The sequence below is a fragment of the Aeromicrobium sp. genome (genome assembly GCF_032084975.1).
Classification (GTDB): domain Bacteria; phylum Actinomycetota; class Actinomycetes; order Propionibacteriales; family Nocardioidaceae; genus Aeromicrobium.
In genome coordinates this window covers 1-56,073 of the sequence record NZ_DAMDLR010000018.1, presented here as the reverse complement: position 1 = coordinate 56,073, position 56,073 = coordinate 1, and the positions used below count along the sequence as shown (strand labels likewise).

Here is a 56,073-nt window from a genome sequence, read left to right as displayed (position 1 = left end):
CACGACCTCGGGGGCGCGGTCGACGACCCGCCGCCCCAGCTCCTGCGCTCCGACGAACCGGATCATGCCCGTCGGTCCGCCCTGCGCTCCCGCGACGCACAGGTGCGCGGCACCGGCATACTGCGGTGAGCCGGCCCGGATGCCCAGGACGCCGCGCGTGTACTTGTGCGCGCCACGACCCGGGACGACGGCATCGCGGAACAGCGCGCCGTCGGCCGGCTCGAGCGCCTCGATCCCCGGCTCGGCCGACAGATCCATGCCGATGTCGACCACCGAGACCTCGCCGGCCAGGTCGGCGGCGGGACCCAGCAGCAGGCCGTGCTTGTACGTCGCGAAGGTGACGGTGTGGTCGGCCACGACGAACGGCCGGTCGGACTCGATCCAGTCCGCCCAGGCGGCGGCTCGGCCCGACAACCCGGCGCGGGCGCCGATCCCGAAGACCGCATCGACCACGTACCGGTGCCCGCGAGGTGCGTCCACCACGTCGGCACCGGCGGATCTCGCGGCGGCGAGTCCCTCGGCGTGGACCGCGCCCTCGTCCAGCAGGCACAGGCTCACGCGGCGACCGTCGGCACACAGCCGGGCAGCGGCGAACAGCGCGTCGCCGCCGTTGTTGCCGGGGCCGACCAGGACAGCGACCGCGTGCTCGGCCGGCAGCAGCTCGAGCAACCGGCCGGCGAGCGCCGACGCGGCGCGCTGCATGAGGCCGTCCCACCCCGTCGACGCTGCGGCGACCTCCTCGGCCGCACGCACCTGCGCGACGCTGTGGGCGGTCAGCATCGGGTCACTCGACCGTGACGGACTTGGCCAGGTTGCGCGGCTGGTCGACGTCGTGGCCGAGCAGCTCGGCCAGCTCGCACGCGAAGATCTGCAGCGGCACCGTGGCCACGAGCGGCTGCAGCAAGGTCGGCACCTTGGGCAGGCGGATCACCTCGTCGGCGAACGGCAGGACCGAGTCGTCGCCGTCCTCGACCAGCACGATCGTGTAGGCGCCGCGGGCGCGGACCTCCTGGATGTTGCTGACGATCTTCTCCTGCAGCTGGTCGCGGGCGCGCGGAGGCACGACCACGAACATCGGCAGGCCCTGCTCGACGAGCGCGATGGGCCCGTGCTTGAGCTCACCGGCGGCGAAGCCCTCGGCGTGGATGTACGCGAGCTCCTTGAGCTTGAGCGCGCCTTCGAGCGCGACCGGGTAGCCGACGTGGCGACCCAGGAACAGGAACGACTTGCGGTCCATCAGATCGGCGGCGAGCTTGCGCACCTGGTCGCCCTCGTCGAGCATCCGCTGGACACCCTCGGGGATCTTGTGCAGCTCGTCGAGGATCTGGCCGATCTCGTCGCCGTACTTGGTGCCCTTGACCTGTGCCAGGTACAGGCCCAGCAGGTAGCAGGCCACGACCTGCGCGAGGAAGCCCTTCGTCGACGCGACCGCGACCTCGGGGCCGGCGTGCGTATAGATGACGGCGTCGGACTCGCGCGGGATCGTCGAGCCGTTGGTGTTGCAGATCGACAGCACCCGAGCGCGCTGCTGGCGCGCGTACCGGATGGCCATCAGGGTGTCCATCGTCTCGCCGGACTGGCTGATCGCCACGACGAGCGTCGAGCGGTCGATGATCGGGTCGCGGTAGCGGAACTCCGACGCCAGCTCGACCTCGCACGGGATGCGGGTCCAGTGCTCGATCGCGTACTTGGCGACGAGTCCGGCGTACGAGGCGGTGCCGCACGCGATGATGATGATCTTGTCGATCTCGCGCAGCTCGTCGTCCGAGAGCCGCATCTCGTCGAGTTGCAGCCGCCCTTCGAGGTTCGTCTTGCCCAGGAGGGTGTCGGCGACGGCCTTGGGCTGCTCGTCGATCTCCTTGGTCATGAACCAGGGGTAGCCGCCCTTCTCGGCGGCGGTGACGTCCCAGTCGACGCTGTACTCGGTCGTCTCGGCCGGGTTGCCGTCGAAGTCGGTGACGTCGATCGAGTCGGCGGTGATCGTGACGACCTGGTCCTGCCCGAGCTCGATGGCCTCGGAGGTGTAGTCGATGAAGGCGGCGACGTCCGAGCCGAGGAAGTTCTCGCCCTGGCCGCGGCCGACGACGAGCGGGGAGTTGCGGCGCGCACCCACGACGGTGTCGGGATGGTGGGCGTCGGCGAACACGAGCGTGAACGCGCCCTCGAGCCGGCGGCACACGGCGCGCACGGCCTCGGACAGGTCGTCCTGGGTCTGCAGCTCGCGGTGCAGGAGGTGGGCGACGACCTCGGTGTCGGTCTCGGACGAGAACTCGTAGCCGGCGTCCTCGAGCTCGGCGCGCAGCACCATGAAGTTCTCGATGATGCCGTTGTGCACCACGGCGATCCGCTCGTCGGGGGCCAGGTGGGGATGCGCGTTGGCGTCCGTGGGTCCCCCGTGCGTGGCCCAGCGCGTGTGCCCGATGCCGGTGGTGGACTCGGGCAGGCTCGAGTCGGCCAGCACGGCGTCGAGGTTGGCGAGCTTGCCGGACTTCTTGGCCCACGCGATGCGATCGCCGTCGACGAGGCCGACTCCGGTGGAGTCATAGCCCCGGTATTCGAGGCGTCGTAGACCGCCCATCACCACGTCCAGCGCCTGACGATGGCCCACGTATCCGACGATTCCGCACATAGGCTTCAGGGTACCGACTGCACGGTGGCGTGACGCGCTGGTGACAATGGTGCGTATGTCACGCGACTTGTCGCCGTACGTCGAGCTGGAACGCGCCGCCTGGGCCGAGCTGGCGCGCGACGCGACCCAGCCGATGTCGAACGAGGAGATCGAGCGGGTCCGGGGCCTGGGCGAGGAGCTCGATCTCGCGGAGGTCCAGCAGGTCTACCTGCCCCTCACGCAGCTGATCAGCCTGCGCGTCCGCCTCTCCGAGGCCCTCTACCGCGCCACCGAGCGCTTCCTGGGCGATCCCCAACCTGACCGTGTGCCGTTCATCATCGGCCTGGCCGGCTCGGTCGCCGTCGGCAAGTCCACGACCGCCCGCCTGCTGCGCGACCTGCTCGCCGAGCACGACGACCACGCGAGCGTCGCGCTCGTCACGACCGACGGGTTCCTGCTGCCGAACGCCGAGCTCGAGCGGCGCGGCATCATGCATCGCAAGGGATTCCCCGAGTCCTACGACCGCAAGGGGCTGCTGCGCTTCATCATGCAGGCCAAGAGCGGCGCCGAGGTCATCGAGGCACCGGTCTACGACCACCTGACGTACGACCGCACGGACCAGACGATCTCGATGAAGCGGCCCGACATCCTCATCGTCGAGGGCCTCAACGTCCTGGCGCCTGCGCGGTCGCGCGGGGACGGCTCCCCCGGCCTGGCCATCAGCGACTTCTTCGACTTCTCGATCTACGTCGACGCCAACAGCCGCGACATCCGGCGCTGGTACATCAGCCGCTTCCTGCGCCTGCGCGAGACCGCGTTCGCCGACCCCGCCTCGTACTTCCACCGGTACAGCACGCTGACCGACTCCGAGGCCGTCACCCGCGCCGAGGAGCTGTGGGACACCATCAACTGGCCCAACCTGCGTGAGAACGTCGCCACGACCCGCGGCCGCGCCGACCTCGTGCTGCGCAAGTCCTCGGACCACTCGGTCCAGTGGGTCCGCCTGCGCAAGCTCTGACGGTGGTCACCCGGCAACGGTGACTCAGCGTCCGTTTCCACTCAGGAACGGACGCACACTGACCGCCGTCCCGGTGGCTCGCTGCGGAGCGGTGACTCAGCGTCCGTTTCTCCCCGCGAACGGACGCTGAGTCACCGCTCCCCTCGCACCGCCGGTGTCAGTCCAGGTCCTTGACCCACTGGTCGGCCCAGGCCGTGGCGCGGTAGCCGAGGTCCTCGTTGACGGCGATCATGTGGTCGTTCTGCGCGTCGTTCCACGTCACGATGCGGCTGCGCCCCTCCAGCAGGTCGGCGGCCGCGTGCATCGCGTGGCGCTTGAGGGCGAGTCCCAGCCCGTGGCCGCGGTGCTCGGGCAGGACGAGCGTGTCCCACTGGTAGACCTCGGTCGAGGTGGCCGAGAACAGCAGCTGGGTGTGCCCGGCGAGCGTGCCGTCCGGGGCGACCGCGACGACGATCTGCGCGGTGCGGCCCATGCGCTTCCACTGGTCGACCTCGTGCACGAGCCGATCGGCGTCCCAGTACTCGTTCTCGAGCTGGGTCTCACCCGAGGGCGCCTCCTGGTTGAGCAGTGCGCGGAGCCTGGCGTACTGATCGAGCCAGTTCGCCGGAGGCAGTCCGCGCCACGCGACGAGCTCGTACCCGTCCCGCGGCTCGGCCGGCGGGACCTCGGCCGGCAGGGACAGCTCACGCTGGACGATCGTGGTGTCGGGCCGGTAGCCGTGAGCGAGCATGAACTCCCGCCCTGACCCGGTCGGCTCGTCGATGCCGCGCAGGGTCTCGGTGAGGACCTTGCTCCGCCCGTCCTCGCGCACGCGGAGCTCGAGACGCTCGATCAGCGCGCTGGCGTAGCCGCGTCGCCGCAGCTCGGGCGGGACCCAGACCTCGCCGAACGCCGAGTCGACGTTGTCGCGCTCCGGCAGCTCCGCCAGGGCCACGGCGACGGCCACCTCGCCCTCGCGCAGCAGGAGCGCGTCGTTGCGCACGTACTCGTCCCCGATGAGCAGCACCTGCAGTTCATCAGCGGACCACGGCTGGTCGTACTCCTGGTCGTTCGACCGCAGATAGACGTCGTGGAACTCCATGAAGGCTCCGTGGTCAGTCGGGTCGAGGACCTCGATCGTGACGCTCATGGGGGCAGTCTGTCACCGGACCAGCCCAGGCGAAACGCCGAGTTCCACGTTCGACCCGGTGCGGACGGCGGGTCGCCGGCCGAAGGTGCAGCTCGGCGCTCAGATCGCGAGCTGGGCGCGGACGACGCCGGCCAGGTGGTCGGCGATCTCCTGCGCGATCTCGGCGGTGGGCGCCTCGACCATCACGCGCACGAGCGGCTCGGTGCCGGACGGGCGCAGCAGCACGCGACCGGCGTCGCCGAGCTTGGCCTCGGCGGCCGCGACCTCGGACGTGAGGGTCTGGTTGGTCGCCACGCCGGCACGATCGACGCCACCGACGTTGACCAGCACCTGCGGCAGGCGCTGCATCACGGAGGCCAGATCGGACATGGAGCGGCCCGACTCGGCCAGCTCGGCCGCGATCTGCAGGGCCGTGAGCGTGCCGTCGCCGGTGGTGGCGTGACGGCTCATGATGACGTGGCCGGACTGCTCGCCGCCGAGCGTGTACCCCTTCTCGCGCATCGCCTCGAGCACGTAGCGGTCGCCGACGGCGGTGCGCAGGACCGTGATGCCGGCGGCTTCCATGGCGCGAGTGAAGCCCACGTTGCTCATGACCGTGGCCACGACCGTGTCGTCGACCAACGTGCCCTCGCGCTGTCCGCGCAGGGCGAGGATGGCGAGGATCTGGTCGCCGTCGACGACCTCGCCGAACTGGTCGACCGCCAGGCAACGGTCGGCGTCCCCGTCGAAGGCGAACCCGACGTCGGCACCGCGCTCGACGACGACGCGGCTCAGGTCGTCGAGGTGCGTGGAGCCGCACTGCTCGTTGATGTTGAGGCCGTCGGGATCGGCGTGGATCGAGATCACGTTCGCGCCCGCGCGCTCGAACACGTCGGGGGCCGCTTCATGGGCGGCGCCGTTGGCACAGTCCAGGACGACCGTCAGTCCGTCGAGCCGGATCGGCAGCGTGTCGAGCAGGTGGCGGACGTAGGCACCCAGGCCCGCGTGGCTGTCGCCGACGCGACCCACGTCGGAGCCCGTCGGGCGGTCCCACGGCTCCTCGAGGCGCTGTTCGATGGCGTCCTCGATCGCGTCATCGAGCTTCACGCCCCCGCGCGCCAGGAACTTGATGCCGTTGTCGGGCATCGGGTTGTGGCTGGCCGAGATCATGACGCCCATGTCGGCCTCGAGGAACGCCGTCAGGTAGGCAGCGCCGGGGGTCGGGACGACACCCAGGCGGTGCACGTCGACCCCGGCAGACGCCAAACCCGCGACCACCGCGGCTTCGAGGAACTCCCCCGAAGCGCGGGTGTCGCGGGCGACGACTGCAGTGGGTCGCTGGTCGGCGAAGGCTCCGGCCTCGCCCAGCACGTGGGCGGCGGCGACGGAGATGTCGACAGCCAGCTCGGCGGTCAGGTCCCGGTTGGCCAGGCCACGAACGCCGTCGGTACCGAAGATCCGACCCATGCGATGGGTGAGATCAGCGCTTGCTGTACTGCGGAGCCTTGCGGGCCTTCTTGAGACCGGCCTTCTTGCGCTCCTTGATGCGAGCGTCGCGAGTCAGCAGTCCGGCCTTCTTCAAGGTCGGACGGTTGGCCTCGACGTCGATCGCGTTGAGCGCACGGGCCACGCCGAGACGCAGCGCGCCGGCCTGCCCGGTCATGCCGCCACCGGTGACGCGAGCGATCACGTCGAAGGAGTCGACCAGACCGGTGGCCGCGAAGGCCTCCTTGGCGATCTGCTGGTGGAGCTTGTTCGGCAGGTATTCCTCGAGCGGCTTGCCGTTGACGGTCCAGACGCCGGTGCCCGGCACGATGCGAACGCGGGCGATGGCCTCCTTACGACGGCCGGTGGCCGACCCGGGGGCGATGATCGAGGTGATCTCGCCGGTCGCGGAGGCGCCGGAGGACTCCGACGTGTAGGCGACACCCTCGTTGTTGGTGGTGTACTCGACGTCTTCGGTGGTGGTCTCAGCCACGATGAACCTGCTCTTCGCTTACTGGGAGATCTGCGTGATCTCGAACGGCTGGGGCTTCTGGGCGGCGTGCGGGTGATCCGGGCCGGCGTAGACCTTCAGCTTCGTGATGAGCTGACGGCCGAGACGGTTCTTCGGCAGCATGCCGCGAACCGACTTCTCGATCGCCTTGCGGGCGTCCTTCTCGAGCAGGTCGCCGTAGGCGATCTGCTTGAGTCCACCGGGGTAACCACTGTGGCGGTAGACGTTCTTGTCCGTGCGCTTGTTGCCCGACAACGCGACCTTGTCCGCGTTGACGATGATGACGAAGTCGCCACCGTCCACGTGAGGCGCGTATGTCGGCTTGTGCTTGCCGCGCAGGAGGGTCGCCGCGGTGACGGAGAGTCGACCCAGGACGACGTCCTGGGCATCGATGACGTGCCACTGACGGGTGATGTCAGCAGGCTTCGGGCTGTACGTACGCACGGCGTGACCTTCTCGCTGCAAATCGAAATCTGTGAAATCGGGACTGTGCGTCGCATTGGCGCAGTCAAGAAAGCGCGCAGCAACACAACGACTGTCAAAGATACCCGTACGTCCCCGTGTGGGTCAAAACGGGTCTCGCGAACGTGACCCTGCTCTCGCGCGGGAGTGACCGTCGCACTAGGTTGGAGTGGGTCGCACACCCCCGCGACCGTTACTCCCTGACGTCACAGGAGACCCAATCGTGACCGACAAGCAGACGCTGACCATCCGCGACAATCGCTCGGGCGAAGAGTACGAGGTCGAGATCGCCGATGGCGCGATCCGCGCCTCGGACCTCGGAAAGATCGGCAAGACCGAGGACGACCCCGGCCTGGCCGTCTACGACCCCGGCTTCACCAACACCGCCTCCACGCGCAGCGCCGTCACCTACATCGACGGCGACAAGGGCATCCTCGAGTACCGGGGCTACCCCATCGAGCAGCTGGCCGAGTCGTCCACCTACCTCGAGGTGGCCTACCTGCTCATCCACGGCGAGCTGCCCACGAAGGAGCAGCACGACCAGTGGGTGCACGAGATCACGTTCCACACGTTCGTGCACGAGAACCTCAAGAGCCAGCTGCAGGGCTTCCGCTACGACGCGCACCCCATGGGCATGCTGCTGTCGAGCGTGGGCGCGCTGTCGACGTTCTACCCCGAGGCCCGCAACATCAAGGACCCGCAGATCCGCCACGAGCAGATCGTGCGCATGATCGCGAAGATGCCGACGCTCGGCGCCTGGTCCTTCCGCCACGCGCAGGGCAAGCCGTACATCTATCCCGACAACGAGCTCTCCTACACCGAGAACTTCCTCTCGATGCTGTTCCGGATGAGCGAGGCGAAGTACGAGCCGGACCCGCGCCTGGCCAAGGCCCTCGAGGTGCTGTTCATCCTGCACGCCGACCACGAGCAGAACGCCTCGACGAACGCGGTGCGCTCGGTCGGCTCCAGCCAGGTCGACCCGTACTCGGCCGTGACCGCCGGCATCGCCGCGCTCTACGGTCCGCTGCACGGTGGTGCCAACGAGGCCGTCCTGAAGATGCTCAAGCGCATCAAGACGAAGGAGAACGTCCCGGCCTTCATCGAGGGCGTCAAGAACGGCGAAGAGCGCCTGATGGGCTTCGGCCACCGTGTCTACAAGAACTACGACCCGCGGGCCACGATCATCAAGAAGGCCTGCGACGACGTCTTCGAGGTCACCGGGGTCAACCCGCTGCTCGAGGTCGCCCAGGAGCTGGAGAAGATCGCGCTCGAGGACGAGTACTTCGTCCAGCGCAAGCTCTACCCGAACGTCGACTTCTACTCCGGCCTGATCTACGAGGCGCTGCAGTTCCCGCCGGAGATGTTCACGGTCCTGTTCGCCATCCCGCGCACCTCGGGTTGGCTGGCCCAGTGGCTCGAGCTGGTCGACGATCCCGAGCAGAAGATCGCTCGCCCCAAGCAGATCTACACCGGCGGGCGCCAGCTCCAGTTCGTGCCGGCCAGCGAGCGCTGGAAGTGACCGGCGCGGCCTGCTGAGCCGCGACCACGACAAGAGGCCGCCCCCGATCGTCACGATCGGGGGCGGCCTTGTACGTCACCTCACTTCAGCGTGACCCCCAGCAGCTTCGGCTTGCCGAGCAGGTTGCTCTCGAATCCCTCCACGCGCTCGCCCAGTCCCGTCAGGGAGTGCTGGAACACGATCGGGATGATCGGCATGTCCGCGTAGACCGCCTCCGACGCCTTGTCGAGCGCCGCCTTGCGCTCCTGTGGCGTCGTGGCGACCGCGTCCTCGTCGAGTGCCGCGTCGATGCCGGGCGTCGACTGGCCCGACGTGTTGAAGTAGGCCTCCTTCGTGAACATCAGGCGGTACGTCAGCGCGGGATCCGGCCGGCCGGTCCACGCCGCGAAGAACGCCGGCGTCTTCTTGTCGTTGAAGTAGTCGCTGTTCGCCTGGTTCACCTCGCGTGGGACGAGATTGACGTTCACCCCGATGCCGGCCCACTGCTCCTTCAGGATCTCGCCCACGCGCGTGGACGTGGCGTCGGCGTAGAGCAGCATGTCGAAGGTGAGGCCCTCGGCGCCTGCCTGGGCGATCAGCTTCTTCGCCTCGTCGACGTCGTGCTCGAGCTGCACGTCGTCCGACGGCTCGGCCCAGTAGCCGTCCGGCAGGAACCCGCGCGGCTTGGTGCCCAGGTCGAAGTACGCACTCTTGAGCAGCTGGTCGCGGTCCATCGCCAGGCTGAGCGCCCGGCGGACCCGCGGGTCGCCGAGCTCCTTGGACGCCCGGTTGGTGTAGATCATCCAGGTCCACATGCGCGGCTGCTGGTGCAGCTCGAGGGAGTCCTCGTCGTCGATGGACTGCGCGTCGGCGGGCACGATGTCCCAGGCGATGTCCTGCTGGCCCGAGCGCAGCGACGTCGCGCGGGTCTTCGGCTCGAGCATCACGCGGATCACGACCTTGTCGACGCGCTCCACGTCCTTGTCCCAGTAGTCGTCGAACTTCTCGTACGTCATCGAGGTGCCGCGCTTCCACTCGACGAACTCCCAGCCGCCCGTGCCCACGGGCTTCGTGCTGAGGTCGCCCCCGGCAGCCTCGGCGGCCTTGGGTGAGACCATCATCCCCGCGCGGTCGGCCAGCGTCATGACGATCGCCGAGTTGGGCTGCGTCAGGTTGAGCTTCACCGTCAGCTCGTCCACGACCTCCACCGACTCGATCGACTCGACGTCGGCGGCGATGTTCGATCCCTCGCCGGCCGCACGCTCGAGGTTGTACTTGACGGCCTCGGCGTCGAGCGGCTCCCCGTCGTGGAAGGTCACTCCCTCGCGCAGCTTCAGCACCAACTCCGTCGGGGACGCGAACTCCCACGACTCCGCGAGCCCGGGTTCGGCTTGCAGGTCCTTGTCGAACGACACGAGCGTGTCGTAGAGCGGGTAGAGCATCTGGTGGTCACTGCCGGAGTTCCCGCGGATCGGGTCCATCGACGAGAGGTCGGCCTGACTGGCCACCCTCAGCGTGCTGTCGCCGCCCTCGCCCGATCCACCGCCACCGCAGGCACTGATCGCGACGAGCACGGCCGCCGCCAGGCTGATGCCGATCCGAGACTTGGTCTTCATCCTTGGTTCCTTTCGCAGGGGTTCGCGCCGACCTCGACGCTGGACCCGGCGACGCACGCCAGCGCCGTGTCCGGACCGACGATGAGCGACCGCTCAGCGTCGGTGCCGACGACGATAGAGACGTAGATCACACGTGGCAAGACCCAGATCCAAGTCCGGCCAGACGGACCCGACTCTCGAGCCGACCACCGGATTGAACGATCGCTCAGCGTTTCCCGACGGTTGACCGGACGTGACCCACGTCATACGGTGACAACTGAAACGTATTTCAGTTTCAGCTCGGTACCGAGCACAGACGTGCGCCCCGCGTCGCCGTTGGCGAGCGGGGCACGACGAGAGGCGTGTGGTCCGTGAGGATGTCGGAGCAGTTCCATCAGCAGATCGACGGCTACCTGGAGAATCTGGCGCACCTGCGCCGGGAGGCATGGCCCGAGGTCGGCGAACCGACGATCGACCACCCGTTCGGGGAGACGACGGTCACCCGCTACCTCCGGTCGTGGGCGGCCCAGCGCCCCGAGCATGCCGCGATCATCCACCACGGGCGCCGCGTCACGTACGCCGAGCTCGACCGGGCCAGCGACCGGGTGGCCGCTCACCTGGCCCACCGAGGGTTCGCTCCCGGCGACCGCGCGGCCGTGATGATGCCGAACTGCCCCCAGTTCATCATCGCCTTCTTCGGGATCCTCAAGGCCGGTGGCGTGCACGTCCCGGTCAACCCGATGTTCCGCCGTGAGGAGATCAACTACGAGCTGGTCGACTCCGGCGCGACGTTCGCCTTCATCCTCGACGAGGTCGCGGCGGAGTTCGGCATCGGCAGCGAGGGGACCGCGGTCACCGAGGTCATCGCCTCGGCCAACACCGACTTCCTGCCCGACGGCGAGGCGCTCCCCCGCGGGATGGCCACCGGCGTGCCGCCGACCGCCGGATCCACGCGGTTCCTGTCGCTCCTGGACCGGGACGACCTGCCCGTCCCGGCCGATCCCGACGACCCCGATGCCCTGGCCGCGCTCAACTACACGGGCGGCACCACGGGCATGCCCAAGGGATGCGAGCACACCCAGGCGGACATGCTCTACACGGCACTCACCGGTGGGCAGCTCGGCTTCGGCGGGGGCCCGGACACGGTGAGCCTGGTCTTCGTCCCGATCTTCTGGATCGCGGGAGAGGACGCGTTCCTCGTCGCACTGGTCAACGGCGGCACGTGCGTCCTGCACTACCGCTGGGACGCCCAGGAGGTCCTCGAATCGATCGACGAGCACCAGGTGACGGCGATGGCCGGAACGGTCGACAGCTACCTCGAGCTCCTGGACACCGCGGCGGGCTCGGAGTACTCGCTCGCCTCGATGGAGGCTCCCGTGACGATGTCGTTCGTCACGAAGCTGACTGTGGAGATCCGCGAGCGGTGGGCGCGCGAGACGGGCGCGCCGGGGATCATCCGCGAGAGCTCCTACGGGATGACGGAGGACCACACCCTCGACACGTTCACCCTCGGGCTGCAGAAGGACGATGCGGACCTGCGCGGTCGGCCCGGGTTCACGGGACTCCCGATGCCCGGAACCGACGTCGCGATCGTGGACTTCGAGACCGGCGAGCTCGTCCCGCCGGGCGGCGAGGGCCAGATCATCGTGCGCTGCCCCAGCATGATGCGCGGCTACCACAACCGACCGGAGGCCACGGCCGAGACGCTGCGTGACGGGTGGCTCCACACGGGCGACATCGGCTCGATCGACGAGACCGGAGCCCTGCACTACCTGGGCCGCACCAAGGAGATGCTCAAGGTCAACGGCATGAGCGTCTTCCCGTCCGAGCTGGAGCACCTGTTCAGCCGGCACCCGCACGTCGCCGCCTGCGGCGTCATCGGGGTCGCGGACCCGAAGAAGGGACAGGTCCCCGTCGCCTACATCCAGCTCGACGCCGACGCGAGGTCCCGGGTCGGCGCGGAGGACCTGCTGGCGTGGTGCCGCGACCACATGGCGACGTACAAGATCCCCCGCGTCGTGGTCATCGACGAGATGCCGCTGGCCCCGACGGGCAAGGTCTCGAAGGTGGGCCTGGAGAAGCTGGCCGCATCGAGCGAGCTGCGATGAGCGGCGACACGCCCGGTGCCCTCAGCGGCATCCGGGTGCTGGAGCTGACCCACGCGATCGCCGGGCCGCACACGGGCCAGATCCTGGCCGACCACGGGGCCGACGTGATCAAGGTCGAGCCTCCCGGCGGCGAGCTGGCCCGTGACGCACTGCCGACGGTGGACGGCGACAGCACCTACTTCGCCGCCCAGAACCGTGGGAAGCGCAGCGTCGTCCTCGACCTGAAGCAGCCCTCGGACCTGGCAGCGTTCCTGCGCCTGGTCGAGGGGGCGGACGTCGTGGTGACGAACTACAGCGTCGACGTGCCAAAGAGGCTGGGTTGGGACTTCGACGTCCTCGCGTCGGTCAACCCGTCCATCATCATGGCGCGCATCACGGGCTTCGGCACCACCGGAGCGGACCGGGCGATGCTCGCGTACGACGGCATCATCCAGGCCATGAGCGGCATCCCCCACATGACCGGGCCGAGGGACGGCGACCCCACGTTCATCGCCCCGTTCGTGGCGGACCACCTCGCGGCGTACCGCGCGACCATGTCGGTCCTGATGGCGTTGCGCGTCCGTGACACGGCGCGGGAGCCGGCGCCCCAGTTCATCGACATCGACATGATCTCGACCTACATGGGCGTCCTGGCCCATGACGTCGACGAGTCCCTCTCGGGTCGGCCGCACATGCGCGACGGCAACCGGGTCCCGAAGGCCACCTCGAACACCTACGCCACCCAGGACGGCTTCGTGCACCTCGCTCCCGTGGGACCGGGGCCGTGGGAGCGGTTCTGCCACGTCATCGGGCGGCCCGACTGGGCCGAGACCGTCTCGTACGAGGACGCCGTGCTCGAGGTACGAGACGACATCGACGCCTATGTCGCCGACTGGTGTCGTGACCGCGAGCGAGATGCGATCCTCGAGCAGCTGCAGGCCCTGTCGATCCCCTGCGGTCCGGTCCTGGCACTCGACGAGGCGGTGAGACGGCTCGACGAGAGGGCCGACGGGCGCGTCGTGCGGGTGACCTCCCCGGCCGGGCGCAGCGTCGCCGTCCCGGGCCCCTTCACCCCGGTGGGCCTCGCCGGTGGCGCCGGTCGCCTGCGCGTCCCTCGCCTGGGCGAGCACGACGACGAGGTCCTCTCCCCGATCAGGGCGGAGCTGGCCGGTCGCGGGACGGACCCGGACTGACGCCCTCCGGACCCGGACCGCGCCGGCCCGAAGTCGTTTGTCGGCGCGCGAGCGTGGGCCTACCATTCCCTCCACGCGTGCGGTCCACGCGACGCGACCGAGACGGAGTGACGATTGACCACACGAACGACCGGCGATCCGACTCATGACGCGATGCGGGTCGCGACCTTCTGGCACCCTCGGGCGGAGGGCGCGAGCCACAAGATCCTGGTGGGCGCCTGCCTGACCTTCCACGAGCTCGGCTACCACGGCGCCTCGACCCGGATGATCGCCCAGCGCGCCCAGATGAGCGCCGGGTCGCTGTACGTCCACTTCGCCTCCAAGGAGGACCTGTTCTTCCGCATCGTCATGGACAGCCATGCGGCCGCCCTGGAGGCGCTGCGGCAGGCCGTCGGCCTGGGCACCGATCCGGCCGAGCGCCTACGGCTGTTCGTCGCCACCTACGCCACGTGGCACGCGGAGTGGAACGTCATCGCCCGTCCGGTGCACAACGACCTGCACGTGCTGACCGACGAGCACTTCGAGGAGGTCGTCGCCGTGCGGCGCGCGACGATGTCGCTGCTCGACGAGATCCTGGGCGCCGGTGTCGATGCCGGTCAGTTCTCGGTCTCCGACCTGCCAGGCACCCGGCGGCTGTTCATGTCGGTGTGCATCGACGTGTGCCGCTGGTACGTCGAGGGCGGTGAGCGCTCGGCGACCTCGATCGGACTGCAGTACTCGGAGCTGGCGTTGAAGTTCGTGAGGTCCTGACTCCCGTACCCATTGGCCGTCCTCAGCGCCGCAGCGTGAAGGAGTCCAGCACGTCGCCGACCTTCGCGTCGGGTTCCGCGCCACCGGCCCGGTGCGCCACGAACGACCGCACCCGCAGGGCGGAGCGTGCCACCGTGATCACCTGGTAGGTGGAGGTCCGCTCGGCCCACCTCTGGCGCGTCGCGCCGTTGCGACTGAAGTCCCGCGCCGACGTGTCGTAGTACTTCGGGCCACTGACCGAGGTCAGGTAGGTGATGCCGGCCTTGCGGGCCCGGGCGTAGGAGTGGTCGTGTCCCGAGAGCACGAGGTCCGCGCCGTGCTTCTCCAGCGGGTCAAGGAACCAGCGGCGCATCGTCGCGTTGTCGCGATCACCGCGTGCGGCGAAGGGACCGCGGTGCATCAGCACGATCGACCACGGGCGCCTGTTGCTGCGCAGGGCCTTGACGAGGAAGTCGCGCTGGCGCGCGAGATCGGAGCCGAACGAGTCGAGCACGATGATCCGCGCCGGACCGTGATCGGTGAAGTACCACGTGCGGCGCTGGCCGCGGAACCCGTTGTCGGGCCCGTGGAAGTACGACCGGAAGCCCCGGGCGTCGCCCGACCGGCAGGGACTCGGGACGTCGCACTGCTCGTGGTTGCCGATCGAGGAGATCCAGCTGCGGTACTGGCCCGACGGGTTGACGGCGCGATGCAGGTCGGCCCACTCGCGGCCCGACCACGGCCGGTTGACGACGTCACCCGCCTGCAGCACGAGGCGCGCGCCGGGGTGCCGCCGGGAGGCACGGTCGATGATGCGGGCGGGAAGCTCCGCGTTGTCGACCTGGGTGTCACCGAACTGCAGGAACGAGAACGTGTCGCGGGCGCGCCCCGCCGTCCGGAAGGTGCGCCACGGCGTCGCGTCGCGTCCGCTGACGATCCGGTAGCGGTACCGCGTGGAGGGCCTCAGCCCGGTGACCTTCGCGACGTAGCGGGCGTGGCCGCTGCCGGCCGTGCGCTCGGTCGTGCCCAGCTTCCGCTTCGCCGGGGTGGTCCGCACGGTCCCGTCCGGCGCGACGGTGACGACGCGTTGGCCACCTCGAGGCTTCGTCCGGCTCCACGACACGAACTGCGACGTCGCCGGGTTGGCGGTGGACGTGAGCAGGATCCGGCCGAGTCCCGGCGGCGCCGCTCCCCCGGCGGGCAGCGGTACCAGCACGGCGGCGAGCACCGCCGTCACGACGAGCGCGACTCGAGTCCTCATCCCTCCACGGTAGGTCGATCGAACGCTTCCGCCTCCCGAGCGCGACGGACCGGCCGATACCGTGGAGTGGTGCGCATGCGGATCGATCTGGCCTACGACGGAACCGACTTCAGGGGCTGGGCGACCCAGCCGGGACTGCGGACCGTGCAGGGGGAGCTGGAGTCCGCGCTCGGCACGATCCTGCGCCTGCCCGAGCCCCCGCGCGTCACGGTCGCCGGTCGCACCGACGCCGGCGTCCACGCGCGCGGGCAGGTCACCCACGTCGACGTCGACAGCCACCCCGGCGTCCTGGAGCGGCGCCTGCGCCGGCTCGTCCCGGACGACATCCGGATCATCCGGGTCACCGAGGCACCCGAGCACTTCGACGCCCGCTTCGCCGCGATCGAGCGCCGTTACGTCTACCGGATGACCGACCACCCCGCCGGACCCGACCCGATGCAGCGCCGCATGGTGGCGGCGATGCCGCGGCCGCTCGACGTCGCCCTGATGAACGAGGCCGCGCAGCACCTGCTGGGCGAGCACGACTTCGCATCGTTCTGCAAGCAGCGCGAGGGCGCCACCACGATCCGCGACCTGCTCACCCTGCGCACGGTCCGCGGTGGCGAGACCATCGCGACCACCGTCCGTGCCGATGCCTTCTGCCATTCGATGGTCCGCTCCCTGATGGGCTGCCTCGTGGCCGTGGGCGAGCGACGCGAGAAGCCCGAGTTCGCCGCCGAGATCCTCTCCGCCCAGGTCCGCGACCCCCGGGTCAAGGTCATGCCGGCCCACGGCCTGGTGCTCGAGGAGGTCGTCTACCCCGCCGACGACCAGCTGGCCGCTCGGGTCGAGCAGGCGCGGCGCCGCCGGGACGAGTGATGGCCCGCCTGCTGAGCGCCGGGCTGTTGCTGCACCGCGTCGCCGACGGTCGTCGCGAGGTCCTGCTGGGCCACCTCGGCGGACCGTTCTGGGCTCGCCGCCACGAGCGCGCGTGGTCGATCCCGAAGGGCGTCGTCGAGGCCGGCGAGGATCCCGCCGACGCGGCACGCCGCGAGTTCCTCGAGGAGCTCGGCGTCCCCGTCCCGGACGGCCCGTGGATCGACCTGGGCCAGGTGCGGCAGTCGAAGAAGGACGTCCGGGTCTGGGCCGTCGAGGCCGACCTGGACCCGTCGATCGTCGTGCCGGGGACGTTCGACCTCGAGTGGCCGCAGGGGTCAGGGACGATGCAGGCGTTCCCCGAGCTGGACCGGGTCGAGTGGTTCGGCCTCCCGGACGCGGCCGAGGTGATCGTGGCCGCCCAGGCGGAGTTCCTGGGGCGACTCGAGCGCGGCGATGCGCGTACCGTGACGTCATGACGTGGGATGAGATCGAGGCGTTCCTGTTGGGTTTCCCCGACACCGTCACCAGCACGTCGTGGGGCATGCCCGGCGTCAAGACCGGCGGGCGCCTGGTGGCGTGGTGGCGAGACCAGGACGACTCCCCCGGCTCCGTGGCGTTCAAGGTCGACCGGTCCGAGCTCGAGGCCCTGGTCGAGGACCCGGACACCCCGTACTACACGATCGAGCACTTCCGGAAGTTCGACTCGAACGCCGTGCTCGTCCGTCCTGGCGAGGTCGATCCGGTCGAGCTGCGCGAGATGCTGACCGATGCGTGGCTCGTCACGGCCAAGCCGACCGTGCTGAAGGCCTGGCTGGCCGAGCACGAGGAGCGCGCATGAGCCACTACTTCGACTCCGCGCCGAGCGTGCAGGACGAGCGCCGCACCCTCACGGTGACCGTCTGGGACCGGACGCGGCAGTACGAGACGTCCAGCGGCGTCTTCTCAGGAAACCACCTCGACAAGGCCACGGCGATCCTGCTCGCGCAGAGCATCCCTCCCCCGGCCGGCTCGGTCGTGCTCGACCTGGGCTGCGGATGGGGGCCGATCGCCTGCTCGTTGGCCGCCGAGGGCAGCACGGTCTGGGCGGTCGACGTGAACGAGCGCGCCCTCGAGCTCACCGCCCGCAACGCCGAGGGCCTCGACGTCCACCCGGTCCTGGCCGAGGACGTCCCCGCCGACCTCGAGTTCGACGCGATCTGGTCGAACCCGCCGATCCGCATCGGCAAGGAGGCCCTTCACGAGCTGTTGCTGACCTGGCTGCCCCGACTGCGGCCCGGCGGCGAGGCGCGGCTCGTCGTCGGCAAGAACCTCGGCGCCGACTCACTCCAGCGGTGGCTGACCGATCAGGGGTTCCCGACCGAGCGCGTCGCCGGCAGCAAGGGCTTCCGGGTGCTGTCGGCCCGCCGCCCCGGCGCCTGACTCACTGCCGGACGGCTGACATCCGGCCGACGATGCCCGTGTCGTGCGTCGCCTCGACGAACTCCGGCTCGCGGAGCACGCGCGCGAGGAAGTCGAGGTTCGAGCCCGGCCCCTCGATGGTCGTCGCACCGATCGCGTCCCGGGCGAGCTCGAGCGCCTCGTCGCGCGTGGGCGCCGTGACGATGACCTTCGCCAGGAGCGGGTCGAAGAACGGCGTCACCGTGGTGCCCGGTGCGTAGCCGGCGTCGACCCGGACCCCGGGACCCTCGGGCATCCGCCACGCCGTGACGGCACCGGGACGCGGGAGGAAGCGCTCGGAGTCCTCGGCGTAGAGCCGCAGCTCGATCGCGTGTCCGCGGGGCTCGACACCGTGATCCGGCACGGTCGCGTCGCCGACGGCGATCGCCAGCTGCCACGCCACGAGGTCGACCCCGTGCACCGCCTCGGTCACCGGGTGCTCGACCTGCAGCCGGGTGTTCATCTCGAGGAAGAACGACTCCCCCGAGTCAAGGTCGTGGATGAACTCGATCGTGCCCGCTCCCACGTAGCCCACGGACTCGCACAGCCCCGCGGCCCGCTCGAGGAGCGTCGCCCTCGCCTCGGCCGTGAGGGCCGGGGAGGGGCTCTCCTCGACGACCTTCTGGTGACGGCGCTGGACCGAGCAGTCGCGCTCGGACAGGGCGATCGCGCGGCCGCCCGGCAGGCCCATGACCTGGACCTCGATGTGGCGTGAGCGCTCGATGTAGCGCTCGACGATGACCCGACTGTCGCCGAAGACCGACGCGGCCCGGCTCGTGACGGACGTGAAGGCACCCTCGAGATCGCCCGCGTCGGGGACGACGGCCATGCCGATGCCACCTCCGCCGGCGACGGCCTTGAGCATCACCGGGTACCCGGCCCGCTCGGCGGCGGCGCGGGCGTCCTCGACCGAGGTCACGGCGCCGTCCGACCCCGCGGCCACCGCGAGGCCGGCTCGCACGGCAGCGGCACGCGCGCCGGCCTTGTCACCCATCAGCTCGATCACCTCGGGTGACGGCCCGACGAACACCATGCCGGCCGCCTCGACCGCGCGGGCGAACGACGCGTTCTCGGACAGGAAGCCGTAGCCCGGGTGCACCAGCTCCGCGCCGGCCGACCGCGCGGCGGCGACCATCGTGTCGACGTCACCGAAGTCGCGCGGTCCCGACAGCTCGACCGTGACGTCGGCGTCCTGCACGTACGGCAGGTCGGCATCGACCGGAGGGAACGCGACCGCTCCGGTGTGCCCGAGCTCGCGCACGGTCCGCAGGACGCGCGCGGCGATCTCGCCGCGGTTCGCGATGAAGACGACAGCCATGGGATCACTTCCGCTTGGGGTCGAGGAGTCGCTGGATCTCGTCGCCGATGATGTTGAACGCGAACACGGTCGCGGCGATCGCGATGCCGGGGATGAAGATCTGCATGGGCGCCTGGTCGAGGAACGTGTAGGACCGCGAGAGCACGGCGCCCCACGAGGCGGTCGGCGGCTGGACGCCCAGCTGCAGGAAGCTCAGGCTGGCCTCGGCGATCAGGGCGAAGCCCATCAGCACCGCGACCTGGACGAGCACCGGCTGGATGATGTTCGGCAGGACGTGCGGCAGGACCATCCGGCGCAGCCCGCGCGCGCCGAACGACTTGGCCGCCTCGATGTAGGTCTCGGAGCGGATCGCCAGTGTCTGGGCTCGGGCGAGCCTCAGGATCGCCGGTGACATGACGATGCCGACCGAGATCATCGCCGTCGTGATGTCGGGCCCCATCGTCGCGGTGATGCCGATCGCCAGCACGATCGCGGGGAACGACATGACCGAGTCGACGACGCGCATCACGACGAGGTCGGTGGCACCGCCCAGCCAGCCCGCGGCGATGCCCAGCGGCAGCCCGATCACGACCGAGAGGGCGACCGCCAGGAGCGCGGCCAGGACGGAGACCCGGGTGCCGTGCAGCATGCGGCTGAACACGTCACGACCGAGGTCGTCGGTCCCGAGCCAGTGCTCGCCGCTGATCGGCAGCAAGATGGCGTTGAGGTCCTGCTTGTTGGGGTCGAACGGCGACAGGAACCCGGCGAAAACCACGACGATCGCCACGAGCGCGAGGATCCCGTAGCTGACGGTCACCGAGAGGCGACCGGCCTTGCGCCGCACTCGGGTGGGAGTCGCGGTCGTGGCGGCGAGGTTGGTGGCGTCAACGGTCATCAGGAGATCCTCGGGTCCAGGAGGCGGTACGAGACGTCGACGATCAGGTTCGTCAACAGGACGATCACGGCGGCGACGAACACGACCGCCTGGATCACGCCGTAGTCACGCTGGTTCGTGGCCTCGACGGCCAGCGAGCCGAGTCCGGACAGGCCGAACACGGCCTCGACTACGACCGCGGCACCGATGAGTCGCGACACCTGCAGGCCGATGATCGTCGCGAACGGCAGGCTGGAGTTCTTCAGCGCGTGCTTCCACACGATGCTGCGGTTCGACAGGCCCTTGGCCCGGTGCGTCCGGACGTAGTCGGTCGACAGGCTCTCCACCATGGCGCTGCGCACCTGGCGGCAGATCTCCGCACCGCCGACCAGGCCCAAGGCCAGGGCCGGGAGCACGAGTCCTCGCAGCGCCTCCGCGGGGTCGGCCTGGAGGCTGACGCCGCCGGGTCCGGGGAACCAGCCCAGGTTCAGCGCGAACACGATGATGAGCATCATGCCCAACCAGAAGTTGGGAATGGCGATGCCGGCGGTGGCCGCCGTCGTGAGGAAGCGGTCGAAGGGGGTGTCGACCTTCTGGGCGGCCCAGACACCGGCCGGCAGGCCGATGACGATGGCCACGAGCAGTGCCATGAAGGTCAGCAGCAAGGTGACGGGGAGGCGCTGCATGATCAGGTCGCTGATCGGCTCCCCCGTCTGGAACGAGGTCCCGAGGTCACCGGTGAAGGCGTTGCCGATCCACGTGAGGTACTGCATCACGAGGGACTGGTCCAGGCCCAGGTCGGCACGGATCCGCTCGAGGTTCTCGGGCGTCGCGTACTCGCCGGCGATCGCCACCGCCGGGTCACCGGGGATCAGCCGCTGCAGCATGAAGACGATCAGGGTCGCCAGGATGAGGGTGGGGACGGCCGACAGCAGGCAGGTCCCGACCACACGCAGGATCCTCATCACGCCACCGTCCTGACGATGCGGTCACCGTAGAGCTCGTCGACCCGCAGGCAGGCGGACGAGTGACCCGGGACGACCGGCAACAGTGCCGGCTTCTCCTGGCGGCACTGCTCCTGCGCGTACGGGCACCGGGTGTTGAACCGGCACCCGGGCGGGGGCGAGACCGGGCTGGGGATGTCGCCGTTCAGCACGATGCGACGGTCGGCCGACGAGTCGTGCACGAGCGGCTGCGCGGACAGCAGCGCCTCGCTGTACGGGTGCAGGCTCGTCTCCACGAGCGACTCGGTCGTGGCGTTCTCGACGATGTTGCCCAGGTACATCACGCTGATCCGGTCCGCGATGTAGCTCACGACGGACAGGTCGTGGCTGATGAACAGGATCGTGAGCTCGTACTCGGCCTTGAGGTCCTGCAGCAGGTTGAGGATCTCGGCCTGCAGCGCGACGTCGAGTGCCGCGACGGACTCGTCGCACACCAGGACCTTGGGATCGGTGACCAGGGCGCGCGCGATGTTGGCGCGCTGCTTCTGGCCGCCGCTGAGCTGGTGGGGGTACCGCGTCAGCATCTGGCTCGGCAGGCCGACGTCCTCGAGTGCCTTGACGGCCACCTGCTCGCGGTCCTTCTTGTCGCCCCGGCCCATGACGTCCAGGGGCTCGCGGACGCTCTGCAGGATCGTGCGGCGCGGATCGAGTGCGCTGTGCGGGTCCTGGAAGACCATCTGGACGGACTCGGAGAAGGAGCGGCGCTGCTTCGCGTTGAAGCCCGACACGTCCTCGCCGCGCCAGCGGACCGTGCCGCCGCTGATGGGCACCAGGCCCATGGCGGCGCGGGCCACGGTGGACTTGCCCGAGCCGCTCTCGCCGATGAGGCCGAGCGTCTCGCCCTCGCGCAGCTCGAGGCTCACACCGTCGACGGCGGTGACGTGGCGCCGGCCGCCGAGGGGGAACCGCACCGAGACGTCGTCGAGGAACAACAACGGGGTGGTCATGAGGCGACTCCTTCGAAGTCGAGTTCACGGGAGCGGATGCAGCGGACCTCGCGCGTCGGCGAGAGCGGCAGGAGCTCCTGGGGCTTGGTGCACTCGTCCTGCGCGAACGGGCACCGGGGGCGGAACACGCAGCCCTCGACGATCGTGCCGGGCGCGGGGACGCGGCCGGGGATCGTCGCGAGGCGATCGCCCCGGGATTCGGGGGACGGCAGGGCCGCCAGCAGTCCAGCCGTGTACGGGTGGCCCGGGTCGCCGAGCACCTCGCCGACCGGTCCGCGTTCGACGATCCGCCCGGCGTACATCGTGATCATCCGGTCGCAGGTCTCGGCCACGACGCCGAGATCGTGCGTCACGAACAGGACGGCCATGCCGCGCTCCTTGGCCAGCCCCTTGATCAGGTCGAGCAGCTGGGCCTGGATCGTGACGTCGACGGCCGTGGTCGGCTCGTCCGCGATGAGCAGCTTCGGGTCGCACGCCAGCGCGATGGCGATCATGACGCGCTGGCGCATACCGCCCGACAGCTCGTGCGGGTAGGCCTTCATGCGCGCCTTCGGGTCCGAGATCCCGACGGAGTCGAGCAACGACAGCGACTCCGTGCGCGCCTGCGACTTGCTCATGCCGCGCCGGACCCGCAGCGTCTCGATCAGCTGGTACCCGACGGTGAACACGGGATCCAGCGCCGTCATCGGCTCCTGGAACACCATCGCCATCGGGAGGTCCTTGCGAGCACCCTTGCGCTCGCCATCGTCGTTCCACAACGGCTTGCCGTCGAGGATCGCCTTCCCCTGGATCCGCGAGCTGCGCGGATCCAGCAGCCCCATCAGGGCCAGGGAGGTGACGGTCTTGCCACTTCCGCTCTCGCCGACGAGCCCCACGATCTCGCCCGGTTCGATCGTCAGATCGACGTCGTACAGGGCTTGCACGTGGCTGTCGTCGTGACCGAAGTGGACCTGCAGTCCTTCGACCGTGAGCAATGGCATGACCGTCACCTCCTGTTGACCTCGGCTCAGCCGAGGCTGACCCCGATGAACTTCGGCTTGCCGAGCAGGTTGCCCTCGAAGCCCTTGACGTCGTCGCCCAGACCGACGAGCGAGTCGCCGAACACCAGCGGCAGCCACGGCGTGTCCGCGAAGACCGCCTCGGCGGCCTCGTCCAGGCCCGGCTTGCGCTCGCTCGGCTCGGTCGAGACGTCCGCCTTCGCCAGCGCCTTCTCAAGACCGGGCGTGTCCTGGTCCGACGTGTTGAAGTAGCCCTCGCCCGAGAACATGAGCCGGTAGCTCATGGCCGGGTCGGGACGACCGGTCCACTGCGACAGCAGGGCGGGAGCCTTGCGGTCGTTGAAGTAGTCGTTCGTCGCCTGGACGATCTCGAGCGGGCGGATGTTGACGGTGACGCCGACGGCGGCCCACTGCTCCTTGAGGATCTCGGCCACGCGGATCGTCGCGGAGTCGGCGTTCGCGATCATGTCGAACGTCAGGTCGGCCTTGCCCGCGCCGGCGAGGAGCTTCTCCGCCTGGTCGGGGTCGTAGTCCGACTTCACCGACGCCGGCGGCGCGGCCCAGTAGTCACCACCGGGCACGATGCCGTCGGCGACGACGCCACGCTCGAAGTAGCCGCTCTTGAGCAGCGCCTCACGGTCGATCGCCAGCGACAGTGCCTTGCGGACGTCCGGATCGCTGAGCTCGGGGTTCGCCTTGTTCAGGTAGACCTGGTTCAGGTTCACGCGCGGGGACGCGTCGAGGGAGACGTTGTCCGCCTTCTCCAGCGAGTCGCTGTCCGACGGCGAGATCTCCATCGCGACGTCCTGCTGGCCGGAGCGCAGCGAGGTCACGCGGGTCTTCGGCTCGGGGATGATGTTGAAGTCGATCGCCTCGACGCGCTCGGCCTCGTCGTCCCAGTAGTCGGCGAACTTCGTCACCTTGAGGACGTTGCCGCGCTTCCACTCCTTGAACTTCCAGCCGCCGGCTCCGACGGGCTTGGCGCTGAGGTCGCCACCGGCGGCCTCGGCGGCCTTGGGCGACACCATCATGCCGGCGCGATCGGCGAGCACCAGCAGCAGCGACGCGTCCGCGTCCTTGAGCTTGAACGTCACGGTGAGCTCGTCGTCGGCGGTGACCGACTCGACCGAGGCGAGGTCCGCCTGGATGTTCGAGCCCTCGCCCTGGGCGCGCTCGATGTTGTAGACCACGGCCTCGGCGTTCACCGGCTCGCCGTCGTGGAACTTCAGGCCCTCGCGCAGCTTCAGGGTCAGCTCGGTCGGGGTCTTCTGCTCCCACGACTCGGCCAGGCCCGGCTCGGGCTCGAGACCCGACGTGTACGAGACGAGCGTGTCGTAGAGCGGATAGAGCAGGACGTGGTCCGTGCCCGCGTTGCCGCGGATCGGGTCGAGCGACGACGCATCGGACGCCGCGGCGACGCGCAGCGTGCGGTCGGCGCCGTCGGAGCTGCCACCGCCGCCACAGGCGGCGACGACGGAGAGGAGCAGTGCAGCCAGGACCGCACCTCCTCGGGTTCGGATCTTCATCAGGCCTGTCCTTCCGTCCACTGCTGACGCAGCTTGTACTTTTCGATCTTGTTGGTGGGGGTCCGCGGGATCTGGCCCACGGGGATCACGTCGCGCGGCCGCATGAACTTGGGCATCGCGTCGAGACAGTGCTGGTCGATCGCGACGCGGTCGAACGTGTGGCCCTCGGCGAGCTCGACGAAGGCGACGACGTCGTCCTCGTCCCCCTCGCCGCTGGGCACGGCGATCACGGCGGCCAGCGAGATCGACGGGTGCTTCACGAGGATCTCCTCGATGTGGAACCCGGAGATGTTCTCGCCACGGACCCGGATGCGGTCGCCCATGCGGTCGACGTAGGTGAAGACGCCGTCCTCGTCGCGCAGGGCCGCGTCGCCGGTGTGGAACCACAGGTTCCGCCAGGCCTTGACGGTGGCCTCGGGCTTGGCGAGGTACTCGTCGTGGATGAGGGAGGGCAGCCGGGGACGCATCGCGAGCTGGCCCACGACGCCGTCGGGGCAGACGCGGTCCCGGTCGTCGAGGATCGCCACTTCGAGGAACGGCGTGGGCTTGCCCATGATGCCCTTCGGCATCGCGTCGGTCCCTCGGTGGACGAGCAGGCCGTGCTGGTCGAAGACCTCGCGCAGCTCAGCGTGGGAGAGCCCGCGGTACAGGTCGTCCGGCGTGCCGTCGCCCTGCTCGGTCTGCTCGGTCAGCGTCACCAGCGGGTTGCCGGACTCGGACTGGCCGAACCCCGAGGTGACGAAGTCGATGCCGAACCGCACCGCGAAGTCGTGGTGGTTCGCCGGCAGCGGCTGCATGTGGACCTTGTTCAGCGGGTTGCGACGATCGTCGTCGGCCGGCTCGGCGTTGAGCAGCCACGGCGTCATGACGTCCAGCAGCACGGCCGCCGTGCACCCGGTCTCGCGGATGCGGCGCCAGAAGTCGCTGGGGCTGAACCGGTCCCACAGGCTCACCGATGCGCCGACCCACAGGGCCCGCACGACGTTGAAGTGCGCGCCGCCCACGTGGTACATCGGCAGGTCGTTGTAGACGACGTCGTCGGTCGTCAGCGTCTTGCGGCCGACCCAGCAGTACTGGTTGACCCAGCGGTGCGACTGCAGCACGCCCTTGGACGGACCGGTCGTCCCCGACGTGTAGATGACGTTCGCCGGGTCGTCGAACTCGACCCGGACGTCAGGACGGGTCGCCTTCTCGAGCAGGGCGCCGAGCTCACCGTCGCGCAGGCCGTCGATGACGACGACGCGAGGCGCGCAGTGCAGCCGGTCGCCGAGGTCGGCGACACGCTCGTGCATCGCGCGGTCGACGAACAGGACCGCCGGGTCGGTGTCGTTCAGCTGGTAGGCCAGCAGGTCGCCCGCGTACTGGAAGTTCACCGGGGCGTACACGGCGCCGGCCTTCCACAGCGCGTACATCACGACCGTGCTCACGAGCGGCTGCATCGTCAGGATGCTCACGCGGTCGCCCGGGCGGACGCCCTGGTCCGCCAGGTTGCCCGCGACGTGGTCGGTGATCTCGGCGAACTGCGCGTACGTGAGGGTCTCCCCCGTCTCGCCGTAGACGATCGCCTGACGGTCGGCGGAGTGCGCCGCGTGGTGGTCGAGCGCGTCGACGGCCGTGGCGAAGTCGAACTCCAGGAGCGCCTCGAGCTCGGCAGCGGTCGGCTGGTGGCTCATGTCAGGGCCTCGTTCCGAAGGAGGGCGAGCCGACCTGCTCGGGAATGACGCGATAGGCGTCGCGCACCCAGCGCGTCAGCACCTCGCGCGTGCGGCGCGGGTCGATGATGTCCTGGACGCCGTAGCGCTCGGCGGTACGGAACGGCGAGCGCGCGACCTCGAGCCGGGCCTGGATGTCGGCCAACATGGCCGCGGGGTCCTCGGCCGCCTCGAGGTCAGCGCGGTAGGCCGCCTCGATGCCGCCCTCGACGGGGAGCGAGCCCCAGTCGCCCGACGGCCACGCCCACTGGCGGTTGTAGCGATGGCGATTGATCTGGCCGGCGCCGCCGACACCGAAGACGCGGCGGACGATGATCTCGGCCATCGGCACACGGGCCTGATAGGCCGCGACGACGGCACGCGCGCCGCGGCGGATGGCGGCCGTCTTCTCGGCCTGCAGGCCGATCATCATCCCCGACTGGTCCGTCAGGCTGACGATCGGCAGGTGGAACGTCTCGCACAGGTCGATGAGGCGCGTCAGCGCGTCGGCGCCGTTCGGCGTCATGGTCGCGCCCTTGTACGGGTCGGTGGCGACGACGCCCACGGGGTGACCGTCCAGGCGAGCGAAGCCGGTGTAGACCGAGGCGCCGTAGCCGGCGTACTCGAAGTTCGAGCCCGCGTCGAAGACCGCGTCGAGGATCGTGCGCAACCGGTACGGCTGGCGACGGTTGCGCGGGACGACGTCGGCGAGCGCGTCGGAGGTCGTGGCGGGCTCGACCGCCTCGGTCACCGGCGGCAGGCCGTGGACGCTCGAGGGCAGGTAGGACAGGAAGTCGCGGACGGCCTGCAGGGCAGCCTTCTCGTCGGGGACGATCCGGTCGATCGCGCCACTGCGACGGTGGATGTCGGCGCCGCCGAGCTCCTCCTTGGTGAGGCTCTCGCCCGTCGCGTGCTTCACGACCGGGGGGCCGGCGACGAACATCTGCGCGACCTCCTCGATGAGGATGCTGAAGTGGCTCATCGCGACACGGCCGGCACCGAGCCCGGCGACAGGACCCATGCACGCGGCCACGACGGGGACGACCGACAGGTTCTCCACGATGGCGTCCCAGCCCGGGTTCGCGGGCACGTAGGTGTAGCCGGCGTCCTCGATCATGCGGACGCTGCCACCGCCGCCCGTGCCCTCGACGAGCCGCACGAGCGGCACGCGCAGCGCGGCGGCCAGGCGCTCGGAGTCGACCTGCTTGGCCATGATCGAGGCGTCCGCGGCGCCTCCGCGGATCGTGAAGTCGTCCGCGCCGAGCGCGACCCGGCGGCCGTCGATCTCGCCCAGGCCGAACAGGAAGTTCGCGGGCATGACGCCGACGGTCGTCCCGTCGTCGGTGACGGTCGCGAAGCCGGCCAGCGCGCCGATCTCCTCGAAGGAGCCCGAGTCCAGCAGGTCGGTGATGCGCTCGCGGACGGTGCTGCGCCCGTTCTCGTGCTGGCGGCGGATCTTGTCCTCGCCACCGAGCAACTCGGCGAAGCGCTGTCGGCGGGAGATCTCGTCGATCTCGTCGGACCACACGTGGCTCACTGCTGCCCCTCACGTCGTCGGGGGTGAGCCGCTCTCACCCTCAGGCCTGACCTAAGCGTTCGCTTAGGTCGATGACCACGCCAACCTAGGTGATCGCGGTCACAGCGCGCAACTGTAACTTGAATTCAATTTCATTATTTGGACACAGCACTGCCCGGGCCGTCAGCGGCCCGGGCAGTGTGGAAGATCGGCTCGGCGTCAGGCGCCCAGGCGCGCCACGACCGCGCCTTCCTCCACCATTTCTCCCTCGGAAACCAACAGTTCCTCCACCGTGCCGGCGCGCGTCGCCACGACCGGGATCTCCATCTTCATGGACTCGAGGATCACCAGCGGCTGGCCCTCCTCCACGGCGTCGCCGACGGCGACCTCGACCTTGAACACTGAAGCCGTCAGCTCAGCTCGCACATCGGACATGACAGGACCTTTCGCAACTCACCATTGTCTGGACTGGACCTAAGCATACGCTTATGCTGTCCCTGGACGACGGCCGACGATGTCGAGCCTGCCTGCCGGACGGAGCACACGGGGATGAGCCAGAGCACGGACCACGCCGGACGGACCCTCCCGCCCACGTTCCTCGTCGACCGCGAACGCGCCGAGCGACGGATCGAGGAGTTCTGGGACGAGCGCGCCACGGGCGCCTCGCGACGGATCCTGCGCGGCGCGACCCTCGCGTTCGCCGACCTGGGCTACCACGGCGCGTCGACGCGCGAGATCGCCACTCGCGCCGGCATGAGCCCGGCCGCCGTCTACATCCACTTCGAGTCGAAGCAGGAGCTCTTCCACCGCATCGCACTGGAGGGACACCGGGCCTCCACCGGCTCGTTCAACGACCCCGCCCGTCAGGCCGCGGATCCCCTCAACCGGCTCCGGCTGGGAGTCGCGTCCTTCACCACGTGGCTGGCCGACATGAACCTGTTGGCGCGATCGCTCGAGTACGAGATCCGCCTGCGCCACGAGCCGGAGTTCGACGACGTGTGGGCCCTGCGCCGCGGCATCGACACGCACATGAACGAGATCCTCCAGGCAGGCATCGACGACGGCGTCTTCCGGATCGCCGATCCCGCCCTCGCCAGGATCACGATCCTGTCCATCTGCATCGACGTCTCGCGCTGGTATCGCCACGGCTCGTCACGCACCCCGATGACCATCGGCTTCCAGCATGCCGACCTGGCGATGTCGCTCGTCGGCGCCTCGGAGCCGTCCCGTTGACCCAGGGCGCCCCTCGACGGAACCGCCTGTTGACACGAACGTCAAAGTCGGCTTCACTCGTTGACACCAACGTCAATGAGACGGCCGACACACGTTCCCGCGCGCGGCCGCCCGCCCGCACCCCCCGGAGGCAGACCGGCCCATGACGAGCCACCAGAGTCTTGATGAGTACCTGACCGAGGTCCGCCGCCTGCAGGCCGCGGCCCGGCCCGCCGGCATCCCCGCCGAGGTCTCCCACCCGGCAGGCCGGATCACGATCCCGGCCCACGTCTCGCACTGGGCGGCCGAGCGCCCCGACCATGTCGCGCTCGCCATGGGCGACACGCGCTACACGTACGCCGAGCTGGACGACGCGCACCGACGCGTGGCGACCTGGATGTCCCAGCACGGAGTGGGCCGGGGCGACCGCGTCGCGATCTACCTGGGCAACTCCACCGAGTTCGTCATCGCCTTCCTGGCCGTGCTGCGCCTGGGAGCCGTCCACGTCCCGGTGAACCCGATGTTCCAGCCGGCCGAGCTCGCGTACGAGCTGCTCGACAGCGAGCCCGTCCTCGTCGTGACCACCAGCGCCCTGTCGCCGGTCCTCGAGGCCTGCGCGGATCGCGTCCCCGACCTGCCGGTCCTGCTCGTGGACTCGACCGGCGAGCTCGGCTGGGACTCCGCGACGTCCGCCGAGCCGTACGCCGGCGACGACGGTGACCTCGAGTCGCTCGCGGCCCTGAACTACACCGGCGGCACCACCGGCATGCCGAAGGGCTGCCAGCACTCGCAGGGCCACATGCTCTACACCGTCGTCAGCGCTGCCGCGGCGACCGCGATGCCGGACGACGGCAGCTACGTGTCGCTGTGCTACCTGCCGATCTTCTGGATCGCGGGCGAGGACCTGGGCATCCTGATCCCCCTCGTCCTGGGCGGCACGAGCATCCTCATGGCGCGCTGGAACGCCGCCGAGGTCGTCGACACGATCGAGCGCGAGCGGGTGACGCTGATGACGGGCACCGTCGAGAACTACCTCGAGCTGATGGAGACCCAGGACCTGGCCCAGCGCGACCTCAGCTCGCTCGAGGACCCGCAGGCCGTGTCGTTCATCCGCAAGATGACCCCCGAGGTCCGCCGTCGCTGGGCCGAGGTCGTGCCCGGCTCCGTGCTGCGTGAGTCCGCCTACGGGATGACCGAGACGCACACCATCGACTGCGTCCCCTACGGCTTCGCCCAGGACGACTTCGACCTGCTCGCCGAGCCGGTCTTCTGCGGCATCCCCGTCCCTGGCACCGACGTCGCCGTCGTCGAGCTCGGCACGCAGACCCCCGTCCCGCTGGGAGAGGTCGGCGAGATCATCGTCCGCAGCCCCTCCGTGACCGACGGCTACTGGCGCAACGAGGAGGCCACCCGCGAGCAGCTGGTCGACGGGTGGATCCACACCGGCGACAACGGCCGCATCGACGAGCAGGGCTTCCTGCACTACCTCGGTCGCCGCAAGGAGATGATCAAGGTCAATGGCATGAGCGTCTTCCCGGCCGACGTCGAGATGCTGTTGGCGCAGCACCCGTCCGTCGACTCGGTGGCCGTCGTGCCGACCGACGACGAGAGGACGGGCCAGCGCCCGGTGGCGTTCGTGGTCCCGCGCCCCGAGGCGGACCTGACGCCCGACGAGCTGGTGACGTGGGCCAAGGCCAACATGGCGCCCTACAAGGTGCCGCTCGTGAAGGTCATCGGCTCGCTCCCACTCACGGCGACCGGCAAGGTGCGCAAGCACGAGCTCGCCGACGACGCGGCGGCGCTCAACGCCGGAGTCCCCTCGTGAGCGCCCTGCCGACACCGGCCGAGGTCGACCGCATCGCCCCTCTGCTGACGCGCACCGTCCCGGAGCGCTATCAGGACCTCAACGGGCACGTGAACGTCCGCGGCCACTACGACCTGCACATGGATGCGGCCGAAGGGTCGTTCACGACCCAGCTGGGCGTCGACGAGTCCTTCCTCGAACGCACCGGGCAGAGCTCCTTCAGCGTGGCGCACCACGTGCAGTTCCACCACGAGATCCTCGTGGGGCACGAGGTCTCGGCGCACCTGCGGGTCCTCGGGCGCGGCACCAAGACGATCCACGCCGTCACGATCTTGGTGAACCGGTCGACCGGCGAGATCGCGAGCACCCTGGAGTTCGTCGAGGCCTACGTGGACCTCACGACCCGGCGCGCGACCGCGATCGCACCCGAGGTCGCCGAGCGGATCGACGCGTTGCTCGCCGAGCACGTGGAGCTCGACTGGTCGGTCCCGCTGAGCCACCGGCTCGGCACCTCGCGTCCGTCCTGATCACCCGGCCGAGGCCGCGGACCTCCCTAGGCGGACCGGGGCGGCGAGGGTCGAACCGCGCCGCCGAGCGCCGGACCTGCTGGCGGAGGTCTCAGGTCCGAGACATCCTTGGAGGACTCGTAGCCTCCACGCTTCGGTCGGCTCCTGCCGATGCGCCGTGCTGCGGAATCGGAGCTCTTCTTCATCACGGTCACTCCCCCTCAGGCATCGATGAACTCAAGGTACTCGACCTCTTGGAACCGCACGAGCAGCCCACGGCCGAGGATTGGTCGAGCCGAGCCGCCCAATTCGAACTCCCCGGTGGCCGGGTCGAGCTCAGCGGCAGCGGCAAGGAACAGGTCCTCCGGCTCGGGATACCCGGAGACGTACGACTTGAGCTCCCCGCTGCTGGCATAGGCACCGCCCACCCACGTGCCGGACTTCAGCCTCAGTCTGATCCATCCGTTCCGCGGGCCCTGGAAGAGATGGTCCCAGGCTCGAGGGGCAGGGTCCGGCCCGGTGATCGCGAGCGCCCAACGCCGGCGCGACCGCGTCCCCCAACCGACGGCCGTTCCTGCCATCAGCGGGACGGCGACGTAGAGAAGGACGGCGGGCCAGGCCCACCAGGACGGCGGATCGTCTCGAGCCAGCGGAAGGTGAGTCGACCACAGCCACCACGTGGCGGGAGCGAAGAGCGCATGGAGGACTGCCGAGCCGCCGACGAACCGGAACAGGCGATCACTGGCCCCCGAGCCCCACCGACCCACGATCCGCTCGAAGGCCCAGGAGTAGAGCGCGCCGGGCAGAAGCGCCAGGAGAACAACACCGAGAGCGTGCATGGTGGTGGGCATCCGCACATCGTGGCGGCTTGTCCGATGACCACGCCAGAGGGTCGTGGCCCTCTGTGGATTCACCGGCCGAGGCAGGCCATCCAGATGCGGTGCATCTCCTCGACGGCGTCCTCGGTCGTGGTGACCCCCGAGACGACGAGCGGTGCGTAGCGGTCGTTCATCCCGGCACCCATCATGCCGAGCGCCTCGGGGTCGGCGGCCGGCTCGACGTGACCCGCGCGCGCCTGCTGGCCCACGTACCGAGCCGTCCGGTGCACGGCCTCGCGCTGGATCTCGAGCCACAGCGCGCGGATCTCGTCGTCCCCCACGGCCTGGTGGTTGAGCACCGCCATCAACGCCAGGTTCTCGACCGTCGCCTCGAGCGTGGTCGCCAGTGTCCGCCGCAGCACCGCCGACACGTCGTCGCGGTCGATCCCCGCCAGGTCCTGGGCCCGCACGAAGCGGTCGCGCACCTGCTCGGCCAGGACGGCGAACACCTGCTCCTTCGAGGCGAAGTACACGTAGAAGGTGGCCCGGCTGACGCCAGCGCGACGCGTGATCTCCGCGATCGTCGTGGCGCCGTAGCCCAGTTCCTCGAACGCCGAGCGCGCCGCCAGCACCAATTCGCCGTGGCGCTCTGCGTCCGCACGATCGTGGTCCTCGCGGACCGACCAGCCCTGTGTCATGGCGCCCAGCCTAGCGTCGCCATTGACACAGGTGTCAACAGTCGCGAGGATGGACGTTGACACCCATGTCAACGCCAGGAGAGTCATGAAGGTCCTGATCGCCAACCGGGGCGAGATCGCCGCCCGGATCGACCGCGCCGTCACGGCGCTCGGCTGGACGCCCCAGCACGTCCACACGACCGAGGAGGCCGGCGCCGCAGCGCCCGGCAGCATCCTGCTCCCCCGCGCAGGCGTGGCCGGCTACCTCGGTGTCGAGGCCATCGTCGACGCCGCCGTTCGCTCCGGATCGGACCTCGTGCACCCCGGCTACGGCTTCCTGAGCGAGAGCCCCGAGCTAGCCCGCGCGTGCGCCGTGGCCGGACTGACCTTCGTCGGCCCCGCACCCGAGTCGCTCGAGCTCTTCGGCGACAAGTCGCAGGCGCGCGGCCACGCCCTCGCCCAGGGCGTCCCCGTGCTCGACGCGACCGGCCCCGATGCCTCGTTGACCGAGGTCGCGGCGCTGCTCGAGCGGCACCGCGGCGGCATCATGATCAAGGCCGTCTCCGGCGGTGGCGGTCGCGGCATGCGTCCCGTGACGGATCCGGCCGACCTGGCCGAGGCCTACGCGCGCTGCCGCTCCGAGGCCGAGCGCGCCTTCGGGCACGCCGCGGTCTACGCCGAGCGCCTGCTGCCGGCCGCCAAGCACATCGAGGTCCAGGTCCTGGGCGACGGCAGCTCGGTCGCGACCTTCGGTGAGCGCGAGTGCTCCGTGCAGCGCCGGCACCAGAAGGTCGTCGAGACCGCTCCCAGCCCGTCGCTCGACGACACGCACCGCGCACGCCTGCTGGGCTGGGCGAAGGACCTCGTCGCGCCGCTCGGCTACCGCGGCCTCGCGACGGTCGAGTTCCTCGTCAACGCCGAGCTGCTGCGTGACGGCGGCCTGCTGGACGCGGTGTTCATCGAGGTCAACCCCCGCCTGCAGGTGGAGCACACCGTGACCGAGGAGGTCACCGGGACGGACCTCGTCCAGGCGCAGCTCCTCGTCGCCGCCGGACGCACCCTGGCCGATGCCGGCGTGCCCGGCGACGTCACGCCGCGACCGGGCGTCGTCGCCATCCAGTCCCGCGTCAACGCCGAGGAGGTCGTCAACGGGACCGTCGTCGGCACGACCGGCACCGTCACTGGGCTGTCGCTGCCCGCGGGCGTCCGCGTCGACACCGGCATCGCCGTCGGGACCGTCGTGGACGGCACGTTCGACTCGCTGCTCGCCAAGGTCATCACCGTGACCGAGAGTGACCACGCCAGCGCCTGCGCGGCGGCCGACGCCGCCGTGGCGGGACTGCGCATCGACGGCGTCAACACGAACATCCCCCTGCTGCGCGAGGTCCTCGACCACGACACCGTCCGTCGCGGCGAGGTCACGACGGCGTGGCTCGACGACCTGCTCGCCGAGCGGGCCGCGAGTGCCCGTACGACCGACGGCTCCGGCGAGGTCCGCTCGGCCATGAACGGCACGGTCATCGCAATCTCGATCAAGCCCGGCGACACCGTCGGCCCGCGCACCCCCCTGGCCACGCTCGAGTCGATGAAGATGGAGCACCCCGTCACCGCCGGGTTCGCGGGCACCGTCGTCGACGTGCTCGTCGCCGCCGGCGACCAGGTCGCCGCCGGGGCTCCCATCGCGGTCGTGACGCCGGACGAGTCGGTCGACCACGAGCACGCGGAGACCGTGGCCGTCGACCTCGACCACATCCGTCCCGACCTCGCCGAGGTCAAGGAGCGGCTCGCCCGCACGCGGGACGAGGCTCGGCCCGAGGCCGTCGCGAAGCGTCATGCCCGCGGCCACCTGACGGCCCGCGAGTGGATCGACCTGCTCGTCGACGAGGACACCTTCGCCGAGTACGGATCCCTCCCGGTCGCGGCCCAGCGGCAGCGTCGCAGCCTCGAGGACCTGATGGCCAACACGCCCGCCGACGGCATCGTCACGGGTCTCGGCACGATCAACGGCTCCGCCGCGGACGGGACGGCTCACCAGTGCGCAGTCCTGGCCTACGACTACACGGTGCTGGCCGGCACGCAGGGCTACTTCAACCACAAGAAGACGGACCGGCTGCTCGAGCTGGCGCGCGACCGCAGGCTGCCGGTCGTCCTGTTCGCCGAAGGCGGCGGCGGACGTCCCGGCGACACGGACACCGCGGACCTCCTGGCGGCCGGACTCAACGTGCGCACCTTCGCCACGATGGGCTCGCTCAGCGGCGTCGTGCCGACCGTCGGCGTCGTCACCGGCCGGTGCTTCGCCGGCAACGCGGCCCTGCTGGGCTGCTGCGACGTCATCATCGCGACCGAGGACGCCAACCTCGGCATGGCCGGTCCGGCCATGATCGAGGGCGGCGGACTGGGCGTGTTCACGCCCGAGCAGATCGGCCCGATGTCGGTCCAGTCCCCCAACGGCGTGGTCGATGTCGTGGTGGGCGACGACGCCGAGGCGATCTCGGTGGCGCAGCGCTACCTCTCGTACTTCCAGGGTCGGCGCGAGGAGTGGACGGCGGGCGACCAGCGCGTGCTGCGCCATGTCATCGGCGAGAACCGCAAGCAGGTGTACGACATCCGCGAGGTGATCGAGTCCCTCGTCGACACCGACAGCGTCCTGGAGCTGCGGCGCGAGTTCGGCGTCGGCGCGATCACGGCGCTGGTGCGGATCGAGGGCCGCCCGTACGGCCTCGTCGCCAACAACCCGGTTCACCTCGGCGGTGCGATCGATGCCGACGCCGCGGACAAGATGGCGCGCTTCCTGCAGCTGTGCGACGCGCACGGCCTGCCCGTCGTGTCCCTGTGCGACACCCCCGGCTTCATGGTCGGGCCCGAGTCCGAGCAGACCGCGACGGTGCGCCACTTCAGCCGGCTCTTCGTCATCTCCTCGCACCTGCAGGTGCCACTGACGACGATCGTGCTGCGCAAGGCGTACGGCCTGGGCGCCCAGGCCATGGCGGCCGGCGGCTTCGCCGAGACCACTGCGACGCTCGCCTGGCCGACGGGAGAGATCGGCGGCATGGGCCTGGAGGGCGCGGTGCGTCTGGGCTTCTCCAAGGAGCTCGCGGCGATCGAGGACGAGCAGGCGCGCGCCGAGCGCTACGAGGAGCTCGTCGCCCAGCACTACGAGGCGGGCAAGGCCATCAACGGCGCGATGAAGCTCGAGCTCGACGAGGTCATCGACCCGGCGGACACGCGCCGCTGGATCGTGACGACGCTCGGCGACTGGAAGGGCGAGGGGTCGCACCGGTACGTCGACACCTGGTGAGGCACAGGGCATCGTCCGTTGCCTTGTTGCTGGCGCGGCACTCGTACTAGGTTCGGACGAACACCTCCGACCGAAAGTGTGAGTCCGTGGCTCCCGCCTCACCCTTGGAGACGCCGGTCGTCTCCGCCTCCCACCTGCGGATGTCGTACGGCGAGAAGGAGGTCCTGAAGGGCCTCGACTTCGAGGTCCGCCGCGGCGAGGTCGTCGCCCTCCTCGGTCCCAACGGCGCCGGCAAGACCACCACGATCGAGATCCTCGAGGGCTTCCGCAAGCCGTCGGCGGGTGACGTGCGCGTGCTGGGCGAGGTTCCGCTCACGGCGGACGAGGCCTGGCGGTCCCGCGTGGGCGTGGTGCTGCAGTCCTGGCGCGACCACGGCCGCTGGCAGGTGCGCGAGCTGCTCGAGCAGTTCGGCTCCTACTACGCGCCCTACGCCACGCCCGCGCGCAAGCGTCCGTACGACACCGACGACCTCCTCGACCGCGTGGGACTGACGCCCCAGGCCGGAGCGAAGGTCAAGTCCCTCTCGGGCGGCCAGCGTCGCCGGCTCGACGTCGCGATCGGAATCGTCGGCCGGCCCGAGGTGCTGTTCCTCGACGAGCCCACCGTGGGGTTCGACCCCGTCGCGCGGCGGGACTTCCACGCGCTCGTCCACCGGCTCAGTGACCTCGAGGACACCACGATCCTGCTGACCACCCACGACCTGAACGAGGCCGAGAAGCTCGCCGACCGGATCCTGATCCTCAACCACGGACGGATCGTGGCCGACGGCAGCGCCGCATCGCTCGCGGACCAGATCTCGGGGACCACCGAGGTCCGCTGGACCCATCACGGCCGGGCCCACGCCGACACCACCACGGACGGCACGGCGTTCGTGCGCGAGCTCCTCGCCCGGCACCCCGACGGGATCGCGGAACTCGAGGTGCGGCGGTCCACCCTGGAGGACACGTACCTCGCGATGGTCGCCCGCCACGAGGCGTCCGACGAGGTGCAGGAGGTGGTCGCATGAGCATCGTCGACGTCTCGGTCCGCTCGGGCCTGCGCCGAGGCTGGATCGAGTTCCGCAACAGCCTGCGCGCACCCGAGGACCTCATGTACTACGTGCTCCTCAACGGGATCCTCGCCGTGGTGCTGTACCTCAACCGCGACAACATGATCGAGGACGCCGACATCAGCGTGGCCCACTTCATCGTGCCCAACGCGCTGGCGATGATGGTGGTCTTCGGCGCCGCCTACGGGCTGGCCACGGTCGTCGTGACCGAGCGCGAGGACGGCACCCTGCTGCGCGCGAAGAGCGTCCCGCGGGGCATGCGTGGCTACGTGGTCGGCCAGTCCGCCCGGGTCACGTACGAGACCATCTTCGGCTCGGCGATCATCCTCATCGCCGCCACGGCGCTCATCGACGGGCTCTGGGACCGCGGCATCGTCGGGTTCCTGGGCGTCGTCGCGCTGATCGTCCTCGGACTGCTCGCCTGCGCGCCGATCGGCTTCGTGCTGGGCTCGATCTTCAAGAACCCGAGGTCGGTGGGCGGCTGGGGCATGGTCGTCATCGGTGCTCTCGTCTACGCCTCGGGGATCTTCAGCACCGGCGGACTGCCGCGTTGGGTCGAGATCATCGGCCAGCTGTTCCCGCTGCACTGGCTGGCCGCCGCGATGCGCGCGGCACTGCTCCCGGACTGGGCCGCGACCCTCGAGCCGGGCGGTGAGTGGCGAGTCTGGCAGGCGGTCGCCGTGCTGTCCGTGTGGTCCGTGATCGGCCTGGTCCTCGCACCCCGGCTGCTGCAGCGGATGGCTCGTCGCGAGTCCGGGTCCGCGGTCGCCCAGCGGCGCGACAAGGCCCTGACCCGAGTGTGACGCTCGCCGGCGGGGCTAGACGGACCGCTCGATGGTGGTCACGACGCTCGTGACCGAGGGCCTCGTGGGCGTGCTCGAGAAGCCGAAGCGGCACGGCGGGTCGACCGGCGCGAGGGCACCGAGGTCGGTCCCACGCCACGATCCCTCGAGCGCCTCCACGGCGGTGACGGACGTGGCGCCGTACCACTCGCGGCGGTCGTTGCCGGCCGTCCCCCGCGTCCGCACGCCCCGCATCACGACACGGGCGATCGGGTCGATCGCGCCGCACCAGGCGGGCGCGGTCGCGACACGCTCGGGGACGAGCCCGAGCAACGCGCCCAGTGGCGTTCGACCGCCCACCACCAGTCGCAGGGACAGCGACGGCGCCCGGACCTGCCACCCGTCGGGCGTGTCCGTCACCACCACCGGCTCGATGACGTGCTCGTCGAACGAGTAGGTCGCCGTGACGAACCGGCGCACCTGCTCGGACGGAGCGAGCAGCACGCGGTGACCAGCCGCGTCCTCGATCATGACGTCCGCGAAGGCACCCCACGGCGATGCGTCCCAGCGCCCGACGACGACGCGGACCCCGCTCGTGCTGCCCACTCCGGCGATCCGGCCGACAAAGCGCTCCCTGACCCGATCCGCCCTCATGGCCCCATCCTGCCCGCTCGTGGCCGGCGACTGTCGGTGACGAGCGGCAGGATGGGTGCATGCTGCTCGCCGAGCTCGTCGCCACCTCCGCCGAGGTCGCGGCCACGCGCTCGCGCAAGGCGAAGGTCGGGCTGCTCGCCGAGCTGCTCCGTCGCGTCGGGCCCGACGAGCTCGAGGTCGTCGTGTCCTACCTCGGCGGGACACTGCGCCAACGGCGAACGGGCCTGGGTTGGCGAGGCGTCAGCGCACCGGTGCCGGCCGCGGACGAGCCGTCGCTGGGCGTCCTCGAGGTCGACCACGCGTTCGCGGCGATGTCACGGCTGTCCGGGGCCGGGTCGCAGGCAGCCCGCAGGCAGGCCGTCGCCGAGCTGTTCGGACGGGCCACCGCCGCCGAACAGGCCTGGCTGCGCGCGATCATCACCGGCAACCTCCGCCAGGGCGCGCTCGACGCCGTCACCCAGGAGGCGCTCGCCTAGGTTGCCGCGGTGCCGGTGGCCGCCGTCCGACGAGCCGCGATGCTCGCCGGCAGCACGGTCGCCGCGGCGAGCGCCGCGTTCGAGGGAGAGCAGGCTCTGGCCGCGATCGGCCTCGAGGTCGGCCGGCCGGTCATGCCGATGCTGGCCTCGAGCGCGCCCGACGTGGCCACCGCGATGGCCGGCCTCTCCCCCGACGGCCGGACCGAGGTGGCCGTCGACGCGAAGCTCGACGGGATCCGCATCCAGGTCCACCGCGACGGCGACGACGTCCTCGTGGTCACCCGCAGCCTCGACGACATCACCGCCCGGCTGCCCGAGGTGGTCGCGGTCGCCCGGTCGCTGCCGGCCACCCGCTTCGTGCTCGACGGCGAGGCGCTCGCGTTGGCCCAGGACGGCCGGCCCCTGGCCTTCCAGGACACCGCCAGCCGCACCGCGCAGGCCGCAGGTGTCGCCATCACGCCGCACTTCTTCGACCTGCTCCACCTCGACGGGCGCGACCTGCTCGACGCACCCGGCCACGAGCGCCTTGCCGCCCTCGACCAGCTCGTGCCCGAGCCGCATCGCGTCCGGCGGCTCGTCACCTCCGACGCTCAGGCCGCTGAGGAGTTCGCCGCCGAGACGGTCGCCACCGGTCACGAGGGCGTCGTCCTCAAGGACCTGTCCGCGCCCTACGCGGCGGGCCGTCGCGGCGCCGCCTGGGTCAAGGTCAAGCCGGTCCACACCCTCGACCTGGTGGTCCTCGCCGTCGAGTGGGGCTCCGGCCGGCGCCGGGGCTGGCTGTCCAACATCCACCTCGGAGCCCGCGACGAGTCATCGCCGACCGGGTTCGTGATGCTCGGCAAGACGTTCAAGGGGATGACCGACCAGATGCTGGCCTGGCAGACCGAGCGCTTCCTCGAGCTCGAGACGCACCGCGACGGACACGTGGTGCACGTCCGCCCCGAGCAGGTCGTCGAGATCGCGTTCGACGGGCTCCAGCGCTCCACGCGCTACCCCGGCGGGCTGGCCCTGCGCTTCGCCCGCGTCGTGCGCTACCGCGACGACAAGGGTCCGTCCGAGGCCGACACCATCGAGTCGGTCCGCTCGCACGTCGCCGGCTGAGCGACGCCCTTCGCCGCGCCGGCGTCAGTTCATCACGTAGCCGGCAGCGACGGTGAGGTCGATCCCCGTGATCCCCGAGGACTCGTCGGACAGCAGGAAGCGGACGGCCTCCGCGACCTCGGACGCCTCGGTGAACCGCTTGAGCGCAGCGTCCCGCGCCGCCGCGGCGCGGATCTCCGCCTCGGGGAGCCCGGTCGCCTTCGCACGGGCGGCCGCCACCCAGTCGAGGCGTTCCCCGCCCACCGCGCCGGGCGACACCAGGTTCGCGCGGACGCCCGACGGCCCGGCATCGGTGGCGAGCGTCTTCGTCAGCCCGATGAGTCCCGCCTTGCTGGCCGCATAGGGGCTGCGGTGGACCAGGGGGTTCTTCCCCGCCACGGAGCCCACGTTGACCACGGCTCCGCCGCCCCGGGCGACCATCTGCGGCACGAACGCGCGACAGCAGAGGTAGACACCGCGCAGGTTCACGTCCATCGTCTCGTCCCACTGCGACGGCTCCACCTCCCACAGCGGCTTCGACGGACCGGCGATCCCGCTGTTGTTGACCAGGGCGTGGACCTCGGTGCCCCGCGTCCGCAGCTCCGCCGCGAACCGGTCGACAGAGTCCTCCTCGGACACGTCCACCGCGAAGACGTCCGCGGTTCCCTGCGCGCTTCGGATCTGGCGGGCCGTCTCCTCGAGGCCGTCCACGTTCCGGCTCGCGAGCAGGACGTGCCAGCCGGCCTCGCCGAGCACCGACGCGATCGCCCGCCCGATGCCCCCGCTCGCGCCGGTGACCACCACGTTCTTCTGATCGTCCATCACGTGTTCCTCACTCGTCGTGTCCAGGGGCACCGCTCGATCGGTCACCGCGCCGGGACCGCACATGGCAGGACCCGGCCCGCATCGTCGATGCGGGCCGGGTCCCATGCGTGGCTCAGCGGGCGTGCGTCACGCCGCCGTCGACGGTGATCGTCGAACCCACGACGTAGTCGCCCGAGCGCGCCGCGAGGTAGATCGCCGCGGCCGCCATGTCCTCGGGGTCGCCGATGCGGCCGGCCGGGATCGAGTCCTTGATCTCGTCACCACGGTCGCGCGCGTCCTTGTTCATGTTCGAGGCGAACGCGCCGGGGGCGATGCCGCTCACGGCGATGTCGTCCTCGATGAGCCGGATCGCCATGCGGCGCGTCAACTGGATGACCCCGGCCTTGCTCGCGTGGTACGAGTACGTCTCCTGCGGGTTCAGCGAGATTCCGTCGATCGAGGCGATGTTGATGACCTTCGCGAGGTGGTCGCCCGCGGCGGCCACGAGGTCGGACTTGAGCGCCTGCGTCAGGAAGAACAGGGACTTCACGTTGAGGTCCATGACCTTGTCCCAGCCGGACTCGGGGAACTCGTCGAACGGTGCTCCCCAAGCCGCTCCCGCGTTGTTCACCAGGATGTCCAGGCTGGACTCGTGCTCGCGGTAGCGCGCGACGAGGTCGTTGATCCCGTCCATCGTCGAGACGTCCGCGGGCAGCGAGACGCACGTGCCGAACTGCGACAGCTCCTGCGCCGTCTCGTCACAGGCCTCGGCCTTGCGCGCCGAGATGTACACGCGGGCGCCCTGCTTGAGGAAGCCCTCGGCGATCATCTTGCCGATGCCGCGCGATCCGCCCGTGATGAGCGCCGAACGGCCCTCGAGGCTGAACAGTTTCGTGGTGTCCATGTTTCCCAACTCTCTGTGGTGTGGTCAGTGCTGCGGAAGATCGACGAGGTGCGCCAGGTCCGACCGGTGCGCGGCGGGGGTGCCGAGCGCCAGCTGGTCCGACTTGGCCCGCTTCAGGTACAGGTGGACGGGGTGCTCCCACGTCATCCCGATGCCACCGTGCAGCTGAAGGGCCTCCTCGGCCGCGTGCACCGCGACCTCGGAGCAGTACGCCTGGGCGACGGCCTGCGCCACCGGTGCGTCCGCGTCGTCCCGGGCGAGCGTGTCGGCCGCGTACCGCGCGGCGGCCTGGGCCTGCGCCACCTCGAGGTACAGGTCGGCCAGGCGGTGCTTGATCGCCTGGAACGAGCCGATCGGACGGGCGAACTGCACCCGCGTCTTCGCGTACTCGACGGTCGTCGTCAGGCACCACTGCGCCAGGCCCAGCTGCTCGGAGGCCAGCAGCGCGGCGCCGGCACGCAGTCCGGCGTCGACGGCGGCCGCGGCGGCGTCACCCTCGGCGACCTCGGCCGAGTCATGGGCGACGAGACGCACCGTGCCGTCGACGGTCGTCGGCACGAGGAACACGTCGGCGCCGATCGCACCGGCGACCGGCGCGATGGAACCGGACTCGGCCGCGGTCCAGGCGCCGGCCCGCGCGGACCAGGGCAGGACGAGCACGGCACGCCTCTCCCCCGCCGCCAGCGCGGACAGGAGGTCCGTGTCACCGGCCTCGAGCAGGACGCTGGTGGCGATGACGGCCGACTCCAGGAACGGCGCCGGGGCGACGGTGCGACCCAGCTCCTCGAGGACGATAGCGACCTCGCGGGCGCTCGCCCCGGCACCATCGTGCTCCTCGGGGATCAGGAGTCCGGCCAGCCCGAGGTCGGCCAGGACGGACCAGGCGGGCGCCTCGTCCTTGGGCGAGTCGTAGAGATCGGCGACCTCGCCGGGCTCCACGACGCGCTGCAGTGCACCTCGCACACTGGAGCGCAGCGACTCCTCGACGTCCGTGTAAAGCAAGTCGCTCATCGGGGCACCTCGTTGAAGGGGACGCCCTTGTCGGGGCGGTGGTCGGCGGGCAGGCCCAGGACACGCTCGGCCACGACGTTGCGCATGATCTCGGACGTGCCGCCCTCGATCGAGTTGCCCTTGGCGCGCAGGTACCGGAATCCCGGACCGCGGCCGAGGAAGTTGGCCGACGTGGGGCGGACCATCGTCCAGTCGTCGTACTGCAGGCCCTCGTCCGGATCGAGCTCGAGCGCGAAGCCGGAGATCCTCTGCGCCTGCGACGCGAACGCCAGCTTCATGGCCGAGCTCTCGGGCCCGGGCTGGCCCACGGCCAGCTGCTGGCGCAGTCGCTCACCGGCCAGGCGGGTCACCTCGGTCTCGACCCACCACGACATGAGGCGGTCGTGCTCGACGGGCGAGCGGAACGACGGCTCGTCGCGCCACCGCTTCGTGATGATGCCGAGCTGGCCCGCCTCGCGGACGGCACCGTTGCCGATCGCGACGCGCTCGTTGTTCAGCGTCGTCGTCGCGACGCGCCAGCCCTGGCCCACCTCACCGATGCGGTCGGTGTCGGGGACGCGCACGTCGCTCAGGAAGACCTCGTTGAACTCGGCCTCGCCGGTGATCTGGCGCAGCGGTCGCACGTCGACACCCGGGTCGCTCATGTCGACCACGAAGTACGACAGGCCCGCGTGCTTGACGACCGTCGGGTCGGTGCGCGCCACGAGGATGGCGCGCTGCGCGTTCTGCGCACCCGACGTCCACACCTTCTGGCCGTTGACCGTCCAGACGTCGCCGTCCAGCACAGCCTTCGTCGCGACGCCGGCCAGGTCCGACCCGGCGCCCGGCTCGCTGAAGAGCTGGCACCAGACCTCCTCGCACGTGAACAGCGGGCGCAGGTAGCGCTCCTGCTGCTCGGGCGTGCCGAACGCGATGAGCGTCGGCGCCGCCATGCCCAGTCCGATGCTGTTCAGTCCGACGTCCGGAGCGGGGGCGCCCGCCTCGGCGAGCAGCTGCTCGACGACCTGCTGCTCGTCCCGAGGACGGTCCAGTCCACCGCGGCCGACCGGGAAGTGCACCCAGGCCAGGCCCGCGTCGAACCGGGCTCCGAGGAACTCCACGGGATCGACGGTGGCGAGGTCGAACCGCGCCAAGAGCGCGGCGACCTCCTCACGCACGTCAACCACGGTCGGTCAGCTTCTTCAGCTCGTTGCGTGCCAGCGCGTTCTTGTGCACCTCGTCCGGCCCGTCGGCGAAGCGCAGCGTCCGCACCTGGGCGAACCACTCGGCGATCGGGAAGTCCTGGCTCAGGCCGCCACCGCCGTGCACCTGGATCGCCTTGTCGACGATCCACTCGACCGTGCGGGGCGCGGCGATCTTGATCGCCTGGATCTCGGTGTGGGCGCCCTTGTTGCCGACGGTGTCCATCAGCCACGCGGCCTTCAGTGTCAGCAGGCGGATCTGCTCGATCTTGACGCGGGACTCGGCGATCCAGTCGCGGATCACGCCCTGCTCGCTGAGCGGCTTGCCGAAGGCGACGCGCTCGTTGGCGCGCGCGATCATCAGCTCGAGGCTGCGCTCGGCGATGCCGATCAGCCGCATGCAGTGGTGGATGCGACCGGGCCCGAGGCGCGCCTGGGCGATCGCGAAGCCCTCGCCCTCGCCGGCGATCAGGTTGCTCGCCGGGACGCGGACGTCGGTGAAGATCACCTCGGCGTGACCGCCGTGGTCACGGTCGTCGTAGCCGAAGACGCGCATGCCGCGCTTGATCTCGATGCCCGGGGTGTCCCGGGGCACGAGGATCTGCGACTGCTGGCGGTGACGCGACGCGTTCGGGTCGGTCTTGCCCATGACGATCATGATCTTGGCGTTCGGGTTCATCGCTCCCGAGATGAACCACTTGCGCCCGTTGATCACGTACTCGTCACCGTCGCGGACGATGGACGTCTCGATGTTGGTGGCGTCCGAGCTGGCGACGGCCGGCTCGGTCATCGCGAACGCCGAGCGGATCTCACCGGCGAGCAGCGGCTCGAGCCACTGCTTCTTCTGCTCGTCCGTGCCGAACATGCTCAGCACTTCCATGTTGCCCGTGTCGGGCGCGGCGCAGTTCGTCGCCGTGGGCGCGAGGTGCAGGCTGCGGCCCATGATCTCGCACAGCGGGGCGTACTGCAGGTTCGTCAGGCCCGCGCCCTCGGCGCCGGGGTGGAACAGGTTCCACAGCCCCCGCTTCTTGGCCTCGGTCTTGAGCCCCTCGATCACCGGCGGGGGCGACCAGACGTCGGGAGCGGACTCGAGCTGCTCCCAGAACGTCGCCTCCGCGGGATAGATGAACTCGTCCATGAACGCCGTCAAGCGCTCGATCAGGTCGGTCGTGGTCTTGTCGTACGCGAATTCCATGGGATTCTCCGGGTGTGGTGGCGGTCAGGCGGACTGCGTGCCGACGGGCTTGAGCACCGTGATGACCGGCGGGGCGGCGACCAGGTCCTTGAGCGCCTCGCCGAACGCCGCGAACTCCGGGGCGGCGCCGTGACGCTTGAGGGCCTCCCCATCGGCATACGCCTCGAGCAGGACGTAGTCGGTCGTGCTGCGGCTGACCCGCTGCAGGTCCCAGCGCAGGCAGCCGGGATCGGCGAGCATGCCCGGGCGCGCCGCGGCGACGGCGTCCTCGAACTCCGTGGTCTTGTCCTCGCGGACGCTGACGGCTGCGGTGACGTTGATCATGCGGTTCCTCCTGCGTGGGTGCGGTGGCGTCCGAAGACGGGCTGGCGCTTCTCGACGAAGGCCCGCACGGCACCGATGTGGTCCTCGGTCAGGCCGGTCTTCTTGTGCAGCGGGACCTCGGCGTCCATGCTCTCCTCGAGGCTGACCCGAGGTGCACGGTCGAGGTTGTCGAGCATGTACTCGTATGCCAGGGCCGGCCCGGCGGCCAGCTGCCCGGCCAGCTCGCGGACACGAGCCTCGAGCTGGTCCTCGGCGACGACCTCGTTGAGCAGGCCCAGCTCGCGGGCCTCCTCGGCGCGCACCCGCGGGTTCAGCAGCATGAGCTCGCGCGCCTTCACCGGACCGACGATGTCGTTCAGCAGCCACGCGACACCGAAGTCGCCCGAGAGGCCGACCGCGACGAAGGCCGTCGCGAACACGGCGCGCTCGCTGCCGATCCGGAAGTCGGCGGCGAGCGCCAACCCCAGTCCGGCGCCGGCCGCCGCGCCGGGAATGGCGGCGATGACCGGCTTGCGGCTGCGGTGGATCTTGGCGACCGTCCGCAGCTGCGCCTGGCGCTGCGCCTCGACGGCCTCCTGGTCGATCTCGGTGGCACCGCCGCCCTCGCCGCCCTTGGCGTCGAAGTCCTGGACGTCGCCGCCGGAGCAGAACGCCTTCCCCGCGCCGGTGAGCACGATGACCCCGACCTCGTCGGAGTCCAGCATCGTGTCGAGCAGCGACTCCAGCCCGGAGATCATCGCGTCGGACAGCGCGTTGCGGCGGTCGGGACGGTTCAGCGTGATCGTTCCGATCCCGTCCTCGACCTGGCCGTGGACGTCGTCCTCGACGCTCGTGTTGTTGATGAACATGTCGGCCTCCTCAGGCGACTTCGAACAGTCCGGCGGCACCCATGCCGCCGCCGATGCACATGGTCACGACGACGTACTGGACGCCGCGGCGCTTGCCCTCGATCAGCGTGTGGCCGACGAGGCGAGCGCCGGTCATGCCGTACGGGTGGCCGACCGAGATCGCGCCGCCGTTGACGTTGTAGCGCTCGGGATCGATCTTGAGCCGGTCACGGCAGTAGAGCGCCTGCGAGGCGAAGGCCTCGTTGAGCTCCCACAGGCCGATGTCGTCGACGGTGAGCCCGTGCTGCTTCAGCAGCTTCGGGATCGCGAACACTGGTCCGATGCCCATCTCGTCCGGGTCGCAGCCCGCGACGGCCATGCCGCGGTAGACGCCCAGCACGTTCGCACCGCGCTGCTCGGCGACCTTGGCCTCCATCAGCACGGACGCGGAGGCGCCGTCCGAGAGCTGCGAGGCGTTGCCGGCGGTCACGCTCGTGTGGGCCGTGACCTGGCCGTCGGGCAGGACCGGCTTGAGGCCGGACAGCGAATCGCGGCTCGTGGAGGGACGGTTGCCCTCGTCCTTCGTCAGCGTGACGCGCTCGCGCGTGATCTCGCCGGTCTCGCGGTCCTGCACGAGCTTGGTCGACTCGAACGGCACGATCTCGTCGTCGAAGCGGCCGGCCTCCTGCGCCGCGGCGGTCCGCTGCTGGGAGAGCAGCGCGAACTCGTCCTGGGCGTCACGGCTGACGCCGTAGCGCTCCGCGACGATCTCGGCGGTCTGCAGCATCGGCATGTAGAGGTCGGGGCGGTGCTCCTCGAGCCACGGGTCGTTCGCCCGGTGGCCGTTCATGTGCTCGTTCTGCGCGAGCGAGATCGACTCGACGCCGCCGCCGACCGTGATGTCCATGCCGTCGTGGACGATCTGCTTCGCTGCCGTCGCGATGGCCATCAGGCCCGAGGCGCACTGGCGGTCCACGGACATGCCCGAGACGGACGTCGGCAGGCCGGCGCGCAGAGCAGCCTGGCGACCGACGTTGAAGCCGCTGGTGCCCTGCTGGATCGCCGCGCCGAACACGACGTCCTCGACCTCGCCACCCTCGATGCCGGCTCGTCGCACGGCCTCGCGCACGGCGTGACCCGCCAGCTCCTGGGCCTGCGTGTCGTTGAAGGCTCCGCGATAGGCCTTGCCGATCGGCGTGCGGGCGGTCGAGACGACCACTGCCTCTCTCATGGGACGCTCCTGGGGTTCGAGATCGAGTGGGCCGAATGGTCGCGCTGGGGGCGACGAGCCCGTAATATGAATCTTACTTCAGTTTCAACTCTGGCGGCTGTGTCGGCGGATTGTCAACAGTGCGGCCGATTCCGCAGGAAGTGGGTAGGACGTCCATGGGCCGGAAATCCCCGCGCCGTGATGCTGCCGCGCGACGAGGGCCGGGCACGTCCCTGGTCATCGTCATGGCCCTGATGTCCACGGTCACCGCCCTGCTCCAGACGATGGCCGTCCCGGTCCTGGCCAAGATGAGCGACGACCTGGACGTCTCGACCGCCGCCGTCGGCTGGGTCGTCACGATCAACCTGCTGGCGGCAGCCGTGCTGACCCCCGTCCTGAGCAAGTCCGGCGACCTGCACGGCCGCCGTGCCCTCGTGCTCGGCGTCGTGGCCGCCGTCGCGATCGGGTCCTTCGTCGCCGCCGTCACGTCCGACTACTGGATCCTGCTCGCGGCACGGGCGGTCCAGGGCGCGTCGTTCTGCCTGTTCCCGCTGTCGGTCGGCATCCTGCGCGCGCACCTGCCCGCACGCCGCCTGCCGTTGGGGATGTCCTTCCTCACCGGAGCGATCAGCGTGGGAGCCGGCGCGGGCCTCGTGCTGACCGGACTGCTCACCCACGGCGACCGCGACTACCGCAACATCTTCTGGTTCACCATGGCCATCGCGCTCGTCCTGTTCGCCCTGGGCTGGTTCGTCATCCCGAGGGACACCCCGCAGCGTGCGGGACGCGTGGACTGGTGGGGCGGGCTCCTGCTCGGCATCGGCCTGGTCCTGGTGCTCCTGCCCATGACCCAGGGCAACTCGTGGGGCTGGGGCAGCCCGCTCACGCTCGGCTGCCTGGCCTCGGCTGTCGTGGTGCTCTCGCTGTGGCTCGTCGTCGAGGGCCGCGTGCCCGAGCCGCTCGTGCCGGCGGCCATGCTGCGGAACCGCACCCTGGCCTCGGTCAACGCGGTCGGGCTCTTCATCGGGTTCGGGATGTTCCTGGTCTTCCTGTCCCTGACCGCACTGGTCCAGGTCCCTGACACGCACGCCCACGGATTCTCCGCCTCCGTGCTCGAGACGAGCCTGGTGTACATGCTGCCGGCGGCGAGCATCGGGATCATCGCCTCGCCGCTCGGCGGAGTGTGGGTCGGGCGGTTCGGCGGCCGGGCCACCCTCGTCGCCGGATCCCTGCTGGGGCTGGCCGGCTACCTGCAGCTGCTCCTCCTGCACGACCGGGCCTGGCAGGTGATCCTCGGCGGAGTCGTCACCAACGCGGCGTTCAGCATCGGCTTCGCGGCCGTGCCGGCCGTGGTCGTGTCGGTGGTGCGGCCCGAGGAGACGGCCCTGGCGAACGCGATGGCCTCACTCTCGCGCACCGCGGGCAGCGCCCTGGGCAGCGCCCTCGTGGTGGCCCTCATCGCGAACCACCTGATGAGCGACGGGCATCCCGACGACTCGGTGTTCGTCATCGCGTTCGCGATCGGCGCCGCGACCATGGCGCTGAGTGTCGTCATCACCCTCGTCGGGGTCCCCCGCCACCGCTCCGCGGTCGCTGCCGAAGCCCGGGTCCCCGCACGATGACGAAGGCCCCCGACGCGATGCGCCGGGAGCCTCGAGGGTGAGCGTTCAGCTCGACGGCACCGAGATCTTCAGGGCGTCGACCCACAGCTGGGTCAGCGTCTCGACCATGGCGTCGATGTCCCAGGTCTCGCCCAGCACGAAGCGTGCGTACGCTGCTCGCGCCACCATGCCGGACAGGAAGCTGGCCGCCAGGAACGCGTCGACGTCCGATCCCGCGATGCCCTTCTCCTGCAGTTGACGGATGCTGCGCGCGTTGCGCTGCACGAAGGCCTCGCCACGCTTGCGCCGGCGCTCGCGGAAGTCGTCGTCGATGCTGGCGACCTGCTCGAGCAGGCCCATGAAGCGGGCGAACCGCTCGTACGACTCGAGGTAGCCCCGGTTCGAGGCACGGATCGACTCGATCGGGTCGTCACCCTGGGGCACGTTGCGCACGTCGGGGTGCAGCATCTCGTGCTCGACCTCGGTCAGCACCGCGAGGAAGACCTCTTCCTTGCTGTCGAAGTAGGTGTAGAACGAGCCCGCCGAGATGCCGGCCTCGCCCGTGATGTCCACGAGCCGCGCGTCGAGGAAGCCGTCACGCTCGAAGACGACGCGTGCCGCCTCGACCAGCCGGGCGCGCGTCCGCAGTCCCCGCGGTGTCGTGGGCAGCTCTCGCGGGCTCGCGGCTTCGGCGAAGCCCGCCGATCGACGCGGGCGTGGGGAAACGTCCGAGGTCATGCTCATCCCGCCATGCTAGGGGAATCCGGGCTCAGGTTCAGGCCCTTGAGCGTGAGCGACCTCATCATCGACCGCGCCATACCGGAGGCCGGCGCTCGGCGAAGGCGGTCGCCCCTTCGCGCGCGTCCTCGGAGCTGCTGACCCGCAGCATGACGGGCTCCTGCTTCTCCCAGCCCTGCTCCATGCCCCAGTCGCCGGCGTTCTCCAGCACGTACTTCGTGCCTTCGAGGGCGAGCGGTGCGTTGTCGACCAGCTGCGCCGCCAGGGCCAGCGCCTCGTCCAGCGCGTGGCCGGGCTCGGCGACGCGGTTGACCAGGCCGACCTGGTACAGGCGCTCCACGGACAGCGGGTCGCCGGTCAGGCCGATCTCGGCCGCCACGTGGTACGGGATCCGCTGAGCGAGTCGCAGCAGTCCGCCACCGGCGGCGATGAGCGAGCGCTTGACCTCGGGCAGGCCCAGCTTGGCGTCGGAGGCCGCCACGATCAGGTCGCACGCGAGCGCCATCTCGAGTCCGCCGGCGACGGCGAAGCCCTCGATCGCCGCGATGAGCGGCGTACGCGGACCGCGCTGGGCGAAGCCGCCGAACCCGCGGTCGTCCACTGCCGGGACGTCCCCCTCGAGGAACGCCTTGAGGTCCATGCCGGCACTGAAGCCCTTGCCCTCGCCGCGGATGATGCCGACGACGAGCGTCGGGTCCGCATCGAGGTCGTCGAGGACCGCCGCCATCTCACGGGCGACCTGTCCGTTGACCGCATTGCGTGCCTCGGGACGGTTCAGGGTGATGAGCAGGGCCCGGCCATCGAGGACCTTCTCGGTGAGTACGACCGACATGAGCATGTCTCCTGTGTGTGCTGGACGGCGTTGCCGCCGGTGGGGCGAACCGGCCGTGCGGGCGGGCGCGAGGGAGGAAGGGCGCACGCCGCCCGCACGACCAGGACTCAGGCGCGCGCGGCCGTCTCGGACTCCATGCGGCGCAGCTCGACGCGCGCGAGGGTGCGCTTGTGCACCTCGTCGGGGCCGTCCGCGATCCGCAGGGTGCGCTGGTGCGCGTAGAAGCTGGCGAGCGGGAAGTCGTCCGTGACGCCGCCGCCACCGTGCACCTGGATGGCGCGATCGATGATCTTGAGCGCCATCTCGGGTGCCTTGATCTTGATCGCGGCGATCTCGATGCGCGCCTTCTGGTTGCCGACCGTGTCCATCAGCCACGCGGTCTTGAACACGAGCAGGCGGGTGGCCTCGATCTCGATGCGCGCCTCGGCGATCCAGTCCTGGATGTTGGAGCGCGTGGAGACCGGCTGACCGAAGGTCGTGCGGCTCTGGGCGCGGGCGATCATCAGGTCGAGGGCACGCTCGGCCATGCCGATCGAGCGCATGGCGTGGTGGATGCGGCCGGGGCCCAGGCGGGCCTGGCTGATCATGAAGCCGTCGCCCTCGCCGGCCAGCAGCGCCGTCTTGGGAACGCGGACGTCCTCGAAGAGGATCTCGGCGTGGCCCTCGCGGTCCAGGTAGCCGAACACCGGCAGGCCGCGGACGATCGTGATGCCGGGGGCATCGATCGGCACGACCATCATCGACTGCTGGCGGTGCGTCTCGGCCTCGAAGTTCGTCTTGCCCATGACGATGAGGACCTTGCAGTTCGCGTGCAGCGCGTTCGAGGCGAACCACTTGCGACCGTTCAGGACGTACTCGTCACCGTCGGCGGTCATGCTGAGCTCGACGTTCGTGGCGTCGGAGCTGGCGACGGCGGGCTCGGTCATGCAGAACGCCGAGGCGATCTCGCCGGCCAGCAGCGGCTTGAGGTACTTCTCCTGGTGCTCCTCGGTACCGAAGAGCTGCAGCACCTCCATGTTGCCGGTGTCGGGCGCGTTGCAGTTCATCGCCTCGGGCGCCAGGTGGGGGCTGCGCCCCATGATCTCGGCCAGCGGGGCGTAGTCGAGGTTGCTGAGGCCGGGCGAACCCCAGGCCTCGTCCTTGTGCGGGTGGAACAGGTTCCACAGGCCGCGCTTCTTGGCCTCGGCCTTGAGCTCCTCGAGCACCGGCGGGTGGAAGTTCGGGTTGCCCGACTCGGCCATCTGGCGGTGGTAGACCTCCTCGGCCGGGTAGACGTGCTCGTCCATGAAGGCGAGCACCTTCTCCTGGTACTCCTTGGCGGTGTCGGAGAGTTCGAAATGCATGTCAGCTCCTTAGCTGGGTGTGGGTGTCTGTCTGGCGCTCAGGCGAGCGAGGCTTGGTACCGGCGCATGCCGGCCAGCCAGCGATCACGGTCGCCGGCCTTGCGTGAGGCGAAGGTCGCGACCTCCGGGTGCGGCAGGATGAGGAACTCCTCGGACTTCATCGCGGCGAGCACGATGTCCGCGACCTCGCGGGGCTCGAGCACGCCGCCGGCGTCGGTCACGGCCTGGGCCGCTCGACGCTGCGTCTCGTTGGTGATCGGCGTGCCACCGGTGAGCATGGCCGTGTTGACGCCCATGGGGCACAGGCAGCTCACGGCGACGCCTCGGTCCCCGTAGGTCACGGAGAGCCATTCGGAGAAGGCCACGGCCCCGTGCTTGGAGACCGAGTAGGTCGCCGACCCGATCTGGGTCAGCAGACCGGCCGCCGACGCGGTGGACACGAAGTAGCCGGCGCCGCGCTCGATCCAGCCGGGCACGAGCAGCTTCGCCGCCCTCACGTGCGCCATGACGTTCACCTGGTGGGCGAGGTCCCAGTCCTCCTCGGAGGCCTCGAGGCCGACACCGCCGCCGACACCGGCGTTCGCGAAGTAGATGTCGACCGGCCCGAAGGCGCTCTGCGCGGCGGCGATGATCTGCTCGATCTGGTCCGTGCGCGAGACGTCGCCCGCGACCGCCACGGCCGAGCCGGGGGTCGAGGAGTTCAGTCGCGCGGCGACGGAGTCGACGCCGTCGGCGTGGAGGTCGGCCACCACGACCTGCGCGCCCGCCTCGACGAGCGCCTCGGCCAGCGCCGCGCCGATGCCGCCGCCGGCGCCGGTGACCACAGCGACCTTGCCCGTGATGTCCATGGGGCGCCCTTCGTTCGAGTGTTCCGACGTTCGTCGATCCGTGACTTGCTTCACATCATCCTTACATGAAAGTGGACTCAAGTTCAAGACAGGACAGGCATCATCGCGTGGTTATATGAAATTGGATTCAGGTCTGCTTGGATGGCTCGCATGCATGCTTCCACCCGCCCCGGCGTCGCCGACCTCGACGCCTTGGGCTCAGCGCTGACCGTGGTCGCGCCGCCCGAGTTCGAGGACGACAACGGCCATGTGAACGTCGGACACTACTACCGACTCCACATGGAGGCCGCGGACAGCCACTTCCACGACCTGGGCTTCGACGACGACTACCGCGAGCGCACCGGCCACAGCGTCTTCAGCGTGGAGCACCACATCCGCTTCTACGACGAGTCGCTCGTGGGCGACGACCTCTCGGTCCACCTGCGCCTGCTCGGTGTGGGAGCCAAGGCGCTGCACGGGTTGACGATCATCGTGAATCGGTCCCGTGGCACGATCGCCAACACGCTGGAGTTCCTCGAGCTCCACGTCGACCTGACGACGCGGCGCACGGTCGAGATGCCCGAGGCCCTCCTCGCGCCGTTGCGCGCCGAGCACGATCGCCACGCCAGGCTGCCCTGGTCGCTCCCGCTGTCCGACGCGATGGGCGTTCGCTAGCCCACCGGCACCGCAGGGCGGGTGCGGCGGTGCTCGGGTAGCGTCGTGATCCCGCCCGAGGAGCGATGTCGATGCCCGAGAAGTCCGAGCCCCGGCTGACCGACGACGGCCGCCACGTCGTGATCGACGGGCGGCGCTGGCGTGCCACCGATCCGCGGATCCCGGACGGCCTGCGTCAGGAGCTCGTCGACGAGCTGATGAGCGCGCGGCGTGCCGTGAGGTCGGCCGATCCTGACGCGCGCGCCCGGGTGGCCGACGCCAAGGTCGCGCTCGGCGAGCGAGGCCAGCCGTGGTGGGAGGACCCGGAGCCCGAAGGGCTCGAGGCGCGCGCCACGGCCACGATCCGCTCCCTGCTGCGCAAGCGTGACGGCTCGACCATCTGCCCCAGCGACGTAGCTCGCGTCGTCGGCGGCGAGCAGTGGCGCGACCTCATGCCTGAAGTACGGCGGATCGCCGCGTCGCTCGCCCAGGCGGGCACCGTGGTGGTGACGCAGCGCGGAGAGCCGGTCGTGGCCACGGAGGCCAACGGCCCGGTGCGCATCGCCCGAGGCGAGCGATTCGCCTGACCGTCAGCGGACGCGCACGACCTTGCTCGCCCGGGCCGGCGTGATGAGGCCGTTCCCGGAATAGACGACCTGGATGCGGTGCTTGCCCTTCTTCCTGAGCTTGGGCAGCGTGAAGACGACGCGCCCCCGCTGCGATGCACGGATCGTGCGGACGGCGAGGCGCCTGGAGCCGTCGTACACCCGGACCGTTCCGGTGGGCGCGACCAGCGGCACCGCCACCCGGACGGCCAACCGCGCGCGCTTCGTCCGCTTGATCCTCGACGGCATCGCCAGCGTCACCCTTGCCGGGGCCTTCGCCTTCGGCACGGCGACCGAGGCAGTGAGGCTCACGCCCGAGAAGCTCCCGGACACGACCGTCTCGCGAGCCGTGAGAGTACGGCCCAGGTCGGCACCGGTCACCCGGTAGGACGGGCCGGAGGCGACGCGCGTCGTCCCACGCCACCACGAGATGGCCGACGTCTCGCCCCTGTTCGTCAGTCCCCTCGAGGTCGCGCGCAACACTCCCCCGGGCGCCCGGGGGCCGGAGATCGCCGGCGCTCCCATCGGGGCCGTGACCTTCGAGAGGTCGAGGATGCCCGTACCGCAGGCCGTGCGGCCGGTCGTGGTGCACCCGAGCACGTCCGTCGTGAAGGTGTCCCCACCCAGGTCGACGGTCGCCGGTCCCTTCGCGGACGCGAACGGCTGGACGGCCGCCTTCAGGCCCGCCTCCACGGCGGACGGGTTCGTGATGCCCAGCGAGTACAGCAGCGCCGCACCGGCGGACACGGCCGGGGCGGCCATGCTGGTGCCCTGGGCCCAGCCGAACGCGGGGCCTTCCGGAACCGTCTCACCGCTGTCGATCGTCGAGAGGATCCCTCGGTCCTGGCGCAGCGTCGGGACGAGCTGGTCGCCGCCGGGGGCGGCGACGTCGGCACCGGGGCCCGCGGCGGAGTACCACGCGCGGTGCCCGCTGTCACTCGTCGCGGTGACGCTGACGTACCCGTCGCACGAGGCCGGGACACTGCTCGCGACCGGCGCGATCGACTCCGCGGACGCGTTGCCCGCCGCCGCGACCACGGTGGCACCCTGGGCCCGCGCGAGGGAGCCCATCTCGCTGTAGAACTCGCACGCGTCCGCCACCTCGTCGGGGTAATCGGACTCGCCTCCCAGGGAGAGGTTGATGACCTGCGCAGGAGTCCGGTTGACCGGAACGTCCGGTTCACCAAGGTCGTACCCCGCTGCCCACAGGATGCCGGCCGCGATGTCGGAGTCCCAGCCGCCGCAGTGGCCGAGCACGCGCACGGGCTGGACCTTCACCCCGGGAGCCACGCCCGCGACGCCGATGCCGTTGCCCGCCTTGGCGGCCACCGTCCCGGCGACGTGCGTGCCGTGCCAGCTGCTCGGCGAGGTGTAGTCCTCGAGACCGGGGAGTCCTTCGAGCTCGGGATGGCATGCGACGAGCAGGTCCTCGTCGAGCCAGTCCCCCGGATCGGCCGGGTTCGCGTCCCAGCCGTCACCGTCCCCGGCGTTGACGAAGGTGCCGGCACAGCCCGAGCGGAAGCCCGTGCACTCGTCCTCGACGAAGTCGCGGCCGGGCACGGTCTGCCCGGCGAGGTCCGGATGGCTCACCAGGCCGGTGTCGACCACCGCGACGACGACGGAGCCGCTGCCCTTCGTCGCACGCCACAGGGACGGCGCCTTCGTCGTGAAGCCGCCGGCCGTCGGCAGCCCGTCGATCGTGTCGCGGGTGTCCCACAGGTTGCCCTGCACGGTGGCGTACGGGTCGTCGACCACCACGGGCGGCGCGGCCGCCACCGAGCGCAGCGTGTTCGGGACCACCCACTCCACGTCGGATCGCGCCTCGATCGCCTCGATCGCCGGAGCCAGGTCCGCCACGGGGACCGGGGCACCGAGCTCGAGCAGCGAGAGGCCGGCGGGCGCCGTACGCGTCGCGCCGATGTCGGCACCGCTGGGCAGCTCGGGCGCCGCGCTGCGCG

General features: G+C 70.3%; 53 protein-coding genes. 20 read left to right on the top strand and 33 right to left on the bottom strand.

All coding sequences use genetic code 11. From position 1 onward, the window contains the following. The coding region (locus RT323_RS06830; protein ID WP_313406234.1) for an NAD(P)H-hydrate epimerase at positions 1-780 on the bottom strand (780 nt) is incomplete at its 3' end. A gap of 4 nt (positions 781-784) precedes the next feature. Next, a complete protein-coding gene (gene glmS, locus RT323_RS06825) occupies positions 785-2,629 on the bottom strand; it encodes a glutamine--fructose-6-phosphate transaminase (isomerizing) (RefSeq protein ID WP_313406233.1) in 1,845 nt (614 codons plus the stop codon). A gap of 46 nt (positions 2,630-2,675) precedes the next feature. On the opposite strand from glmS, the gene coaA reads away from it, so the two are divergent. Further along, on the top strand, positions 2,676-3,626 hold the full coding sequence (gene coaA / locus RT323_RS06820; RefSeq protein WP_313406242.1) for a type I pantothenate kinase: 951 nt from the start codon (positions 2,676-2,678) through the stop codon (positions 3,624-3,626). Between the two features lie 157 nt (positions 3,627-3,783). On the opposite strand, the gene RT323_RS06815 is transcribed toward coaA, so the two are convergent. The 4 genes from RT323_RS06815 to rplM form a co-directional block, all read right to left on the bottom strand. Continuing rightward, positions 3,784-4,755, bottom strand: coding sequence for a GNAT family N-acetyltransferase (locus tag RT323_RS06815; protein ID WP_313406231.1), 972 nt, complete (start codon positions 4,753-4,755; stop codon positions 3,784-3,786). Positions 4,756-4,854: 99 nt separating this feature from the next. Beyond that, the gene (gene glmM / locus RT323_RS06810; RefSeq protein ID WP_313406229.1) at positions 4,855-6,201 is read right to left on the bottom strand and encodes a phosphoglucosamine mutase; all 1,347 of its coding nucleotides are present in this window, start codon (positions 6,199-6,201) and stop codon (positions 4,855-4,857) included. Between the two features lie 13 nt (positions 6,202-6,214). Then, a complete protein-coding gene (rpsI, locus tag RT323_RS06805; protein WP_313406226.1) occupies positions 6,215-6,712 on the bottom strand; it encodes a 30S ribosomal protein S9 in 498 nt (165 codons plus the stop codon). A gap of 18 nt (positions 6,713-6,730) precedes the next feature. Further along, positions 6,731-7,174: a 50S ribosomal protein L13 gene (gene rplM / locus RT323_RS06800; protein ID WP_313406223.1), complete on the bottom strand. Its 444-nt coding sequence runs from the start codon at positions 7,172-7,174 to the stop codon at positions 6,731-6,733. A 241-nt stretch (positions 7,175-7,415) separates the two neighbouring features. Here rplM and RT323_RS06795 point away from each other — a divergent pair, with 241 nt between their 5' ends. Further along, positions 7,416-8,711: a citrate synthase gene (locus tag RT323_RS06795; protein WP_313406220.1), complete on the top strand. Its 1,296-nt coding sequence runs from the start codon at positions 7,416-7,418 to the stop codon at positions 8,709-8,711. Positions 8,712-8,791: 80 nt separating this feature from the next. Here RT323_RS06795 and RT323_RS06790 read toward each other — a convergent pair whose 3' ends face one another. Continuing rightward, the gene (locus RT323_RS06790; protein ID WP_313406217.1) at positions 8,792-10,306 is read right to left on the bottom strand and encodes an ABC transporter substrate-binding protein; all 1,515 of its coding nucleotides are present in this window, start codon (positions 10,304-10,306) and stop codon (positions 8,792-8,794) included. A 356-nt stretch (positions 10,307-10,662) separates the two neighbouring features. On the opposite strand from RT323_RS06790, the gene RT323_RS06785 reads away from it, so the two are divergent. The 3 genes from RT323_RS06785 (at position 10,663) to RT323_RS06775 (ending at position 14,315) form a co-directional block, all read left to right on the top strand. Next, the gene (locus tag RT323_RS06785; protein WP_313406240.1) at positions 10,663-12,393 is read left to right on the top strand and encodes an AMP-binding protein; all 1,731 of its coding nucleotides are present in this window, start codon (positions 10,663-10,665) and stop codon (positions 12,391-12,393) included. Beyond that, complete coding sequence (locus tag RT323_RS06780) at positions 12,390-13,565, top strand: CoA transferase (protein WP_313406214.1); 1,176 nt, start codon at positions 12,390-12,392, stop codon at positions 13,563-13,565. The genes RT323_RS06785 and RT323_RS06780 overlap by 4 nt, the downstream gene beginning before the upstream one ends. 114 nt (positions 13,566-13,679) lie before the next feature. Next, on the top strand, positions 13,680-14,315 hold the full coding sequence (locus RT323_RS06775; RefSeq protein ID WP_313406211.1) for a TetR/AcrR family transcriptional regulator: 636 nt from the start codon (positions 13,680-13,682) through the stop codon (positions 14,313-14,315). A 22-nt stretch (positions 14,316-14,337) separates the two neighbouring features. On the opposite strand, the gene RT323_RS06770 is transcribed toward RT323_RS06775, so the two are convergent. Beyond that, positions 14,338-15,555, bottom strand: a complete 1,218-nt coding sequence (locus RT323_RS06770) for a metallophosphoesterase family protein (RefSeq protein ID WP_313406209.1) — start codon at positions 15,553-15,555, stop codon at positions 14,338-14,340. A 75-nt stretch (positions 15,556-15,630) separates the two neighbouring features. On the opposite strand from RT323_RS06770, the gene truA reads away from it, so the two are divergent. The 4 genes from truA to RT323_RS06750 are packed head-to-tail and all read left to right on the top strand — an operon-like array spanning position 15,631 to position 17,832. Beyond that, on the top strand, positions 15,631-16,413 hold the full coding sequence (truA, locus tag RT323_RS06765) for a tRNA pseudouridine(38-40) synthase TruA (protein ID WP_313406237.1): 783 nt from the start codon (positions 15,631-15,633) through the stop codon (positions 16,411-16,413). Then, a complete protein-coding gene (locus RT323_RS06760) occupies positions 16,413-16,889 on the top strand; it encodes an NUDIX domain-containing protein (protein ID WP_313406207.1) in 477 nt (158 codons plus the stop codon). The genes truA and RT323_RS06760 overlap by 1 nt, the downstream gene beginning before the upstream one ends. Next, entirely contained in the window at positions 16,886-17,251 is a 366-nt protein-coding gene (locus tag RT323_RS06755; RefSeq protein ID WP_313406204.1) for an MmcQ/YjbR family DNA-binding protein, read from the top strand. The genes RT323_RS06760 and RT323_RS06755 overlap by 4 nt, the downstream gene beginning before the upstream one ends. After that, positions 17,248-17,832 (top strand): methyltransferase, encoded by a 585-nt coding sequence (locus RT323_RS06750; RefSeq protein WP_313406203.1) that lies wholly within the window; start codon positions 17,248-17,250, stop codon positions 17,830-17,832. The genes RT323_RS06755 and RT323_RS06750 overlap by 4 nt, the downstream gene beginning before the upstream one ends. Before the next feature lies 1 nt (position 17,833). On the opposite strand, the gene RT323_RS06745 is transcribed toward RT323_RS06750, so the two are convergent. The 9 genes from RT323_RS06745 to RT323_RS06705 all read right to left on the bottom strand — a co-directional run bounded on the left by RT323_RS06745 (position 17,834) and on the right by RT323_RS06705 (position 28,138). Beyond that, positions 17,834-19,168: a biotin carboxylase N-terminal domain-containing protein gene (locus tag RT323_RS06745; RefSeq protein ID WP_313406201.1), complete on the bottom strand. Its 1,335-nt coding sequence runs from the start codon at positions 19,166-19,168 to the stop codon at positions 17,834-17,836. 4 nt (positions 19,169-19,172) lie between these two features. Beyond that, on the bottom strand, positions 19,173-20,042 hold the full coding sequence (locus tag RT323_RS06740) for an ABC transporter permease (protein WP_313406199.1): 870 nt from the start codon (positions 20,040-20,042) through the stop codon (positions 19,173-19,175). Then, entirely contained in the window at positions 20,042-20,986 is a 945-nt protein-coding gene (locus RT323_RS06735; RefSeq protein ID WP_313406197.1) for an ABC transporter permease, read from the bottom strand. Before RT323_RS06735 ends, RT323_RS06740 begins: the two co-directional genes overlap by 1 nt. Continuing rightward, positions 20,986-21,972, bottom strand: a complete 987-nt coding sequence (locus RT323_RS06730; RefSeq protein ID WP_313406196.1) for an ABC transporter ATP-binding protein — start codon at positions 21,970-21,972, stop codon at positions 20,986-20,988. The genes RT323_RS06735 and RT323_RS06730 overlap by 1 nt, the downstream gene beginning before the upstream one ends. Beyond that, the gene (locus RT323_RS06725) at positions 21,969-22,952 is read right to left on the bottom strand and encodes an ABC transporter ATP-binding protein (protein WP_313406194.1); all 984 of its coding nucleotides are present in this window, start codon (positions 22,950-22,952) and stop codon (positions 21,969-21,971) included. Before RT323_RS06725 ends, RT323_RS06730 begins: the two co-directional genes overlap by 4 nt. A 26-nt stretch (positions 22,953-22,978) precedes the next feature. After that, the gene (locus RT323_RS06720; RefSeq protein ID WP_313406193.1) at positions 22,979-24,496 is read right to left on the bottom strand and encodes an ABC transporter substrate-binding protein; all 1,518 of its coding nucleotides are present in this window, start codon (positions 24,494-24,496) and stop codon (positions 22,979-22,981) included. Continuing rightward, entirely contained in the window at positions 24,496-26,169 is a 1,674-nt protein-coding gene (locus RT323_RS06715; RefSeq protein ID WP_313406191.1) for an AMP-binding protein, read from the bottom strand. The genes RT323_RS06720 and RT323_RS06715 overlap by 1 nt, the downstream gene beginning before the upstream one ends. A gap of 1 nt (position 26,170) precedes the next feature. Continuing rightward, the gene (locus RT323_RS06710; RefSeq protein WP_313406189.1) at positions 26,171-27,724 is read right to left on the bottom strand and encodes a carboxyl transferase domain-containing protein; all 1,554 of its coding nucleotides are present in this window, start codon (positions 27,722-27,724) and stop codon (positions 26,171-26,173) included. A 198-nt stretch (positions 27,725-27,922) separates the two neighbouring features. Further along, positions 27,923-28,138 carry a biotin/lipoyl-binding carrier protein gene (locus RT323_RS06705; RefSeq protein WP_313406187.1) on the bottom strand — a complete coding sequence of 72 codons (216 nt, stop codon included), beginning with the start codon at positions 28,136-28,138 and terminating at the stop codon, positions 27,923-27,925. Between the two features lie 114 nt (positions 28,139-28,252). Here RT323_RS06705 and RT323_RS06700 point away from each other — a divergent pair, with 114 nt between their 5' ends. The 3 genes from RT323_RS06700 (at position 28,253) to RT323_RS06690 (ending at position 31,246) form a co-directional block, all read left to right on the top strand. Further along, positions 28,253-28,936, top strand: a complete 684-nt coding sequence (locus RT323_RS06700) for a TetR/AcrR family transcriptional regulator (RefSeq protein ID WP_313406185.1) — start codon at positions 28,253-28,255, stop codon at positions 28,934-28,936. A gap of 142 nt (positions 28,937-29,078) precedes the next feature. Next, positions 29,079-30,740 (top strand): AMP-binding protein, encoded by a 1,662-nt coding sequence (locus tag RT323_RS06695; RefSeq protein WP_313406182.1) that lies wholly within the window; start codon positions 29,079-29,081, stop codon positions 30,738-30,740. Next, positions 30,737-31,246: a thioesterase family protein gene (locus tag RT323_RS06690; RefSeq protein WP_313406180.1), complete on the top strand. Its 510-nt coding sequence runs from the start codon at positions 30,737-30,739 to the stop codon at positions 31,244-31,246. The genes RT323_RS06695 and RT323_RS06690 overlap by 4 nt, the downstream gene beginning before the upstream one ends. Before the next feature lie 200 nt (positions 31,247-31,446). Here the strand turns inward: RT323_RS06690 and RT323_RS06685 are convergent, their stop codons facing one another. Together RT323_RS06685 and RT323_RS06680 are read right to left on the bottom strand one after the other, a co-directional pair. Next, positions 31,447-32,076 carry a DUF6338 family protein gene (locus RT323_RS06685; RefSeq protein ID WP_313406177.1) on the bottom strand — a complete coding sequence of 210 codons (630 nt, stop codon included), beginning with the start codon at positions 32,074-32,076 and terminating at the stop codon, positions 31,447-31,449. A 59-nt stretch (positions 32,077-32,135) separates the two neighbouring features. Beyond that, positions 32,136-32,741: a helix-turn-helix domain-containing protein gene (locus RT323_RS06680; RefSeq protein ID WP_313406176.1), complete on the bottom strand. Its 606-nt coding sequence runs from the start codon at positions 32,739-32,741 to the stop codon at positions 32,136-32,138. Between the two features lie 85 nt (positions 32,742-32,826). On the opposite strand from RT323_RS06680, the gene RT323_RS06675 reads away from it, so the two are divergent. From RT323_RS06675 to RT323_RS06665, 3 genes are all read left to right on the top strand, one after another. After that, on the top strand, positions 32,827-36,018 hold the full coding sequence (locus tag RT323_RS06675; protein WP_313406173.1) for a carboxyl transferase domain-containing protein: 3,192 nt from the start codon (positions 32,827-32,829) through the stop codon (positions 36,016-36,018). Between the two features lie 86 nt (positions 36,019-36,104). Next, positions 36,105-37,025, top strand: a complete 921-nt coding sequence (locus RT323_RS06670; RefSeq protein ID WP_313406170.1) for an ABC transporter ATP-binding protein — start codon at positions 36,105-36,107, stop codon at positions 37,023-37,025. Further along, positions 37,022-37,870 (top strand): ABC transporter permease, encoded by an 849-nt coding sequence (locus tag RT323_RS06665; RefSeq protein ID WP_313406168.1) that lies wholly within the window; start codon positions 37,022-37,024, stop codon positions 37,868-37,870. Before RT323_RS06670 ends, RT323_RS06665 begins: the two co-directional genes overlap by 4 nt. Positions 37,871-37,885: 15 nt before the next feature. Here RT323_RS06665 and RT323_RS06660 read toward each other — a convergent pair whose 3' ends face one another. Then, on the bottom strand, positions 37,886-38,503 hold the full coding sequence (locus RT323_RS06660; RefSeq protein ID WP_313406166.1) for a hypothetical protein: 618 nt from the start codon (positions 38,501-38,503) through the stop codon (positions 37,886-37,888). Between the two features lie 59 nt (positions 38,504-38,562). Here RT323_RS06660 and RT323_RS06655 point away from each other — a divergent pair, with 59 nt between their 5' ends. Further along, positions 38,563-38,979: a hypothetical protein gene (locus RT323_RS06655; protein WP_313406165.1), complete on the top strand. Its 417-nt coding sequence runs from the start codon at positions 38,563-38,565 to the stop codon at positions 38,977-38,979. Positions 38,980-38,988: 9 nt separating this feature from the next. Next, positions 38,989-40,080, top strand: a complete 1,092-nt coding sequence (locus RT323_RS06650) for an ATP-dependent DNA ligase (RefSeq protein ID WP_313406162.1) — start codon at positions 38,989-38,991, stop codon at positions 40,078-40,080. A gap of 24 nt (positions 40,081-40,104) precedes the next feature. Here the strand turns inward: RT323_RS06650 and RT323_RS06645 are convergent, their stop codons facing one another. From RT323_RS06645 to RT323_RS06610, 8 genes are all read right to left on the bottom strand, one after another. Next, the gene (locus tag RT323_RS06645) at positions 40,105-40,881 is read right to left on the bottom strand and encodes an SDR family oxidoreductase (protein ID WP_313406159.1); all 777 of its coding nucleotides are present in this window, start codon (positions 40,879-40,881) and stop codon (positions 40,105-40,107) included. Positions 40,882-40,996: 115 nt separating this feature from the next. Next, a complete protein-coding gene (locus RT323_RS06640) occupies positions 40,997-41,767 on the bottom strand; it encodes an SDR family oxidoreductase (protein WP_313406157.1) in 771 nt (256 codons plus the stop codon). A gap of 24 nt (positions 41,768-41,791) precedes the next feature. Next, the gene (locus RT323_RS06635; protein WP_313406155.1) at positions 41,792-42,778 is read right to left on the bottom strand and encodes an acyl-CoA dehydrogenase; all 987 of its coding nucleotides are present in this window, start codon (positions 42,776-42,778) and stop codon (positions 41,792-41,794) included. Next, entirely contained in the window at positions 42,775-43,944 is a 1,170-nt protein-coding gene (locus RT323_RS06630; RefSeq protein ID WP_313406152.1) for an acyl-CoA dehydrogenase family protein, read from the bottom strand. Before RT323_RS06630 ends, RT323_RS06635 begins: the two co-directional genes overlap by 4 nt. Next, a complete protein-coding gene (locus tag RT323_RS06625) occupies positions 43,937-45,154 on the bottom strand; it encodes an acyl-CoA dehydrogenase family protein (RefSeq protein WP_313406149.1) in 1,218 nt (405 codons plus the stop codon). Before RT323_RS06625 ends, RT323_RS06630 begins: the two co-directional genes overlap by 8 nt. 24 nt (positions 45,155-45,178) lie before the next feature. Continuing rightward, positions 45,179-45,478, bottom strand: coding sequence for a putative quinol monooxygenase (locus RT323_RS06620; protein WP_313406147.1), 300 nt, complete (start codon positions 45,476-45,478; stop codon positions 45,179-45,181). Then, positions 45,475-46,326, bottom strand: a complete 852-nt coding sequence (locus RT323_RS06615; protein WP_313406145.1) for an enoyl-CoA hydratase-related protein — start codon at positions 46,324-46,326, stop codon at positions 45,475-45,477. Before RT323_RS06615 ends, RT323_RS06620 begins: the two co-directional genes overlap by 4 nt. 10 nt (positions 46,327-46,336) lie before the next feature. Then, the gene (locus RT323_RS06610; protein ID WP_313406142.1) at positions 46,337-47,536 is read right to left on the bottom strand and encodes an acetyl-CoA C-acyltransferase; all 1,200 of its coding nucleotides are present in this window, start codon (positions 47,534-47,536) and stop codon (positions 46,337-46,339) included. A 224-nt stretch (positions 47,537-47,760) separates the two neighbouring features. Between RT323_RS06610 and RT323_RS06605 the strand changes: the two genes are divergently transcribed. Continuing rightward, positions 47,761-49,137 carry an MFS transporter gene (locus RT323_RS06605; protein WP_313406139.1) on the top strand — a complete coding sequence of 459 codons (1,377 nt, stop codon included), beginning with the start codon at positions 47,761-47,763 and terminating at the stop codon, positions 49,135-49,137. A gap of 45 nt (positions 49,138-49,182) precedes the next feature. Here RT323_RS06605 and RT323_RS06600 read toward each other — a convergent pair whose 3' ends face one another. The 4 genes from RT323_RS06600 to RT323_RS06585 form a co-directional block, all read right to left on the bottom strand. Next, on the bottom strand, positions 49,183-49,860 hold the full coding sequence (locus tag RT323_RS06600; protein WP_313406137.1) for a TetR/AcrR family transcriptional regulator: 678 nt from the start codon (positions 49,858-49,860) through the stop codon (positions 49,183-49,185). 58 nt (positions 49,861-49,918) lie between these two features. Further along, on the bottom strand, positions 49,919-50,686 hold the full coding sequence (locus RT323_RS06595) for a crotonase/enoyl-CoA hydratase family protein (protein WP_313406135.1): 768 nt from the start codon (positions 50,684-50,686) through the stop codon (positions 49,919-49,921). Positions 50,687-50,793: 107 nt separating this feature from the next. Continuing rightward, the gene (locus RT323_RS06590; protein ID WP_313406133.1) at positions 50,794-52,029 is read right to left on the bottom strand and encodes an acyl-CoA dehydrogenase family protein; all 1,236 of its coding nucleotides are present in this window, start codon (positions 52,027-52,029) and stop codon (positions 50,794-50,796) included. 38 nt (positions 52,030-52,067) lie between these two features. Further along, positions 52,068-52,877, bottom strand: coding sequence for an SDR family oxidoreductase (locus RT323_RS06585; protein WP_313406130.1), 810 nt, complete (start codon positions 52,875-52,877; stop codon positions 52,068-52,070). Positions 52,878-53,027: 150 nt separating this feature from the next. Between RT323_RS06585 and RT323_RS06580 the strand changes: the two genes are divergently transcribed. After that, positions 53,028-53,531 carry a thioesterase family protein gene (locus RT323_RS06580; RefSeq protein ID WP_313406128.1) on the top strand — a complete coding sequence of 168 codons (504 nt, stop codon included), beginning with the start codon at positions 53,028-53,030 and terminating at the stop codon, positions 53,529-53,531. 71 nt (positions 53,532-53,602) lie between these two features. Continuing rightward, positions 53,603-54,097, top strand: a complete 495-nt coding sequence (locus RT323_RS06575) for a DUF3253 domain-containing protein (RefSeq protein ID WP_313406126.1) — start codon at positions 53,603-53,605, stop codon at positions 54,095-54,097. Positions 54,098-54,100: 3 nt separating this feature from the next. On the opposite strand, the gene RT323_RS06570 is transcribed toward RT323_RS06575, so the two are convergent. Continuing rightward, positions 54,101-56,073 (bottom strand): S8 family serine peptidase (locus RT323_RS06570; RefSeq protein ID WP_313406123.1); only part of this gene is annotated, 1,973 nt, incomplete at its 5' end.

Excerpts from the sequence above, each read along its gene's own strand:
- glmS (WP_313406233.1), bottom strand. The coding sequence starts at position 2,629 with ATGTGCGGAATCGTCGGATACGTGGGCCATCGTCAGGCGCTGGACGTG.
- coaA (WP_313406242.1), top strand. The coding sequence starts at position 2,676 with ATGGTGCGTATGTCACGCGACTTGTCGCCGTACGTCGAGCTGGAACGC.
- RT323_RS06815 (WP_313406231.1), bottom strand. The coding sequence starts at position 4,755 with ATGAGCGTCACGATCGAGGTCCTCGACCCGACTGACCACGGAGCCTTC.
- glmM (WP_313406229.1), bottom strand. The coding sequence starts at position 6,201 with ATGGGTCGGATCTTCGGTACCGACGGCGTTCGTGGCCTGGCCAACCGG.
- RT323_RS06790 (WP_313406217.1), bottom strand. The coding sequence starts at position 10,306 with ATGAAGACCAAGTCTCGGATCGGCATCAGCCTGGCGGCGGCCGTGCTC.
- RT323_RS06785 (WP_313406240.1), top strand. The coding sequence starts at position 10,663 with ATGTCGGAGCAGTTCCATCAGCAGATCGACGGCTACCTGGAGAATCTG.
- RT323_RS06780 (WP_313406214.1), top strand. The coding sequence starts at position 12,390 with ATGAGCGGCGACACGCCCGGTGCCCTCAGCGGCATCCGGGTGCTGGAG.
- RT323_RS06770 (WP_313406209.1), bottom strand. The coding sequence starts at position 15,555 with ATGAGGACTCGAGTCGCGCTCGTCGTGACGGCGGTGCTCGCCGCCGTG.
- truA (WP_313406237.1), top strand. The coding sequence starts at position 15,631 with ATGCGGATCGATCTGGCCTACGACGGAACCGACTTCAGGGGCTGGGCG.
- RT323_RS06760 (WP_313406207.1), top strand. The coding sequence starts at position 16,413 with ATGGCCCGCCTGCTGAGCGCCGGGCTGTTGCTGCACCGCGTCGCCGAC.
- RT323_RS06755 (WP_313406204.1), top strand. The coding sequence starts at position 16,886 with ATGACGTGGGATGAGATCGAGGCGTTCCTGTTGGGTTTCCCCGACACC.
- RT323_RS06750 (WP_313406203.1), top strand. The coding sequence starts at position 17,248 with ATGAGCCACTACTTCGACTCCGCGCCGAGCGTGCAGGACGAGCGCCGC.
- RT323_RS06745 (WP_313406201.1), bottom strand. The coding sequence starts at position 19,168 with ATGGCTGTCGTCTTCATCGCGAACCGCGGCGAGATCGCCGCGCGCGTC.
- RT323_RS06740 (WP_313406199.1), bottom strand. The coding sequence starts at position 20,042 with ATGACCGTTGACGCCACCAACCTCGCCGCCACGACCGCGACTCCCACC.
- RT323_RS06735 (WP_313406197.1), bottom strand. The coding sequence starts at position 20,986 with ATGAGGATCCTGCGTGTGGTCGGGACCTGCCTGCTGTCGGCCGTCCCC.
- RT323_RS06730 (WP_313406196.1), bottom strand. The coding sequence starts at position 21,972 with ATGACCACCCCGTTGTTGTTCCTCGACGACGTCTCGGTGCGGTTCCCC.
- RT323_RS06725 (WP_313406194.1), bottom strand. The coding sequence starts at position 22,952 with ATGCCATTGCTCACGGTCGAAGGACTGCAGGTCCACTTCGGTCACGAC.
- RT323_RS06720 (WP_313406193.1), bottom strand. The coding sequence starts at position 24,496 with ATGAAGATCCGAACCCGAGGAGGTGCGGTCCTGGCTGCACTGCTCCTC.
- RT323_RS06715 (WP_313406191.1), bottom strand. The coding sequence starts at position 26,169 with ATGAGCCACCAGCCGACCGCTGCCGAGCTCGAGGCGCTCCTGGAGTTC.
- RT323_RS06705 (WP_313406187.1), bottom strand. The coding sequence starts at position 28,138 with ATGTCCGATGTGCGAGCTGAGCTGACGGCTTCAGTGTTCAAGGTCGAG.
- RT323_RS06700 (WP_313406185.1), top strand. The coding sequence starts at position 28,253 with ATGAGCCAGAGCACGGACCACGCCGGACGGACCCTCCCGCCCACGTTC.
- RT323_RS06695 (WP_313406182.1), top strand. The coding sequence starts at position 29,079 with ATGACGAGCCACCAGAGTCTTGATGAGTACCTGACCGAGGTCCGCCGC.
- RT323_RS06685 (WP_313406177.1), bottom strand. The coding sequence starts at position 32,076 with ATGCCCACCACCATGCACGCTCTCGGTGTTGTTCTCCTGGCGCTTCTG.
- RT323_RS06680 (WP_313406176.1), bottom strand. The coding sequence starts at position 32,741 with ATGACACAGGGCTGGTCGGTCCGCGAGGACCACGATCGTGCGGACGCA.
- RT323_RS06675 (WP_313406173.1), top strand. The coding sequence starts at position 32,827 with ATGAAGGTCCTGATCGCCAACCGGGGCGAGATCGCCGCCCGGATCGAC.
- RT323_RS06665 (WP_313406168.1), top strand. The coding sequence starts at position 37,022 with ATGAGCATCGTCGACGTCTCGGTCCGCTCGGGCCTGCGCCGAGGCTGG.
- RT323_RS06660 (WP_313406166.1), bottom strand. The coding sequence starts at position 38,503 with ATGAGGGCGGATCGGGTCAGGGAGCGCTTTGTCGGCCGGATCGCCGGA.
- RT323_RS06655 (WP_313406165.1), top strand. The coding sequence starts at position 38,563 with ATGCTGCTCGCCGAGCTCGTCGCCACCTCCGCCGAGGTCGCGGCCACG.
- RT323_RS06645 (WP_313406159.1), bottom strand. The coding sequence starts at position 40,881 with ATGGACGATCAGAAGAACGTGGTGGTCACCGGCGCGAGCGGGGGCATC.
- RT323_RS06640 (WP_313406157.1), bottom strand. The coding sequence starts at position 41,767 with ATGGACACCACGAAACTGTTCAGCCTCGAGGGCCGTTCGGCGCTCATC.
- RT323_RS06635 (WP_313406155.1), bottom strand. The coding sequence starts at position 42,778 with ATGAGCGACTTGCTTTACACGGACGTCGAGGAGTCGCTGCGCTCCAGT.
- RT323_RS06625 (WP_313406149.1), bottom strand. The coding sequence starts at position 45,154 with ATGGAATTCGCGTACGACAAGACCACGACCGACCTGATCGAGCGCTTG.
- RT323_RS06620 (WP_313406147.1), bottom strand. The coding sequence starts at position 45,478 with ATGATCAACGTCACCGCAGCCGTCAGCGTCCGCGAGGACAAGACCACG.
- RT323_RS06615 (WP_313406145.1), bottom strand. The coding sequence starts at position 46,326 with ATGTTCATCAACAACACGAGCGTCGAGGACGACGTCCACGGCCAGGTC.
- RT323_RS06610 (WP_313406142.1), bottom strand. The coding sequence starts at position 47,536 with ATGAGAGAGGCAGTGGTCGTCTCGACCGCCCGCACGCCGATCGGCAAG.
- RT323_RS06605 (WP_313406139.1), top strand. The coding sequence starts at position 47,761 with ATGGCCCTGATGTCCACGGTCACCGCCCTGCTCCAGACGATGGCCGTC.
- RT323_RS06600 (WP_313406137.1), bottom strand. The coding sequence starts at position 49,860 with ATGAGCATGACCTCGGACGTTTCCCCACGCCCGCGTCGATCGGCGGGC.
- RT323_RS06595 (WP_313406135.1), bottom strand. The coding sequence starts at position 50,686 with ATGTCGGTCGTACTCACCGAGAAGGTCCTCGATGGCCGGGCCCTGCTC.
- RT323_RS06590 (WP_313406133.1), bottom strand. The coding sequence starts at position 52,029 with ATGCATTTCGAACTCTCCGACACCGCCAAGGAGTACCAGGAGAAGGTG.
- RT323_RS06585 (WP_313406130.1), bottom strand. The coding sequence starts at position 52,877 with ATGGACATCACGGGCAAGGTCGCTGTGGTCACCGGCGCCGGCGGCGGC.
- RT323_RS06580 (WP_313406128.1), top strand. The coding sequence starts at position 53,028 with ATGCATGCTTCCACCCGCCCCGGCGTCGCCGACCTCGACGCCTTGGGC.
- RT323_RS06575 (WP_313406126.1), top strand. The coding sequence starts at position 53,603 with ATGCCCGAGAAGTCCGAGCCCCGGCTGACCGACGACGGCCGCCACGTC.